Source organism: Rhodococcus ruitaii, from assembly GCF_055230935.1.
In genome coordinates this window covers 1-57,671 of sequence record NZ_JBUYWC010000008.1, presented here as the reverse complement: position 1 = coordinate 57,671, position 57,671 = coordinate 1, and the positions used below count along the sequence as shown (strand labels likewise).

Below are 57,671 nucleotides of genomic sequence, written 5' to 3'. Positions count from 1 at the left end.
CCGGTGCAACGCACGCGTTCCTCAGTATGCCGGGTGTGGTGCCGCACGCGAAGGCGGCACGTGCAGAGATCGGCGAGTTCCTCCGAGGTGCACTCGCATGACCGCCACCGATCTGGCTCGGGCGCAGCGAAAATCGACTCCCTCGGAAGGCGAGGGGCGCATGGCAGAATGGTCCGTCGCAACGCTACTGCGCCCGTATCGAGGTCGTTTTGCGGCCGTCGTCCTCCTCCAAGTCGTCGGTGCCGTCGCGGGGCTCGTGCCGCTGTTGGCAGTCGTCGAACTGGGTCGCGCGCTCCTGACTCCCGGTCCCATCGACCACAGTCGCGTCTGGATGGTCGTGGTTCTGGGTGCGGTCGGATTGTTCGCGCGTCTCCTGTTCACCGGCGCGGCGTCAGGGGTCGCGCATCTGCTCGACGGGCAGGTGCAACTGGCGTTGCGCCGCCTGCTGGCCGCACGGTTGGGACGCGTGCCGCTCGGCTGGTTCTCCGGGCGCCAGACCGGCGAGCTGGCGAAGGTGGTCGGCGACGATGTGAGCACAGTGCACCCGTTCATCGCCCACACTCCCGGCGAGCTCGTCTCCGCCTTCGTGGTGCCACTGGTCTCGCTGATCTACCTGTTCACCGTCGACTGGCGGCTCACCTTGATCACCCTGATTCCGGTGGTGCTGGCGGTGGTACTCGTTCCGCTGATGATGACTTCCGCGCGGTTGGCCGAGCAAGAAGCATTCGACGCGGCGATGGGTCGGATCGCGAACACGATCGTCGAGTTCGTGCAGGGAATCTCGGTGGTCAAGGCATTCGGCGGAGGGGGCCGTGCGCATCGCAGATTTATCACTGCCGCAGACGAATTCGCTGACATATTCTTCAGGATGGTGCGGGGACTCGCTCGGGTCGCCGCGGGGATGCAAACGGTGTTGTCTCCACCGTTCGTGCTGCTGGTTGTACTGAGCGGCGGCGCAGCGCTGATCACGAACGGAGGAATGGACCCTGTCGACCTCTTGCCCTTCTTGCTCCTCGGAATCGGACTGACAGCTCCGGTGGCGGCCCTGGGCCACGGTTTCGACGACATCCAAGCTGCCGGCCGAGCTGTCGAGCGTATACGTGATGTTCTCGCCACCCCGCCGCTGCCGGAACCCACGCGGCCGATCCCCCCGCACGGCCACCGAGTGGAACTGCGAGACGTCCGTTTCGGCTACGAACCGGGGCACGAGGTCCTGCGCGGAATCGACCTGACTCTCGAACCCGGGACGGTCACCGCGATTGTCGGCCCGTCGGGTGGAGGAAAATCGACATTGGCCCAGTTGCTTCCCCGGCTCTTCGACCCGACTCACGGCGCGGTGCTGCTCGGTGGTGTCGATCTGCGGGAGATCGGGAGCCGGGAACTCTACCGAAACGTGTCGTTCGTCTTCCAGGACGTTCGGCTGCTACGCATGTCGATTGCAGACAACATTGCACTCGCAGTACCGAATGCAGACCGTGATGAGGTGGTCCGTGCCGCGCGTGCGGCGAATATCCACGAGCGAATTCTCCGGCTGCCTCGTGGATACGAGTCGGTTATCGGTGACGACGCGACGCTGTCCGGAGGTGAGGCGCAGCGGATTTCGATTGCTCGAGCACTGCTTTCAGACACGCCTGTCCTGGTACTGGACGAGGCGACGGCCTTTGCCGATACCCAGACCGAGCATGCTGTCCGACGTGCCCTGGCCGACCTGCAGGGGAACGCGACAATTCTGGTGATCGCCCATCGTCTCGAAACGATCGCAGATGCAGACACCGTCATTGTGCTCGAGAGGGGATCGATCGTCGAGGAGGGAAATCCTGCGGATCTCTTGGCTCGGAGCGGTCGGTTCGCGAAGCTCTGGAATAGCCACCGCGTTGCACTTGCGCAAAACGACGTACGCTCAGGAGGTGAGTTCCGATGATTCCCATGCTGTTGCGCGTGTTGGGAGAGAACTACGCAAGGCCTGTGCGCCGCACGATCGCGCTGATGATGGTGACTGCGATCGCCGAGGGCCTGTCCTACGCTCTGCTGGTCCCGATACTGCGGGCGCTGTTCGGGAGCGATCCCCGGAGTGCGTGGCCGTGGCTGATTGCGTTCGGTGCTGCCGTCGCCGTCTATGCGGTGCTGCGCTACCGCAGCGATCTCTCCGGTTTTCGGGTGGGAACTACGATGCTGCGGGGCATGTACCACCGTCTCGGTGAGCACCTCGCCCGACTGCCCATCGGCTGGTACAGCGCCGGCCGTGTGGGGGACGTGTCTGTCATGGCAAGCCGTGGCGTTCTCGAGGTGATGAGCGTGCTCGCACATCTGCTGGCACCGCTCATCTTTGCTTCGGTGACGCCCCTGACGATCGTGGTCGTCATGCTTGCCGTCGATTGGCAGCTCGGGCTTGCTGCGGTGGTAGCAGTCCCATTGGTGGTGATCGTCCAGATCTGGACCGGGACGTGCGACGGCGGCCGCCGACGCGCAGCGTCACCAGCGGGAGAAGGAGGCGACGGCACGGGTCATCGAATACCTCCTGGCTCAGCCGGTCCTCCGTGCCGGCGGCCGGACCGCCGAAGGATTCCGAGCACTCGACGACTCCTCGAACGAAGTGCAGCGCGCGTCCCGCCGGTCGACGTTGTCGGCGCTACCCGGTTTCGTCGGATCAGCCCTCACGGTGCAATCGGTCTTCACCGTGCTCTTGGCGCTGGGTGCCTACCTCGCGCTCGAGGGAAAGATCGGCGCACCAGAGGTTCTGGCGATACTGGTGCTCGCCGCCCGGTGCGCGGACCCGCTGCTGTCGCTGGCCGAACTCGGCGGCAGCGTGCGCAGCGCCCGAGCCGAACTGACGCGTCTGGACGCGGTCCTCCGTACCGCGCCACTGCCGGAACCCCGCGAACCCATCAGCGTGACCGAACATGGGCTCACCTTCGAGTCCGTCGGCTTCGGGTACGACGACCGAACGGTGCTCGACGGAGTGTCCGTGTCCGTGCCGGAGGGCCGCCGGCTCGCGATTGTCGGGCCGTCGGGCTCCGGAAAGAGCACGATGCTGCACCTGATCGCACGGTTCTACGACGTCGAGGAGGGTTCGGTCCGTGTGGGAGGCGTGGACGTGCGGGACATGACCACCGAGGAATTGATGTCGCAGATCGCCATCGTCTTCCAGGATGTGTATCTCTTCGACGGGACGATCGAGGAGAACGTACTTCTCGGCCGCTTCGATGCGAGTGGCGACGATGTTCGCGCTGCAGCGACCGCTGCCCGCCTGGACGAAGTCGTCGAACGACTTCCCGAAGGGTGGTCGACGAAGGTCGGCGAGGGCGGTGCACGGTTGTCCGGCGGTGAGCGTCAGCGCGTCTCGATTGCGCGTGCTCTGCTCAAGGATGCCCCCATCGTGTTGCTGGACGAAGTGACATCAGCGCTGGACCCGGTGAACGAAGGCGCTGTCCTGGAGGGTGTCGAGCAACTGATGACGGGAAGGACGGTGGTGATGGTCGCTCACCGGCTGCGGACCGTCCGAGACGCCGACCACATCATCGTCCTCGACGGCGGACGAATCGAAGAGGAGGGTACCCACGACGAACTGCTTCATCGCGAGGGTCGCTACGCGAAGCTCTGGGACACTGCGCTCGCCGGACAATCACAGTGATGACGGGTCGCCCGCAGCGTTCTCGTGGGCGACCCGTCTCTATCGTCTATTGCTCGTCGTCGGCATCGGTCGTCAGAGCGACAGGATCGACGCCGCCGCAGTTCCCGGGGCGCCGTAGACCTGCGCGAGACCGACTCGTGGGCTACCGGGGACCTGGCGGTCACCGGCGGTACCGCGGAGTTGATGAACGAGTTCGTGCACCTGACGGATGCCCGACGCGCCGATGGGCTCGCCGTTGGCGATGAGACCGCCATCGGTGTTCACGGGCAGTGATCCGCCGATCTCGGTGGCGCCCTCGGCGATCAGCTTCTCCTGGTCGCCATCGGCGCACAGACCGGTCTCGGCCATGTGGATGACCTCGGCACCGGCATCGGTGTCCTGCAACTGTGCGACGTCGACGTCCTCGGGGCCGATCCCCGCTGCCTCGTACGCGGCGTTCGCTGCGTACACGGTGGGGGAGGGATCCTCGTCGGTGGCGGCCCATGTCGCGTGCACTTCGTAGGCGCCGTACGTGCGGGTGCGGATCGCCGTCGACCGCAGGTATACGGGCTTGTTCGACGAGAACTTCGCCGCAAGGTCGCCACGGCACATGATGACGGCGGCGGCGCCCTCGTCGGGGGCACAGAACATCTTGGCGGTCAGGGGGTAGTTCAGCATCGGCGACGAGAGGATCTCGTCGAGGCTGAACTCGGTGCGGCGGAAGGCCTTCGGGTTCTTGCCGCCGTTGCGGTAGTTCTTCGCGGCGACCCGGGCCAAGGTCTTGTGCGAGATGTCATGGTCGATGACGTACCGGTTGGCTTTCATACCGAAGAACTTGGTGGTGACGAACTGTCCGTTCTCGGCATACCAGGCCGGAAGGCCCAGCATCGCGGGATCGGCGGTGAAAGCGCCGCGGGGGTGCTTGTCGGTGCCGACAGCGATGCCGATGTCGTACTTACCGGAGCGGATACCGTCCGCGGTCTGCTCGATCGCGCTGGCCGATGTGGCGCATGCGTTGAACACGTTGGTGAAGGGGATGCCCGTCAGGCCCACCAGACGGGTGACGGCATCGGTGTTGTCCACCTCGTAGCTGCCGCCGATACCGAACTGGATGTCTTTCCACGCCACGCCCGAGTCTTCGAGCGCGAGTTGGATCGCGTCAGCGGCCATCTCGATGGCCGACTTGGCGCCGAATCTGCCGAACGGGTGAAGGCCCACGCCGATGATGGCAACGTCGTTCATGGTTCTTTGGACTCCTGGATCGAGTGTAGGTGGATCAGATCGGCGCGAACGCCCAGGTGACGATGTCGGTTCCTTCGGCGTCCGTGTAGAAGGGCACGAAGGTGAGTTCGAGTTCCATGCCGGGCTTCAGCTTCGCCGGGTCGTTCTCGGTGAGGCGGGCCTCGACGCGGACCACATCGCCCAGCTGGACGAGGCCGAAAGCGAACGGTGCGAAATTCTCGGCGGTCTCACTACCTGCATAGGGCTGCTTGGGGACGAACCCCTGAGTCGTCCACGCCACGAGAGTTCCGCGGCGGGGGAGTGCCAACTCGGAGATGTGGTCCCCGCTGCAGCGGGGGCACCGGGGCTGTGCCGGCCACGTGGTTGCCGAGCAGTCGTCGCAACGACTGCCGATCAGGTGCGGGTTCTCCGCCGGCCATGTGGATACATCGGGCGCGAGCGCCTTCGTCGTCATCAGTGGTCCTCCGTTGTCCGATGCCGTCGCGTAGCTTCTTGTCGCATATCGGCATGGCGTTTACGTTATACGGAAATAACATTCTCTACAATGAGAGTGAGACCTTCAGGTTAGGTCCTACCATGGGTGCATGGTGATCCGACCGGACGACAAGGACTGGACGTGGGTGGTCGAGCGTGCGTGCCCCGCGTGTGGATTCGATCCGGAATCGGTGGCCTACGACGACATTCCCAACCTCGTACGCAGCGGTTCACAGCGATGGCCCGCGGTCCTGGAGCGCAGCGATGCCGCGATGCGGCCGAGGGAATCGTCCTGGTCGGCTCTCGAGTACGCAGCGCATCTGCGCGACGTGTGCCGAGTGTTTCGGGTGCGTCTCGAATCGATCCTTGCCGAGGACGATCCGCTGTTCGAGGACTGGGACCAGGATGCGGCCGCCGTCGATGGCGCGTACGCAGTTCAGGAACCCGCGACTGTCGCCCGCGAGTTGGCGGAAGCCTGCGACCGCGCGGCCGGGGCCTTCGCAGGGGTGCCGGCGGAACGGCGTGCACGCGGTGGCCGGCGAGGTGACGGGGCGAGGTTCACCGTTCGCACTCTGGCCCTGTATTTCGCCCACGAGCACGTCCACCATCTGTGGGACGTGGAGTGACCGAGAATTCTGGTAGAACCTGTTTCAATTATTGCGATTTATGGCTAGTGTCACGTGCACAAGCTGCAATGTGATGGAGGCGTAGCCAGATGAAGACCAAGGGTGCACTGCTGTGGGGGCTCAACGAGCCGTGGTCGGTCGAGGAGATCGAGCTCGGTGATCCTGTGGCCGGCGAGGTGCAGATCCGCATGGAAGCCGCCGGTATGTGCCACTCGGACCACCACATCGTCACCGGTGCCACACCGATGCCGTCGTTCCCCGTGATGGGTGGTCACGAAGGATCGGGCGTGATCACCAAGGTCGGCGACGGTGTCGTGGGCCTCGAAGCGGGGGATCACGTTGTGCTGTCATTCATCCCCTCGTGCGGGCGGTGTCCGTCGTGTGCGCGAGGGCAGTCCAACCTGTGCGATCTCGGCGCGGGACTGCTCAGCGGTCAGGCGATCGCCGACGGCGGCTATCGCATCCAGGCGAACGGTAAGAACGTCATACCGATGTGCCTGCTCGGGACGTTCTCTCCGTACATGACGGTGAACCAGACGCAGGTTGTGAAGATCGACAAGGACATCCCCTTCGAGCTCGCCGCGCTGGTGGGCTGCGGCGTCCCCACCGGATGGGGCTCGGCGACCCATATCGCAGATATCAACGCCGGCGATTCGGTCGCTGTCATCGGTGTCGGTGGTGTCGGGATGAGTGCGCTCCAGGGCGCCGTGGCGTCCGGTGCCCGACACGTGTTCGCGATCGACCCGGTGCCGTGGAAGCGCGAGCAGGCCATGAAGTTCGGTGCCACGCACACCTTCGCCTCGATCGAAGAGGCCATCGTCCCCATCATGGAGATCACGTGGGGTCGGATGTGCCACAAGACTCTCATCACGGTCGGCGAGATGTCCGGCGATCTGGTCGATCCGTCGCTCACGCTCACAGCGAAGGGTGGCACGTGTGTCGTCACCGCTATGGGGCACATGACCGACATGGACGTCAAGCTGAACTCGTTCTTGTTCGCGATGCTGCAGAAGGACCTCAAGGGTCATATCTTCGGCGGATGCAATGTCCGTGCGGACATTCCGGACCTGCTGAATCTGTACCGATCCGGCCAGCTCAATCTCGCCGACATGGTCACCCGCACCTACACCCTCGAGCAGATCAACGACGGCTATCAGGACATGCTCGACGGCAAGAACATCCGAGGCGTCATCCGGTACACCGAAGCAGACTGGTGACGAGAGCCGGCCGGTGAGGAGGCGGTCACATGCCTGGTCTCGAAGTCTCATCGGGTGCCCCATCGTCTGATCGGATGCCCCCGTAGTCTGAATGGATGCCCCGTAGTCTGAGTGGATGCACAGCCTCTCCCTGATCTCCGACTGGCCCGTCGATCACGCCGCCGGTGCGGTTCTCACCCGCACCGGCGGCGTTGTCGGGTCCGTGGGTGATCTCGCCGAGGTCTACCCCCTCGCGTCCGTGACCAAGCCTCTGGTCGCCTACGCGCTTCTCGTGGCCGTCGAAGAAGGTGCGGTCGAGCTCGACCAGCCCGCCGGCCCGCCAGGGTCCACCGTGCGGCATCTGCTCTCACACGCGTCGGGTCTCGCATTCGGCGACCGGACCGTTCAGACCGATCCGGAACGCAAGCGCATCTACTCGAGTGCGGGATTCGAGGTGCTCGCCGAACTGATCGAATCCGAGACCGATATCGGGTTCAGTGATTACCTGACCGAGTCGGTGTTCGAACCACTCGGGATGCAGGCGTCCACACTGTCGGGCTCGGCCGGTCACGGTGGGCATTCGACGGTGGCTGACCTCGCCCGTTTCGCCGAGGAGCTGTTGAATCCCAGCCTCGTGTCGCGGCAGACCTTCGACGCGGCGATCCAGGTGCAGTTTCCGGGACTGAACGGAATTGTGCCGGGGTACGGAATGTTCAAGCCGAACGATTGGGGTCTCGGTTTCGAGCTGCGGGGAGAGAAGAGTCCGCACTGGACCGGGTCGGGGAATTCCCCGAGGACTTTCGGTCATTTCGGCCAGTCGGGCACATTCCTCTGGGTGGACCCGGAAATCGACTCTGCTTGCGTAGTACTCACAAATCGGGCATTCGGGGAGTGGGCCAAGCCGCTGTGGGTCGAATTCAATGACGCCGTGCTGGAGGAAATCACAAAAACCTCTCTCGTTCGCTAGCGAAACAGGCGCAACACCGGCACACTATCGGATAGCTGCAGTGCACCACCTTCGCGAAGAGGCCGTTGGGGAAGACGTCCTCGTCTGATCGGAGGTGAATGTATGCGCGTATCGAACCAGTTCGCGGATGCGACTACCGGGGTGGTCTATGTCCATTCGTCGCCGGCTGCGGTGTGTCCGCACATCGAGTGGGCACTGGCGTCCGCATTGGACAGCCGCCCCGACTTGACGTGGACGGGGCAACCCGCCGGTGAGGGTCTGCTGCGCACTTCGGTGGAGTGGACAGGCCCGGTCGGTACCGCTGGGCGGTTGGTCGAGGCGCTGCGGGTGTGGCCGATGCTCAGGTTCGAGATCACCGAGAACCCGAGCGAGGGGGTAGATGGCGAGCGGTACAGTTACGTTCCGCAACTGGGGCTGTGGCGCGGGAACACGAGCGCGAACGGCGACGTCGTGATCGGGGAGATGCGCCTGCGGGCGATGCTGGCCTCCGCCGACGTCGAAGGCGAGATCCACCGCAGCCTGGGCACCGCATGGGACGATGAGCTCGAGCTGTACCGGAGTGGAGACGACGGCGCGCAGGTCACCTGGCTTCGCCGCGACGTGGGTTGATGTGTAACTATTTCGGATTGGAATTTACAGCGGAATGTTCTTGTGCCGGCCGCGCCGCGAGGGCGCTGCCGCGAGGGCTGCCGCAAGTGTGCTGCGGGTCTTCGCCGGCTCGATCATCGTGTCGACGACGCCGATCGACATCGCCCGGCCGACCCCGCCGGCCAGCGCCTCGTGCTCGGCCGCAAGACGATCATGCAATGCATCGCGCTCGTCGTCCGGTGCGGCGGCGAGGGCCTTCTTGTGCAGGATCCCCACCGCGGCTTTCGCTCCCATGACCGCGACCTCCGACTCCGGCCACGCGAACACTGCGGTTGCGCCCAGTGCACGTGAGTTCATGGCGATGTAGGCACCGCCGTAGATCTTGCGGGTCACGAGAGTCACACGTGGCACGGTCGCCTCGGCGAAGGCGTGCAGAAGCTTGGCTCCGCGCCGGACGACGCCCTCCCATTCCTGGCTCACGCCGGGTAGATATCCGGGAACATCGACGACGACGACGAGTGGCACGCCGTACGCATTGCACATGCGCACGAACCGGGCCGACTTCTCGGCGCTCTCGGAATTGAGGCAGCCGCCGAGTCTGAGGGGGTTGTTGGCGATGACACCGACGGTGCGACCACCCAGACGCCCGAAGCCGGTGACGATGCTGCGGGCCCAGCCGCCCTGCAGCTCTTCGAAACTCGACTCGCCTTCGACATTGTCGAGCAGTTCGTGGACGATCGGCCGCACGTCGTAGGCGCGACGCGAGGACTCGGGCATCAGCGCACGGAGGTCGGTGTCGCCGAGTTCGGCGGCAGCAACATCGAACTCGCCTTGTTCGGCGAGCATCGACACGAGACGGCGTGCGCGATGGAGCGCATCCTCCTGGTCATGCGCCGCGATGTGCGCGACACCGGACTTCTTGGTATGAGTGTCGGGTCCGCCGAGTGACTCCATGTCGACCTGCTCGCCGGTGACGCTGCGCACCACGTCGGGGCCGGTGACGAACACGCGGCCTTCGGGAGCCATGATGACGATGTCGGTGAGAGCAGGCCCGTAGGCGGCGCCGCCCGCGGCGAACCCGAGGACGACGGAAATCTGGGGGATGTGTCCTGATGCGCGGACCATCGCTTCGAAGACGAGGCCGACTGCGTGGAGCGCCTCGACGCCTTCCGCGAGGCGTGCACCGCCGGAGTGGAACAGGCCGACGATGGGATGCTCATTGTCGATCGCGGTGTCGATCGCGTCGACGATGTGCCGGCATCCTTCGACGCCCATCGCACCGCCCATGACGGTGGCGTCGGAGCAGTAGGCGACGGTGCGGACACCGTCGATGTGACCGATCGCGGCGAGAACGCCGGAGTTGTCGCGCGGGTGGAGCAGGTCCACCGATCCCGGATCGAACAACTTCTCGAGGCGGGCCAGCGGATCTCGGGGGTCGACCGCACTGTGGCGCTGGGTGGCCGGATCCAGAATTGTCATCGGGTGCTCCTCGGGCGAAACGCGGTGAGTGGGTGCGGTGGAGGTTCTCGAGTGGAACCTCCACCGCGCGTGCGGCGTATGCCGGTCGGGGTCAGGCCCGGCCGAACGCGATGGCGACGTTGTGCCCACCGAAACCGAACGAGTTGTTCAACGCGAAATCGATCTGTCCGTAGCGCGGTTCACCGTGTACCACGTCCAGGTCGATATCTGGATCCTGGTTCTCGAGATTCAGCGTGGGGGGAATGACTCCCTCACGCAGGGCCAGGACCGTGAGTACTGCCTCGAGTGCGCCGACCGCGCCGATCGAATGACCGAGTGCGGACTTCGGTGCGTATACGGCGGTGTGCGTGCCCACCGCCGCGCCGATGGCCTTGGCCTCGGCGATGTCTCCGATCGGGGTGGACGTCGCATGAGCATTGACGTGCCCGATGTCGGACTTGGACAACCCGGCGGTCTCGATTGCGCGGGTCATCGCACGGGCTGCGCCCGTACCTTCCGGATCGGGTGCCACGATGTGGAACCCGTCCGACGTGATGCCGGAGCCGAGGACGCGAGCGTGGATCGTTGCGCCACGTGCCTTGGCGTGCTCCTCCGACTCGAGGACCATCAGTGCGCCGGCTTCGCCGAAGACGAATCCGTCGCGATCCTTGTCGAAGGGTCGGGAAGCGCCCTGAGGGTCGTCGTTGCGGGTGCTCAGCGCACGCATCATCGCGAAACTGGCGGTGGCCACCGCATCGAGTCGACTCTCGACACCGCCGGTGACGACGATGTCCGCGTCGCCCATGGCGATCATCCGGTGGGCGTTCGCGATGGCCTCGGAACCCGACGAACATGCCGAGACGGGAGTCAGCACTCCCGCACGAGCGCCGAGTTCGAGACCCACCGTCGCCGATGGACCGTTGGGCATGACCATCTGCACCACGAACGGCGATACCTTGCGGTATCCGCCGTCGCGCAGCTTGTCCACGGCGTCGATGAGGGCATCGCCGCCGCCGAGACCGGTGCCGATGACGACACCGAGGCGGTCCTGGTCGACCTCCGGGCTACCGGCGTTCGACCATGCCGTGCGGGACAGCGTCAGCGCGAGCCGTTCGACGAAGCTCATCCGCCGGATTTCGATCCGCGACAGGGACTCGTCCGGGCTGACCTTCAGCGTGCCGCCGATGCGAACGGGAAGGTCGAACTCGTCGACGAACCCACCGAGCGTGCCGATCCCGCTCTCGCCGGCGAGGAGGCCCTTCCATGTGGCATCCACATCACCTGCGATCGACGTCGTGGTCGCGAGAGCCGTGACGACGACGTTTCGTAGCGTCCGAGGAGAAGGGGCGGTCACGGCAGCGCTCATTCGCCGTCGTTGGTGGCCTGAACGCCCTCGGCCTCGAGCTTCTGGACGTAGACGACCACGTCGCCGACGGTGCGCAGGCTCGCGAGGTCCTCGTCGGGGATCTTGACGCCGTACGCGTCCTCCATCTGCACGGCGATCTCGACCATCGAGAGCGAGTCGATGTCGAGGTCGTCCACGAAGGACTTCTCGATGGTCACCTCGGAGGGCTCAATACCGGTGACCTCTTCGATGATCTCTGCGATCCCGGCAATGATTTCTTCCTGGGTGTGGGCCACTTCGTGGCTCCCTTCTTGGGTTGGTCGACGATGTCGTGTGAAACCGGTCCGTACGGATGTCCGGCCCGGTGCCCGGGAGTCCCCGGGGGTCTTCGTGTGCTGGTACTGCAGCACTGCCCGCGTTGCACAGCGCGCGCAGCAACCTAACCGAGAACCAGTGCTTCCGCCAACGTGTCGATGTCGGCCGGGGCCTTGAGTGCGCTGTTGGGCGTGCCGCGCATCTCGCGCTTGGCGATGCCCACCAGCGTTCCCGCAGGCGGCAGTTCCACCACGGCGGAGACCTGTGCAGACACGAGGTACGCGGTGCACAGATCCCAGCGGACGGGTCGGGTGACCTGTGCTGCGATCCGCTCGAGTGCATCGGTTCCGGAAGTGGCGAGTGCACCGTCGAAGTTGGACAGCAGCGGACGATCGGGATCACGGGGTGTGATCTGCGCCGCTGCCGCGGTGACGGCGTCCTGTGCAGGAGCCATGAAACGGGTGTGGAAGGCACCGGCCACGGGGAGCGGTCGGATGCGTGCCTTCGCGGGCGGGTTCGCCGCGAGTTCCTCGAGTGCGTCGAGGCGTCCTGCGGCGACGATCTGGCCCGCCGCGTTCATGTTGGCGGGCGTCAGATCCAGTTCTTGGAGCCGAGTGAGCACCTCGTCCTTGCTGCCGCCGAGGACGGCGGACATGCCGGTGGGTTCGAGAGCGCATGCCTTGGCCATCTCCGCGCCGCGGATCGCGGCAAGAGACACGGCCACGTCGGCGGTGAGGACGCCGGCGACGACGGCGGCCGCGAGTTCACCGACCGAATGACCGGCAGCGATCGTGTCGGTCGTGATCAGGCCGCGTGCGTCCAGCACCTCGTATGCCAGAAGTGCCGTCGCGACGACAAGGGGCTGGGTTACGGCGGTATCGGTGATCTCCTCGGCGGTGGCGGTGGTGCCGAGGCGCTCGAGATCGAGCCCCGAGGCTTTCGACCAGAGCTCGATTCGATCGCGAGCGCCGGGCTGCTCCAACCATGGAGTCAGCATTCCTGGTGTCTGAGACCCCTGACCGGGGGCAAGCAGCGAAATCACGATGATCAGAGAACACCCTGAGGGCACTCCTCCGAGATGTCGGTGAGGATGAAAGGTGAGGGCAGGATTTGTAGGGTTCCTACAAATTCCCACGTCGACGTTCCCCATCGGTGGCTCACCCGTAACCGTTACGTGTCCTGTTCTCGAATTGTGAATCGAGTGACTGGTGGTGTGGGGGATCTGAGTTCGTTATGACTTTGTGCCAGACGACCCACGGTTGCAGCGATTCGGAGCACGTACGCATCACGCGGATTTGTCGGGTCCCGTCCCGTGACTTCGGTGATTCGCCTCAACCTGTACCGGACGGTATTTGGATGAACAAACAGCTTTCGGGAACAGGACTCGACAGCACCACCACTGTCGAGGTATGCGTCCAACGTGTCGGAAAGTGCCGAACCGGAGGCCGCGAGCGGTACCACGACCTCGTCCTCGAGCGCCGTGATCGCTCCCGGGTCGCCCAGGAGCACACGTTCGGGCAGCAACTCTGTCGCGTGAACCGGTCGAGGAGCACCCGGCCAGCCGACGACGGCCTCCATTCCCGCCATCGCCTCGACCGCCGACGCGTGCGCCGACGCGAGCGTCGGAGTGGTCGGGCCGATGACGACGGGATCGTTCGAGAAGCTGTACATGAGCTCGTCTCGGAACGCGACGGCCTCGGAGTTGCCGTGGAGTTCTCCGCTGACCACCATCACCAGATGCTCGCCCTGCACGACCGCCAGCGCCGCACGACCGTGCGCGCGGGCGATGGTGTGCACCGTCGTCACCGCGGACACGCCCTCCTCAGGCGGGGGAGAGCCGACGAGCACAGTCGCCGGGGCGGTCGCATCCCAGTTGAGGGTGGCGGCACGGGATTGCATGTCGGATCCTGTGTCGCCACGGACGACAGCGTCGACCACCAGAGCCTCGAGACGGGTGTCCCAGGCTCCCCGCGACTCCGCAGCGCTCGCATACACCGACGCAGCAGCGAAACCCAGCTCACGACCGTACCGGAGGATCGCCTCGGTCAGCGCAATCAGTTGTTCCTCGTTGCGGGCCAGGGCAGGCAGCCACTGTTCGAAGAACTCCATGGCCGCACGGACCATGTCGACGGTCTGGCGGAAGGTGAGCCTCCGTGCCAGGTCCTGTGGAATCGCCTGGAACGCGTCGAGGCTGAACGAGATGTCGCTCTCGGGGTCGCGTACCCATTCGAGGAAATCGACCACCGATGTCTGGATGATCAGTTGCACGTTCGAACGCTGCGACGCATCGAGATCCGCGAAGAACGGCAACTGCTCCTGCATGACGTGCACAGCCTCGGTGGACATACGTCCCGAGAACTGTTTGACCCGCCGCAGTAGAGCATCGGGCAACGGTGCGCGTTCCGGACGTTGCGGTGGTATCGGACGCCCTGCGGGGGCACCCGCTGCGCGCATCACCCGGCGCGGCTCCGGCTCGTCGACCATGCGAAGAACCTACCCGGACGGGGTCCGGGCAGGTTCACCGATGCTCGAGATGAGCGCACACCCGTGAAGATCAGGCGACGCCCGGATCGGAGGTCGGCGCGGCAGCTGCCGCGACATCGTCGATCCGGTACTTCGCCGCTGCCTCGACGGCGCGGGCTGCGTCGATCGTGCCTTCACGGCCGAGTGCGGCGAGTACCGCGACGACCGTCGACTCCGCGTCGATGTTGAACACGCGGCGCGCCGCAGGGCGCGTGTCGGAGAATCCGAAGCCGTCGGCCCCGAGCACGGTGTAGTCGCCCGGTACCCACTGGCGGATCTGGTCGGGCACCGCCCGCATCCAGTCGGACACTGCGACGAACGGCCCGGCTGCGTCGTTGAGCACCCGTTGCACGTAGGGGACAGCGGCGTCCTGGGCCGGGTCGAGCAGGGCCTGACGGTCGCATTCGATACCTTCTCGGCGGAGTTCACCCCACGAGGTCACCGACCATACGTCGGCCGAGACGCCCCACTCGTCAGCGAGCAGTTGTTGTGCGCGCAGCGCCTCGGGCATGATCACGCCCGAGGAGAGGATCTGCGCCTTCGGGCCCGACGCCGCACCGCGCTGGTACAGGTAGATGCCTTTGAGCAGGCCCTCGATGTCGAGGTTCTCGGGCTCGGCCGGCTGTGTGTACGGCTCGTTGTAAATGGTGATGTAGTAGAAGATGTTCTCGCCGCCGAAACCCGGTTCGAGTGTTCCGTCCGCCGCTGGCGTGCCGCCGTACATGCGACGCAGACCATCGCGCACGATGTGTGCGATCTCGTACGAGAACGCCGGATCGTACGTCACTGCTGCCGGGTTGGTGGACGCGAGAAGCAGCGAGTGCCCGTCGGCGTGCTGCAGGCCCTCGCCGGTCAGGGTGGTGCGCCCGGCAGTGGCGCCGAGTACGAAGCCACGCGCCATCTGGTCGGCCGCGGCCCACAGACCGTCGCCGGTGCGCTGGAAGCCGAACATGGAGTAGAAGATGTACACCGGGATCATCGGCTCGCCGTGGGTCGCATACGACGTACCGACCGCGGTGAACGACGCCGTCGAACCGGCCTCGTTGATCCCCTCGTGCAGGATCTGACCGATCTCGCTCTCCTTGTAGGCGAGCATGAGCTCTGCGTCCACCGAGGTGTACAGCTGGCCGTTGCGGTTGTAGATCTTCAGCGAGGGGAACCACGAGTCCATTCCGAACGTGCGGGCCTCGTCCGGGATGATCGGCACGATGCGCTTGCCGATCTCCTTGTCGCGGAGAAGTTCTTTGAGTACGCGCACGACCGCCATCGTGGTGGCGACCTCTTGCTTGCCCGAGCCCTTGCGGACCACGTCGTAGGTCTTTGCCTCGGGCAGCTTCAACGGGGCTGCCGTCGTGCGGCGCTCGGGGAGGAATCCGCCGAGATTCCGGCGTCGCTCGAGCATGTACTGGATCTCGGGTGCGTCGAAACCCGGGTGGTAGTAGGGCGGTGTCTTCGGGTTCTTCTCGAGTTCCTCGTCGGAGATGGGGATGCGCTGGACGTCGCGGAAGTACTTCAGATCTTCGAGGGTGAGCTTCTTCATCTGGTGGGTCGCGTTGCGGCCCTCGAAGTGCTTGCCGAGGGTATAGCCCTTGATGGTGTGCGCCAGGATGACCGTCGGCTGGCCCTTGTGTTCCATCGCAGCCTTGTACGCGGCGTGGATCTTGCGGTAATCGTGTCCGCCGCGTTTGAGATTCCAGATCTGCTGGTCGCTGAGGTGCTTGACCAGTTCCTTGGTGCGTGGGTCGCGCCCGAAGAAGTGCTCGCGCACGAACGCGCCGTCGTTGGCCTTGTAGGTCTGGTAGTCGCCGTCCGGGGTGACGTTCATGAGATTGACGAGCGCGCCGTCCTTGTCGGCGTGCAGGAGTGCGTCCCACTCGCGGCCCCACACGACCTTGATGACATTCCAGCCCGAGCCGCGGAAGAACGACTCCAGTTCCTGGATGATCTTGCCGTTGCCACGGACCGGGCCGTCGAGACGCTGCAGGTTGCAGTTGATCACGAAAGTGAGGTTGTCGAGGCCCTCGGTCGCGGCGACGTGGGCGAGGCCACGCGATTCGGGTTCGTCCATCTCGCCGTCGCCGAGGAAAGCCCACACATGTTGCTGTGAGGTGTCCTTGATGCCGCGATCTTCCAGGTAATGGTTGAAACGTGCCTGGTAGATGGCGTTCATCGGGCCGAGGCCCATCGACACCGTCGGGAACTCCCAGAAATCTGGGAGCAGCCGCGGGTGCGGGTACGACGGCAGCGCACCGCCCAGGGCGGCGTGGCTGTGCTCCTGACGGAACCCGTCGAGTTGCTCGGCGGGGATACGGCCCTCGAGGAAGGCGCGCGCGTAGATTCCGGGCGACGCGTGGCCCTGGATGAAGATCTGGTCGCCGCCGCCGGGGTGGTCTTTGCCACGGAAGAAGTGGTTGAACCCGACCTCGTACAGGGCGGCGGACGAGGCGTAGGTGGAGATATGCCCGCCGACACCGATTCCGGGACGTTGTGCGCGGGTCACCATGATCGCGGCGTTCCAGCGGATGTAGGCGCGGAAGCGTCGCTCGACTTCTTCGTCGCCCGGAAACCACGGTTCACTCTCGGTGGGAATGGTGTTGACGTAGTCGGTGGAGGTCAATGCCGGAATCGATACGTGACGCTCGCCGGCGCGTTCGAGCATGCGCAACATCAGGTAGCGGGCTCGGGAGGGCCCGGCAGCCTCGAGCATTCCGTCGAAGGACTCGAGCCACTCGGAGGTTTCCGCCGGATCGATGTCCGGCAGATAGGAAGCCACACCCTCGCGGATGACTCGAACCCGGTTGCCCGTCGTGGGGGTCGGGGTGTCGGTCGAGGGGCCCGTACCTGACACGCCCGGTGTGGCGGCGTTCGTTCGGGATTCGGGTCCGTGGATCAGGTCTGTCAACGTCAGCTCCTCATGTGGTGGGGCGCGCAGGTGTAGCGCCCGCTCCGTAGCCGGCCCTTGTGGGGGCCAACTCATCGACATCTGAACATGATGCTCCCCTCATCTTCCCTCATCGCGTCGGATCGGGTACGACGCGGTCCGGCAAATCGGGCCCGCATCGTGAGCGAGTGGACCCTTCGGAAGGGTGCGCGTAGCGTCGATTCAGAAGATTCTCTGGCCAATCCGGAAGATTCTCGTGGAAATCCCAGCGTTTCGGGTTGCGCTACGGCGCCCGACCATGTTCGCTTTGTTCAATTGAACGTCACACCGGTACGCGGATCGTCCGCGGCCGCAACCTTGAGGAGGGCCAACCGTGGTCGCCGCGGCGGATGCCAAGAACTACGTTTCGAAACTCGGTATCAAGCACGACCACGTGGTGCAAGAACTCGGCTGGGACGACGATGCCGACGACGAGTTGCGCGCAGCGATCGAGGAAGTCACCGGTACGGAACTGCTGGACGAGGATTCCGACGAGGTCGTCGACATCGTGTTGCTGTGGTGGCGCGAGAGCGACGGAGATCTTGTGGACAACCTGATGGATGTCGTGAGTCCTCTCGCCGAGGACGGTGTCGTGTGGGTCCTGACCCCGAAAACGGGTCGCCCGGATCACGTCGAGCCCAGTGAGATCGCCGAATCGGCCACCACCGCCGGCCTGACCCAGACCTCGGCAGCGAATCTGGGCGACTGGATCGGTAGCCGGCTGGTGCAGCCGAAGACCGGCCGTCCGCGCCGCTGAGCTGATTCCTCCGACTGAAGGACACAATTTTCGATGGCGATTACCGTGGGCGCCCACGCGCCGGATTTCACACTGAAGGACCAGAACAACCAGGAAGTGACGTTGTCGAGCTACCAGGGCGCCAAGAACGTGCTGCTGGTCTTCTACCCACTCGCGTTCACGGGGGTGTGCCAAGGCGAGCTGTGTGCCGTACGCGACGACCTGCCGACCTTCGAGAACGACGACACCGCAATCCTGGCTGTGTCGGTGGGTGCGTCCCCGACCCACAAGATCTGGTCTGCAGAACAGGGGTACACCTTCCCGCTGCTGGCGGATTTCTGGCCGCACGGTGAGGTGGCTCGGGCGTATGGCGTGTTCAACGACAAACTCGGCTTCGCGAACCGCGGAACCTTCGTGATCGACAAGGCCGGGGTTGTGCGGTTTGCGGAAGAGAACGGTCCTGGGGAGCCCCGTGACCAGCAGGCTTGGGTCCGGGCGCTCGCCGCGCTAAAGTCCTGAGGCGACATCGGCAGCCTTCGGTTGCCGAGTGTGCGGGCGTGTAGCTCAGTGGTAGAGCTCTGGTTTTACACACCAGCGGTCGGGGGTTCGAAACCCTCCGCGCCCACCAGAAGGTTGTCCGTCCAACCGGTCTCGTCGGATTGTGGGGTCGTCCGAGCGGGAGGCAGGGCCGCGCTCGATCCGCGCCGCGGCACGACCCTGCTGCTCCGATGCTCTACCGGCTCAGGGCCTTGAACTGGCGGACCGCCAACGGACCGAAGATCAACATGATCACGACAGGCCAGATGATTGCTGCCGGCAGAGCGTGGCCGTCGATCCAGTAGGCCGGTTCCAGGGAGTCGATGCCCGGGGTCTGGAACAGCTCGCGGATCGCCGTCGCTGTCGACGAAACCGGATTCCACGCCGCGACTGCACCCAGCCAGCCGGGCATCATCTCAGGCGGGGTGAAGACCGACGAGATGAATCCCAAGGGGAAAGCCACGGCGAAGAGCATGCCGGCGGTTTCGGTGTTGGTGATGCACAACCCCAGGAAGATGCCTACGAGGATCAATGCCAGTCTCAGCCAGAGCAGCAGCGCAAAGGCCAGCAAGGTTGCCGCGAGACTGCCGCCGGATCGCCAGCCGATCAGCAAAGCCACCCCGACGATGACCACCAGGTCGAGCGCCGCCCGGATGACGTCGGAGAGTGCACGTCCGGTCACCGGCGCGGAGGGCGACATCGGCATCGACCGGAATCGATCCATGAAGCCCTTCTCCTTGTTGTGGGTCACCGCATAGGCAGTGTCCATGAAGCCCAGCGCCATCGTCATGGCGAACATCCCGGGCATGGCGAAATCCACATAGCCTTCGCCGGCGCCCTGGCCGGTGACGTCCATCGCCGACCCGAAGACGTAGACGAACATCAGCACCATCACCACCGGGAAGCCGATCTGCCAGGCAAAGGTGCTGGGCTGGCGGACGAGGTGGGTGAACTCCTGGAGCACAATGGTCCAGCAGTCGCGTACGGCCCAGACCAGACGGGACTCGGTGGGCTTCGGCGTTGCTGTTTCGGCGAGCGCGGGTGTTGTGGTGGTCATCGAGTCTCCTCGAGGGTTCTGTTCGCGGTGGAGGTCAGGTACAGGAATGCCTCGTCGAGAGTCGGCCGGCGCAGTCCGATATCGGCGATGTCGATGTCTTCGGCCTGGATGGCCGCAGCCACCGCAGTCAGTGCCGCGACACCGTCGGGTACCGGGATACTCAGCCGTGCCTCGGTCTCTTCCACGTCCGGCTCGGCGTTCAGGACGCGGACGACGGCCGCAGCAGCCCGGGCCAGTTCGGCCGGATCGTGGGCAACCAGCTCCAGCCGTTCGTCTCCGATGCGCCGCTTCAACCCGGCGGGTGTGTCCTCGATGAAGTTCCGGCCGTGGTCGATCACGCTGATCCGGTCGCACAGCTTGTCGGCCTCATCCAGGTAGTGGGTGGTCAGCAGTACCGTGGTGCCCTCCGCGGCCAGGTTTCGTACTGCCTCCCACACCTCTCTGCGTCCGGCAGGGTCCAAGCCTGTGGTCGGCTCGTCGAGGAACAGGACCTGCGGGGCCAGGATCATCGAGGCTGCGAGGTCCAACCGGCGGCGCATGCCACCGGAGAACTTCTTGGGTGAGCGACCGGCGGCGTCGGTGAGCCCGAAGATCTCCAGCAGCTCGTCGGCGCGGCGCTGAGCGTCCCCCTTGCCGAGCCGGAACAGTCTGCCGAACATGGTGAGGTTCTGGCGGGCCGTCATCAGGTCGTCGACGGCGGTCTGCTGGCCGGTCAGTCCGATTCTGCGGCGGACTTCACGGGGCCGGCTCGACACATCGAACCCGGCGACGTGGGCGGTACCGCCGTCGGCGTCGGTCAGGGTACTCAGGATCCGCACCGCCGTGGTTTTTCCCGCGCCATTCGGGCCGAGCAGACCGTGGACTGTTCCCCGGGGTACGAGTAGGTCGACGCCATCGAGCGCGACCTTGTCTTTGTACCGTTTGACCAGGCCAGTGGCCTGGACAGCTGGTCCTGAAGTCATTTCCGAATCTCCCCTTCATGTTGCGTACAAGGTACGCTGTACGCTGCACGCAGAACCGTAGCGTACGGTGTGCGCAGTAGGCAAGGGATTTTTGTGCGAGGAGTATTCGTGAGCGATCGGAATCCGCTGGCGAGGAGCCTTCAATTGTTGTGGGAAGGCCTTCCCGAGCGAGCGAAGGGGCCCAAGTCCAAGCTCACACTGGCGCAGATCGTCAGCGCCGGCATCGAACTCGCGGACGCCGAGGGCATCGAAGCGCTGTCGATGCGCAAGCTGGCACAGACGCTCGATGTGGGCACTATGTCGCTGTATCGCTACGTGCCCTCGAAGGCGGAACTGCTTGACCTGATGCTCGATGCCGTGGTCGGCCCCACTCAGGCGAGAAGGACCGCTGCCGAGCGGGGGTGGCGGGAGTTCTTGACCGTTACCGCTCACGAGGCACGCCAGCTCTACATCACCCACGCTTGGGCTCTGCAGGCGAACTGGAGCCGGCCCGTATTGGGACCCAACAGCGTGGCCGACCTCAACCTGTTCTTGACCGGGGTGAAGAACCTGCCCTTCAGCGACCAAGAGAAGATGAATCTTGCCACGGTGATCGACTCCTACGTCACGGGCACCGTGCGACAGGAACTTCTGTGGCTCAACGCCTCGTCGGAGTCGGGACTGTCGGATGAGGAGTTCTGGACCTACCAGGTGCCCACTTTGACTCGAGTGATGACCTCGGGACGATTCCCGGCAATGGCGGAGTTGTCCGAGGACACGTTCGACTCCACCTGGGAGGAGAACTTCGACTTCGGGCTCGCATTGATACTCGACGGACTCGAGGCGCGGCTGTCACGCTCATAAGAGGGGGAGGTATTGCCGGGCCCGCGGGACCCTCGGATCCATCTCGAGGTAGTCGAGTGCGTGTCAGCGAGGCCCTGCGTGTCGTCGAGGCGGTGTCATATGCCTCTGACAGAGGCGGTGTCATATGCCTCTGACAGAGGCGGTGTCATATGCCTCTGACAGAGGCGGTGTCATATGCCTCTGACAGAGGCGGTGTCATATGCCTCTGACAGCAGTGCGCAGAAGCTGTCGTCCACATCTTCCGCCGACGAGAGGCTGAGGCGGTGGGTGGTGATGCGGCCGGTGGTGGGGTATGCCTCACGCAACGTCGGATGATGGACACGCCGCGAGAGATCGAGAGCCACTTCGAGGCGCGTGGCGTACAGGAATGCTGCTGCGAACACCCTCGGCTTCGGCGCGGACATCCGACCCCAGGAGACCTCCGAGGTATGCACCGTCTCCTCGACGTCGTCACCCAGCGCGAGGACCCGGGTGCGGAACCGACGGAAAGCGTCGACGGCCGCGGGGTCCTTGTCTGCCAGGTAGTCGTCGACGGTCGAGTACATCGGGAACTCCTCGTGTGGTGAAGCACCGGGCAGTGCCGTGTGACAGTACGTGGTCACCGGTGCCCGCCGTAGCGGTCGGCCAGCTTGTTGCTGGTGGTACGAGATGCTGAGGTGGAGCGCACCGAACCCGAACGAACGATTGTCCCCTCGCCCGACCGAGGTTCCGGCTCGGCCGGGGCGACTTCGTCGTTGTCACGCGCCTTCCCTTTGCGACGTTCCCGAATCTCTGCCCAGACGAAATACCCGAGTCCGAGAGGTGCCATGATGCCGAAGGCGAGCCACTGCAACCCGTAGGACAGGTAAGGGCCGCTGTCGAGTTGAGGCAGTGCTTTCGCCTCGAGGACCCCGGGCTGCTCCGGGTCGAGTTGAAGGTATCCGTTGACAAGCTCGAGCCCCGATGCTTCGGCGATCTGACCGGAATCGATGAAGTAGACCTGTAGATAGCCGGCGTCGGTGAACGGATCCTTACCTTCGACTGTGCCCTCCGACATGCGGATTCGAGCATCGAGAGTCACCGGCCCGGTCGGTGCTGCGGGAATCTCGGGCACCGCGGTGCCTTCGACCGGGCGCACGTAACCGCGGTCGACGAGGACGGTGCTCCCGTCATCGAGCACGAACGGGGTGAGGACCTCGTAAGCGGGTTTGGACTCGCTGCTCCGCAGACGCACCAGGACATCCGAATCCGGGACGAAACTGCCTTCTGCGACAACTCGTCGCCATTCGGTTTCGACGGTCGCGCCGGCGTCGCCGAACAACTCGCCCACGGGCACCGGGGCCTGCGACACCGACTCCGCGATGCGGTCGTTGCGCTCACCGGTGCTGGTGTTCTTACCGAGTTGCCAGGGTGCAAGCACCGTGAAACATGCGTAGGCGAAACCAACCACTACCAGAGCGAGGACAAGCCAGCTCGGGCGGAGCAGAAATGACAGTCGGCGCACATGTCCACGGTAGACCGTGATGTGTATCTCACTGCTGTCGCACCCGGTCGAGCAGGCCGGGCGCGCATGCCTCGATCTGCTCCCGTACCTGCTCGAATGCAGCCGGACAGACGATCGTTGCCGGAGATGTCGCTGTCTCCGGACATGTCACTGCGTGCCGGTCAGGAGGTGCTGGAGGTCGGCGACAGTGGCGACGGTCTTTGCCGCAACAGTTCCCTCGGATTCCGTGCCGTATCCCCACTCGACGAACACCGTGGGAATCCCGAACCGGCCGGCGCCGTGGATATCGTGCTCTCGATCACCGACCATCACCACATCCGGGGTGCCACCCCGTGCTGCGTCGACGGCGTCGATACCGAGTGCCGCGAGACTGTGCGCGACCACGTCGGCCTTCGTGCGCCGTTCCCCGTCCTCGCTTGCCCCGCCGATGAACTCGAAGTGATCCGCGACCCCGAAATGTTCGAGAATCCGCACGGCAGCGGACTCGTTCTTCGAGGTCGCCACCGCAAGGCAGCCGACGGTGCGACGGACTGCTGCGAGCATGGCGGCGACGCCGTCGAACAGGGCGTTCTCACGCCAGCCTGTGTCCGTGTAGTACTCGCGATATGCCGCCAATCCCAGCTCGATCTCGTCGTCGCCGAGGCCGAGCGAACGCAATGTATCCCGCATCGGAGGTCCGAGCAGCCACTCCAGGTTCCCGTCGGGAACGGTGAAACCGACGGTCGAAGCCGCATGGCGGAAGCCGTTGATCACACCGGTCGCGGAATCGGTCAGGGTGCCGTCGAGGTCGAACAGCACGACCGGGGCAGGCAGCATCAGGGGATGCGTTTCGGCGAGGAGAGTCACCCCGCCCATTGTCCCCGGTTCTCGAAGAACTGCAGCGTAGGGTCGTCGGCGAACAGCAGAACGGCGAGTCGTGCGACCGAGAGCAGGAGAATTTCGTGGCAGCAACGCTTCGTGAGGTGATCGAGGTACTCGACACGGCGTATCCGCCTGCGTTGGCGGAGTCGTGGGATTCGGTGGGTCTGGTTGCGGGTGATCCCGGTGATCCGGTCCGCAAGGTGCTGCTCGCTGTCGATGCTACAGCCGCCGTCGTCGACCAAGCCCTCGACTGGGGCGCCGATTTGCTGCTCGTGCACCACCCATTGTTGCTCCGGGGCGTCGATAGCGTCGGCACGCACACCCCCAAGGGCGCGCTCATCCACCGCCTGATCCGGGGCGGATGTGCCCTGTTCACTGCGCACACCAACGCCGACCGTGCTGATCCCGGCGTATCCGACGCGTTGGCGCAGGCTCTGGGCCTGACAGAGTTGCGACCGATCGATCCGAAGCCGGAACAGGCTGCCGACAAGTGGGTGGTGATGGTGCCGGCCGAGGCATCCGGCACCGTACGTGCCGCGTTGTTCGAGGCCGGAGCAGGTGCTCTGGGCAACTACCGGGACTGCTGCTGGACGGCATCGGGGACAGGGCAGTTCCGCCCTGTCGACGGCGCCGACCCGACCATCGGTGCGGTCGGGGAACTCGAGCAGGTCGTCGAGGACCGCATCGAGGTGATCGCCCCGCGGCGAGCCCGAACTGCGGTGCTCGCCGCGCTGCGCGGTGCTCATCCCTACGAGGTGCCGGCGTTCGATGTGTTCGAGCTCGCCGAGCTGCCGAGCAACCGTGGTCTCGGTCGTGTGGGGGAATTGCCACACGCACAGACGTTCCGCGAGTTCACCGAGACGGTCGCGGCGGCGTTACCGCCGACGGAGTGGGGTGTGCGCGGCGCTGGCAACCCCGAACGTCCGATCCGGACAGTGGCGGTGTGCGGCGGATCAGGCGACTCGTTCCTCGGAAAGGTCTCCGCGCTGGGGGTCGACGCATACGTGACGGCCGATCTGAGGCATCACCCCGCCGACGAACATCTGCGAGCCGGTGGACCGGCGCTCGTCGACGTCGCACACTGGGCCAGCGAACAACCGTGGTGCGCGCAGGCGAGCGCGATTCTCGACGACGCGTTCGGCGATCGCGACGGGTGGCAGTCCCGCGTTACTGACCTGCGCACCGATCCCTGGACGACAGCGGCCCGCGCGGTACGGTAATCAGTTACGAGGCCGTCGTCGCGGTCCGGCCGCGACCAGGGCCAGTCGCCGCCATTCCCCCGAGCCGAGAACCCGAAAGCAGGAACCACCCGAGTGAACGTCGAACCCGCAGTGCAGGCAAAACTCCTTTCCATCGCCTCGGTGGACAACGAGCTCAACCGTCTCGCGCACCGTCGCCGCACCCTCCCGGAACAGCAGGAGGTGGACCGACTCCAGACCGAGCGGGCGTCCCGGAAGGACGCGGCCGTTGCCGTCGAGATCGTGCTCGACGACCTCGACCGTGACATCCGCAAGATCGAGGGTGAGATCGAGGCGGTGCGCCAGCGCGCGCAGCGCGACCGTGCTCTGCTCGAGGGCGGCACCATCGGTTCCAAGCAGCTGACCGAGCTGCAGCACGAGCTGGGCAGTCTCGAACGTCGCCAGAATGCGCTCGAGGACGACCAGCTCGAGGTCATGGAGCGGCGGGAGGCATCGAAGGCCGACCATGATCACGCCGGTGCGCAGGTGTCGCAGGTCGACGAGCAGCTCGGCGACGCAACCCGCGCCAGGGATGAGGCTCTCGCCGACATCGAGGTTGCAGAAGCCCGCTGCCGCGGTGACCGCGAAACCCTGGTTGCGGCGTTGCCTGCCGAGCTGGTGGCAGTCTACGAGAAGCAGCGTGAGCGGTCGGGCATCGGTGCAGCCCTGCTGCAGGCCCGTCGTTGCGGCGCGTGCCGCATCGAACTGGACCGAGGTGAGATCGCCCGCATCACCGCCGCACCGGCCGACGTGGTGGTCCACTGTCCGGAATGCAACGCGATCATGGTTCGTACCAAGGAATCGGGTCTGTGATTCGGGTCGTTGTCGAGGCCGACGGTGGTTCTCGCGGGAATCCGGGGCCTGCCGGCTACGGTGCGGTGGTATTCGACTCCGATCGCCGAGCGGTACTCGCCGAACGTCAGGCGAGCATCGGCCGTGCCACCAACAATGTGGCCGAATACCGGGGCTTGATCGCAGGACTGACCGCCGCGACCGAGCTGGGTGCCGACGAGGTCGACGTACGGATGGATTCGAAGCTTGTCGTCGAGCAGATGTCGGGGCGCTGGAAGGTCAAGCACCCCGACATGATTCCGCTCGCCGCGCAGGCTCGGGAGCTGGCGTCGAAGTTCTCGCGCGTGCACTACATGTGGGTGCCGCGCGCGGAGAACGGATACGCCGACCGACTCGCGAATGAAGCGATGGACGCCGCCGCGAACCAGGTCTCAGCACCACAGAAGTCGGGGTCCTCGAAGGCGGAACCCCCGATGACAGGGTCTCTGAAGGCACCCGGATGGACCGGTGCGACCGGCACACCCACACGGCTGCTGCTCCTGCGACACGGCCAGACCGCGCTGTCGGTCGAACGCCGCTACTCGGGGCGCGGGAACCCTGAGCTGACCGAACTGGGCCGCGACCAGGCATCCGCGGCCTCGGGGATGCTCACGGGGCGCGGTGGGGTGTCCGCGGTGGTGTCTTCGCCGCTCGGACGGGCGCGAGAGACCGCCTCCGCGGCGGCTGATGCGTTGAACCTTCCGGTGACAGTCCACGACGGTCTGATCGAGACGGATTTCGGCGAGTGGGAGGGCCTGACATTTCAGGAAGCCGCCGAGCGCGACGTCGATCTGCACAAGAGGTGGCTCGGCGACACGTCGGTGCGCCCGCCCGGTGGCGAGAGCTTCGACGACGTGCGCTCGCGTATCGCGGGTGTTCGGGACGACCTGACGACCGAGTATCCGGGCTCGAATGTGCTCGTGGTCTCCCACGTGACTCCGATCAAGACGTTCCTGCAGTTCGCATTGGATTCAGGTCCGTCGTTGCTGTACCGCCTGCATCTGGATCTGGCGTCGTTGAGCATCGCCGAGTTCTATCCGGACGGGGGGTCGTCTGTGCGCCTGGTCAACGACACGTCGTACCTGTGAACAGACCGACCGTGGACCGATCACTACACGAAAAGTGGTCGCGCAGACATGTCGGGGGTGTGTCTGCGCGACCACTCACCAGGTTTATCGGGCGTGCGCTCGGAGCGTTACACGGATTCCGAAAACTTTTCTCGATACATTCTCGGGCCCGCGTGTGACGCTGTCGCTATGGCACTGAGTCGGCGCGTCCTGCAAAATGGCTTCATCACACGAGCAGGAGGACCAGCGATGAACGGCTATCGGGTTCATGCGCACGTACCGCGTCCTTCTGCTCCGGTGCCGTTCGCTGTGGCTCCCGCCACCGACTTCGTCGTGGATCGGCGACCCTGGTGGAGGCGTCATCCGATTCTCACCACCCTCGGGGTGCTGTGGCTGGTCGGGTTCGCCCAGGAAGAACCTGGGGTCGCTGCGCTCATGGTCGTGGTCGTGGTCGTGGTCGTGGTGATGGGGGCAGCGGCCCGTCGTCGTTCCCACGACGCGCGTCGTCGTGAGCACACAGCAGCCGTGGGGCGCGCGGTATTCACAGCAGTTTGCGCACCGTCCGCAGATTTCGGTTGGTGGTCACCGGCTTGAATCGAGGTGAACTGATCTTCCTGCCGAACGCGCTGCCGATCGTGTCGCCCTTCTCGACTTCCCAGTAGACGACGCCGTCACCGGCCGCGATCCGTTCGACCACCGGATCGAGCGTGTCGCTGAGGTCGGCCAATTCGCCGAGTATCGACTCATCGGCGACGAACACCGCATAGGAGTGTCGACCGTCGACGCCTTCGTCGAACGGGTACGCATCAGCAACAGCCGACAGATACGACTGTGGATGGACGAACACGTACGCGTCGTACCCGAATGTGTCGGAGAGTGCGCGCTCGATCCGAGCTTTCAGATCTGCAGCTGTGTCACCTGCGTCGAACAAGACATTCCCCGAGGCGAGAACCGTCCGGACGTTGCCGAGACCGAGGTCGGTGAACACAGCGACGAGATCGGCCATTTTGATTCTGACGCCCCCGACATTGATTCCGCGCAGCAGGGCCACATATCGGGTCATGCCGCAGATCGTAGTTCGCGTCGGTGACATTCGGAGGTTAGGCTGTTCGAGCGGATGAGTCGGCCGGGCGACCGCGGAGCAGGGAACCGGCACCGGATGGTGTCAGGCCTTGAATCGAGGAAAGTCCGGACTCCACAGAGCAGGGCGGTTGCTAACGGCAACCCGAGGTGACTCGCGGGACAGTGCCACAGAGAACAGGCCGCCTGCCCTTCGGGGGCAGGTGAGGGTGAAACGGTGCGGTAAGAGCGCACCAGCATCCCGGGTGACCGGGGTGGCTAGGTAAACCCCGCCCGGAGCAAGGTCGAAGGCCGTACCGGTTCCTTTTCGGGAACCGGTACGGCTGCGCAGGTGTTCGAGGGCTGCTCGCCCGAGCCTGCGGGTGGACCGCTCGAGGCACCCGGCAACGGTGTGTCCAGATGGATGGTCGTCACCCCGCCTCCGCGGGGGACAGGATCCGGCTTACAGGCCGGCTCGTCCGCTCTGTCCCGAGTGCGGTACTCGATCGGTTAGAGAGGGCCGACGACCAGCAGATGGGCCCAGTGCGAGGCGGCTTCCGGCCCGATGTACGGAAGAAGGGCGTCGAAGAGAATGTACGACATGTATACGGCTCCTCATTGATGACGGTCTGTGGTGCCGGGCCGACGGTACCAGCCACACCGCTCGCGTGTAGCGGCAAAAAGTCGACCTTGTTCGGGCACACTTGAACCATGAGCGACGAGGGCTGGTACTACGACGTGAGCACAGGCAGGGTGAGTCAGGGTAAGGATCCCAGTGCCCTCAACCGCATGGGGCCGTATCCCGACAAGGACACCGCTGAGCGTGCTCTGCAGATTGCTGCCGAGCGAACGAAAGCGGCCGACAAGGCCGACGAGGAGTGGAACAACTGACACCGCGGCGTGCAGGAGGATTGGGCAGGACGACAGCAGTGGTGTCAGCCGTCGCCCGCCAGGGGTACGGGTCGTGAGCAGGCGCGCGATGACTGTGGTCGCTGGCGCCTTCGTCGCCCTCGCTTTGGTCGTCGTCTCCGTCGCGTGGTGGTGGGCACCGAGTAGATACCTGCCATGGGACACCGCATCGTTCCCCGCCGTCGATACTGCGGCATTGTCGGCGGAGCAATCGGCGGTCGTGCAGCTGCTCGAAGATGAACACCGGACGCAGCGACCCGGGACCTTCTACTCGGAGGGTGTCGAAGAACAATGGTGCGCCGACTTCGTCAGCTGGATCATGCGGGAAGCCGATATGCCACTGTCGAATCCGCACTCGGGGCATTGGCGGATACCCGGCGTGTACACATTGCAGGAATACTACGAACAGCACGACCGCTTCGAATCGGTGGATTCCGGCTACCGGCCCGAGGTGGGCGATGTCGTCCTGTACGAGAACACCGCGGGTTTCGGGCAACACACCAACATCGTCGTCGCGGTCGATGGCGATGAGGCGATCACCGTGGGTGGCAACGAGTTCGGTCGCATCCGTGTCCATACACTCGAGTGGTCGGACGACTCGGCGGTGGTGGGATTCGGCCGGCTCCCGCAGTGAAATGGTGCTATCGGAACTGGTCGGTCGCTTCCACCAGGTGATGGGTGATGCCGGGCTCGTGCGCGGAGTGGCCGGCGTCCTCGACGATGTGCAGTTCCGAGCCGGGCCAGGCGCGATGGAGGTCCCACGCGCTTGTCGCGGGGCACACCACGTCGTAGCGACCCTGCACGATCACTCCCGGGATGCCGTGCAGGAGACGTGCATCGCGCAGCAGCTGCCCTTCGTCGAGGAAGCCGCGATGATAGAAGTAGTGGTTCTCGATTCGCGCGAAGGCGAGCGCGAACCGGGGCTCGGCGGTGTCGGCGACGTGGTCGGGCTGCGGGAGCAGCGAACTCGTTCCGCCCTCCCAGGTCGACCATGCGATGGCCGCACGCAACGCGGCGTCCTGGTCGGGGGAGTGCAGCAGACGATGATAGGAGTCGACCGGATGTTCGTCGGGGTCGGCGCCCGCGAGCGGTGCGCGGAATCCTTCCCACAGGTCCGGGAACACCGCACCGGCACCACCGTTGTAGTACCAGTCGATCTCACGGCGTCGCAGCAGGAAGATGCCGCGCAACACCAACTCGGTGACACGGTCGCGATGACGTTGCGCGTAGGCCAGTGCCAATGTCGATCCCCACGATCCGCCGAACACCATCCATCGTTCGATGTTCAGGAAGGTGCGCAGTTGCTCGATGTCGGACAGGAGGTGGTCGGTCGTGTTGACCGACAGGTCGGCTCCTTCGGCGACGTGGGGTCGTGACCGGCCGCACCCGCGCTGGTCGAACATCACGATCCGATACGCCGCAGGATCGAAGAAGCGGCGCTGTTGCGGTGACGTTCCGCCGCCCGGCCCCCCGTGGAGGAACACGACAGGCTTTCCGTCCGGATTCCCGCTGACCTCCCAATATATCTGCTGATCGTCACCGACGGAGAGGAAGCCGTGGTCGTGTGGTTCGATCGGGGGATACGGCTTGCGACGGTCGGGCATCGGCTAGAACCCGACAAGGGCCGATGCGAGATCGGAAATCTGCAGGGCAGTCAACGTCTCGTCGCGTACCGAGGTGCAGTGCGCCGAGGTGATGGTATCGACACGTGCCCGATCGCCGGCCAGTGCGATGAGGTCGATGCCGTGTGCCGCACCCCATTCGCCGACGAGGATGTTCAAGCCACCCTTCCCGACGGATGGTGTGTAGGTGCGCCACGCCTGCACTTGCTCTTCCATGCGTGTGCACAGGTCGACGGCCTGGGCTTCGGTGACGCCTCCGGGTGCTTGGACTGGTTCCGATGCCGGTGGCGCCGGGGTGCCGGGCTGTGTCGTATCCGGGGTGGTTCCGGTGGCGCACGCGCCGAGGAAGCCGATCATGGCTGCAGCGGCGGTCGCAGCAACAGTGCCGCGTCGGAATCGGGTCATGGGGTGTGCACCTCGTGGTCCGGGATCGTGGTCGCCGTCGAGTGTGCCACCGAGTCCGCGACCTCCGATGAGCGCCCTGGCCTGGATTCACCATTCCTGCGAGGTTGCTGCCGGCATGCTGGGACGATCACGTGCGGGCCGGCACCGGCGACTGGTCCGGCATACGCGAGCGTTGCCTGCGGCGCACCACCCACTTCTCCAGTTCGGCGACCACGAACACCAGTAGCCCCGCACCGAGAACCTTGGCCCAGTCGGTGAGGGACAATGCAGCCGAACCGAACACTGCTTGCATGAACGGCGCATAGGTGAAGAGCACCTGCAGTAGTGCACACAGCGCGACGGCGCCGAGGACGTAGGTGCTTCCGAACAGACCTTCGCGGTCGAGTACGGAGTCGTAGATCCGGCGGCTGTTGAACAGGTAGAACATCTCGGCGACGACGATTGCGTTGACCGCGACGGTGCGAGCGACTTCGACGGAGGTGCCGGACTCCATTTCCCACAGGAACAACCCGAGAGAGCCGCCCATCATCAAGACCGACACCATTGTCACCCGCCACACGAAGAACGGGGTCAGCAGCGACTGCCCCGGCGGACGAGGCGCGCGCTGCATCACGGTCTTCTCTGTGGGTTCGAAGGCCAGGGCGAGACCCAGAGTGCTGACGGTGGCCAGGTTGATCCACAGCACCTGCGCGGGGGTCATCGGAAGGGTCAGCTGGAACGCAATGGCCGCGACGACCACGAGTGCTTCGCCGCCGTTCGTGGGCAGCATGAACAGCACGAACTTCTTGATGTTGTCGTAGATACCGCGGCCTTCGCGTACTGCTGCTGCGATGCTGGCGAAATTGTCGTCCGCGAGCACCATGTCGGCCGATTCCTTGGCGGCTTCGGTGCCTCCCTCACCCATGGCGATGCCGACGTCGGCACGGGTCAGAGCGGGTGCGTCGTTGACGCCGTCACCGGTCATGGCGACGACCTCACCGTTCTCCTGCAGTGCGCGCACGAGCCGCAGCTTGTGTTCGGGACTGGCGCGCGCGAACACGTCGGTCTCGGCGACGACCCGCCGCAGGGCCTCGTCATCGAGTGCTTCGACCTGCGCGCCGGTCACCGGTGTCTTGCCGACGCCCAGCCCCATCTGGGCGCCGATCTCGCCGGCGGTGTCGGCGTGGTCGCCGGTGATCATTTTGACTTGGATTCCGGCGCGGTGGCATTCGCGTACTGCGACGACGGCTTCTTCGCGTGGGGGGTCGATGATGCCGACGAGCGACAGAACCGTGAAGCCGTCGAGCGCATCCTCGAATTCGAGTGTTCCGGTATCGGCGTCGCGGTCGCGGTACGCCAACGCGAGCAACCGCAAACCTTGGGCGGCGATCTCACGGGCGCGGCGATCCCAATAGGCGGTGTCGATGGTGTGGCGGTTGCCGTCGTCGTCGAGTTGGTGTGTGCATACCGCGAGGACGTTCTCGGGGGCACCCTTGAGGAGTATCCGTTCGCGGCGTCCGTCGTCGTGACGGTGGAGAGTGGCCATGAAACGGTGCTCGGATTCGAACGGGACGACGTCGAGACGTGGCCAAGTGGCGGTGGCAGCGTCTGCGTGCAGGCCGGCCTTCCTGCCGAGTACCAGCAACGCGGCCTCGGTGGGGTCGCCGTCGATCTCCCACGAGTCGTCGGTCTCGAATACCCGTGAGTCGTTGCACAGCACACCGGTTCGGATGGTGAGATCCAGCGCAGCGGAGGATTCTCGGGCGATGGGGGTGCCCTCACCGGTGGTGAGACCACCCACCGGTGCGTAGCCGACCCCGCCCACATCGATCGTGCGGTGCGCGCCCACGATCTTCTGCACGGTCATCTCGTTGCGGGTGAGGGTGCCCGTCTTGTCGGAGCAGATCACCGTCACGGAGCCGAGTGTCTCGACCGCCGGAAGCCTGCGCACGACGGCGTTGCGGCGTGCCATGCGTTGGACGCCGAGGGAGAGCGCCACCGTCATCACGGCGGGGAGGCCTTCGGGGATGGCGGAGGCGGCCAGTGCGACGGCCATCGTGAACATCTCGGCCGGGGTCTCGCCGCGGACGACCACGCCGAAGACGTACGTAGCCGCTGCGGCGACCAGAATCACGGCCGCGAGCCATCGGCCGAAACCGTCGATCTGACGGAGTAGGGGGGTGGTGGTGGTGTCGATGCCGGACAGCAACGCGTTGATGCGGCCGAGTTCGGTGTCGGTGCCGGTGGCGACGACCACACCGTCGCCCTGGCCGAACACCGCGACTGTGCCGGCGTAGCAGGACGAGCGGCGGTCACCGAGTTCGCTGTCTTCATCGACGGGCGAGGTCGACTTCTCGACGGGCAGGGATTCGCCGGTGAGCGCGGCCTCGTCGATGCGGAGATCGCGTGAGCGGATCAGCCGCAGATCGGCGGGGACTCGGTCGCCCGAGACGAGCCGAACCACATCGCCGGGAACGAGGTCTGCTGCCTCGATGTCGACGATCCGGCCGTCCCGGTGCACCCGGGTGTGCGGTGCGAGCATCGATCGGATCGAGTCGAGCGCCGATTCGGCTCGACCTTCCTGAACGAACCCGATCAAGGCATTGATGACCACGGCGCCGAGGAGCACACCCGTGTCGATCCAATGTTCGAGGAACGCAGTAACGACAGCGGCGGCCATCATCACGTACAACAGGACATTGTGGAACTGGCGCAGCAGACGCCACCACCAACGATCCGCGCGGGGGGTCGGGAGACTGTTGGGGCCGTATACGGCGAGTCTGCGCGCGGCCTCGGCCGAATCGAGTCCCCGGTCGGATGCCTCGAGTCGAGTGAGGGTCTCACCCGACTCGAGCGAGTGCCATGGCGTACTCATTGCCCGTACTTTACCCACGGTGGGTGCGGTGCGCCCGGCCGAGGAGCGACCTCAGAAGGAGTGCTCAGGTCCCGGGAAACGCCCGTCGTGCACCTCGGCCGCGTATTGCGCAGCCGCATTGCGCAAGTCGTCGCCCACTGTCCCGAACTTCTTCACGAACTTCGCGGTCTTCCCGCTCGTGTATCCGGCCATGTCCTGCCAGACGAGCACCTGGGCGTCGCATTCGTTGCCGGCGCCGATGCCGACCGTGGGAATGCTCAACTTGCGGGTGACCTGGCCGGCGAGCTCGGCGGGAACCATCTCCATCACGACGGAGAAGGCTCCGGCCTCCTGGACGGCGATGGCATCGGCGATGAGCTGCTCGGCGCCGTCGCCGCGGCCCTGCACCCGGAACCCGCCGAGGGTGTTGACGGATTGCGGAGTGAAACCGATGTGGGCCTGCACGGGGATGCCGGCAGCAGTGAGTGCAGCGATCTGGGGTGCGATGCGCTCGCCGCCCTCGAGTTTGACGGCATGTGCGCCGCCTTCCTTCATGAATCGGATGGCGGTGGTGAGGGCCTGCTCGGGGGATGCCTCGTAGGTGCCGAAGGGCAGGTCGGCGATCACGAGAGCGTGCGGAGCGCCGCGTACGACGCCGCGGACCAGCGGGAGTAGTTCGTCGACGGCCACCGGCACCGTGGTGTCGTAGCCGTAGACGACATTGGCGGCCGAGTCGCCGACCAGGAGGACCGGAATCCCGGCCTCTTCGAAGATGCGGGCGGTGGAGTAGTCGTACGCGGTCAGCTCTGCCCAGCGGGTGCCTTCGGCCTTCATTGCCTGCAGATGGTGGACTCGCGTCTTACGCTTGGGGGTGTCCGACGAGGCGGAGCCGCCACCGTACACGGACGTCACGTTTTCCGACATCATTGTCTCTTTCTTCCTCGAGGCCCTTCTGAGGGTCCCCGGGCGGGTGATGACAGTCTCAGTGTGCCACCGGGCTCGGCCGTCGCTAAGCCTTCTCGGTGGTGGGTTCGGTCACACGTCGAGGGCGCGTCGCGAGCATGGCACGATTCACGGGTGCCGGTTTCCGCGCGTGTGCGCTCACCTCGTCTGTCCGTCGTTCTCGCTGCCGTGGGCGCGCTGGTGCTGACGGGTTGCGCCGATACCGCGACCGACGAGCAAGAGCCCTCCGCCGTCGCGGTACCCGAGGATCTGGCGCAGTTCTACCGACAGGGCGTCGAATGGGGCGACTGCGGCGGTTACGGCATCGACGGTCCGATTCTCGCTCGGAGCGGTGCGGAATGCGGTCGGATCTCGGTGCCGCTCGACTACGACGACCCGGACGGGCAGACGGTGACACTCGCGGTGTCGCGAATCGAAGCGGATAACGATGCGATCGGATCGATCCTGGTCAACCCCGGTGGACCCGGCGCGTCGGGGCTGTCCACCGTGCTCGCCGCCACAGGCACCGAACTGGCCGGACAGTTCGACATCGTCGGGTTCGACCCGCGCGGCATCGGGTCGTCCGATCCGCAGGTTCGGTGCCTCACGGCCGAGGAGACCGATGCCGATCGCGCCGTCGACGACGGTGATCGCAGCCCCGCGGGGATCGAAGCCTCCGAGAAACGCAACCGCGAGTACGCGCAGCTGTGCGCGGACCGCACCGGCGAGGATCTGCTCGCCCACGTCGGCACCGCGGACGTGGTGCGCGACATGGATGTCATCCGAGGTGTCCTCGGCGACGACTCCCTCAACTTCCTCGGATACTCGTACGGCACCAGACTCGGCACCGTCTATGCGGAGACCTTCCCGGACCGGGTGCGCGCGATGGTCCTCGACGGCGCCATCGATCCCGAGCAGGACCCGGTCGAGGAGATCGTGCTGCAGGCCGGGGGGTTCCAGAAGGCGTTCGACGAGTTCGCTGCCGACTGTGCGGGCCGCGGCGACTGCCCGCTGGGCAACGATCCGGCGCAGGCGTCGGTACGGTTCCGTCAACTCGTCGAGCCGCTGATTGCGACCCCCGCCCGCACCACCGATCCGCGCGGCCTCGGCTACCGCGACGCGATCACCGGCGTGCAGCAGGGCCTCTACTCGTCGGCGCTCTGGGGGTCGCTGCGCGGCGGGCTGAGTTCCCTCGCCGACGGCAACGGAGACACCTTGCTCCGGCTGGCCGACCTGTACGAGGGCAGGGAGGACGACGGCACCTACAGCAACATCAATGATGCGTTCACTGCCATCCGGTGCGTCGACGATCAGCCGGTCACCGACCGTGCCGTCGCCGGTGAACTCGACATGCGCTTCCGGCAGGCGGCCCCGTTCCTCGACGACGGGCGCGGAACCGGGGAGGCGCCCCTCGACGTGTGCGCGTTCTGGCCTGTTCCCGCGACCGGGGACCCGCATACTCCGGATGTGCCGGGGCTCGCTCCGGTGCTCGTGGTCTCGACGACCGGTGATCCCGCCACGCCCTATCAGGCCGGCGCGGATCTGGCGCGTCAGCTCGGGGGTTCCCTCGTGAGCTTCGACGGAAACCAGCACACCGTCGTGCTGGACGGTAACCGTTGCGTCGACGACGTTGTGACCAGGTACTTCGTCGACCTCGAGCGGCCCGCGACCGACCCGCACTGCTGACCCGGCGCCGGGGTGAGCGACACGCCACGAATGGGAACGGCCGATGTAACACGGAATTAACGGATCATGCCTACGCTCGCCGATATGGATCGCCAGAAGGAGTTCGTGCTCCGCACCCTCGAAGAGCGCGACATTCGGTTCGTACGCCTGTGGTTCACCGACGTTGTCGGGACCCTCAAATCCGTGGCGATCGCCCCGGCGGAACTGGAGGGGGCCTTCGAGGAGGGCATCGGCTTCGACGGTTCGGCCATCGAGGGCTTCTCCCGCATCTCCGAGGCCGACATGGTCGCGCGCCCGGACGCCACGACGTTCCAGGTGTTGCCGTGGACCGACGACCGCGGCCACCAGTACTCGGCGCGGATGTTCTGCGATATCACCATGCCGGGCGGCACCCCGAGCTGGGCCGACCCGCGGCACGTGCTGCGTCGCCAGCTCAACAAAGCAAGTGATCTGGGCTTCAGCTGCTACGTGCATCCCGAGATCGAGTTCTTTCTCATCGAGAACGGACCGCACGGCGTCACTCCGGTACCGGCCGACGACGGCGGATACTTCGACCAGTCCGTGCATCGTTCGGCACCCCACTTCCGTCGCCATGCCATCGATGCGCTCGAGTCGATGGGTATTTCCGTCGAGTTCAGTCATCACGAGACGGCGCCGGGTCAGCAGGAGATCGACCTGCGGTACGCCGACGCACTGTCGATGGCCGACAATGTGATGACCTTCCGTTACGTCGTCAAAGAGATCGCCATGTCCGAAGGGGTGCGGGCGACGTTCATGCCGAAGCCGTTCCGCGAACACGCCGGGTCGGCGATGCACACCCACATGTCGCTGTTCGAAGGCGAGACCAACGCCTTCCACGACCCGGACGACCCATTGCAGCTCTCGGCGACCGGCAAAGCGTTCATCGCCGGCATCCTCGAGCACTCCGCCGAGATCAGCGCCGTGACCAACCAGTGGGTCAACTCGTACAAGCGCATCGTGCACGGCGGTGAGGCTCCCACGGCCGCGAGCTGGGGGCCGTCCAACCGGTCGGCGCTCGTCCGCGTGCCGATGTACACCCCGAACAAGGCGTCCTCGCGCCGCGTCGAGATCCGTACGCCGGATTCTGCCTGCAATCCGTACTTGGCGTTCGCGGTGCTGTTGGCTGCGGGTCTGCGGGGGGTCGAGAAAGGCTACACGCTCGCGCCCGAGGCCGAGGACGACGTGTGGGCCCTGACGGGTGCCGAACGGCGAGCGATGGGCTACAAGGAACTTCCCACCGACCTCGATATCGCGTTGCGTGAAATGGAAGGGTCGGAACTGGTCGCCGAAACCCTGGGAGAGCATGTGTTCGACTACTTCCTGCGCAATAAGTGGCGGGAGTGGGAGAACTACCGGAGTCAGGTGACCCCGTTCGAACTCGAGCAGTATCTGGGGCTGTAGGCGCCATGGTGAAGCCGCCGCCCGCGCGCTCTGCAATTCCCGGTCCCGGCCGGCTCGGACTCGTCGAACCCACCGCCGCCGCCGAGTTGGCGCAACTGGGCTGGACCGGAACCGAGAGCGTCGAACTCCTGTGGGCATTGTCGCGGGCGCCCAATGCGGATCTCGCGTTGCGGAACCTGACCAGGCTCGCTGATGCGCTCAGCGAACAAGGGTGGGCCGACCTCGATGCTGCGCTTCGGGTCGACAAGAGTCTCCGGGGCCGATTGCTGGCCCTGTTCGGGGCGTCTGCAGCATTCGGCGACCACGTTGTCGCACATCCCGACCGCTGGCGGATGCTCGCCGGCGCACTCGACCTGCCCGACCGGCACACGTTCACCGTCCGCATGCTCGAGTGTGTTGCGTCCGTTCCCGAGACCGGCGGACGCTGCAACAGACTGATCCACCGCGCCGGAATCACCGGACCGGACGCCGTATCGGCGTTGCGCACGACATACCGTGATCAGCTGATGCTCATTGCCGCGGCAGACCTCGCCGCGACGGTGGAGAACGAACCTGTCGTGCCCTACCTCGAGGTGGGGGAGAGGCTCGCTGACCTGGCCGACGCCGCACTGACCGCTGCGCTTGCCGTGGCGTTCGCCACCGTCGTCCCGAACGGGCCGTGTCCCACAGACATCGCGGTCATCGCAATGGGCAAATGCGGTGCGCGCGAACTCAATTACGTCAGTGATGTCGACGTGATCTTCGTTGCCGAACCTGCCGATGCGCTGGCCAGCCGTATTGCGGGCGAGATGATGCGCATCGGAACCTCGGCTTTCTTCGAAGTCGATGCCGCGCTGCGGCCCGAAGGCAAGCGCGGCGAACTGGTGCGCACCCTCGAATCTCATGTGGCCTACTACAACCGGTGGGCCAAGACGTGGGAGTTCCAGGCGCTACTCAAGGCCCGGCCGATGACGGGCGACCTCGACCTGGGGCGCCGCTACATCGAAGCATTGAGTCCGCTGGTGTGGACGGCGTCGGAACGCGAAGCGTTTGTACCGGAGGTACAGGCAATGCGACGGCGGGTCGAAGATCTCGTTCCCGCGGATCTGCGGGAACGCGAACTCAAGCTGGGAAAAGGTAGCCTGCGCGACGTCGAGTTCGCGGTGCAGTTGCTCCAGATGGTGCACGGACGTACCGACGAATCGTTGCGCGTGCCCAACACTGTGGAGGCGCTGTCCGCACTCGCAGACGGCGGTTACGTCGGGCGTGATGATGCTGCGAATCTGCGCGCGTCGTACGAGTTCCTCCGATTGCTCGAACACCGCCTGCAACTGCAGCGACTCAAGCGCACCCACACCCTCCCACCCCCGGACGACCGCGAGAACCTGCGGTGGCTCGCGCGGGCAGCGCACATGCGGCCGGACGGACGGAACGATTCGCTCGGCGTCCTCCAAGCCGAGATCAAACGCAACTCCGGGCGCATCCGCCGGCTTCACGCCCGGTTGTTCTATCGCCCGCTGCTCGATTCGGTGACCCGGCTCGACAAGGATGCGGTGCGACTGTCGCCGGACGCTGCTGTTCGGCAGCTCGCGGCGCTTGGCTACACCGCGCCCGAGCATGCGCTCGAACATCTCACCGCGCTGTCCGGGGGTGCCTCGCGCAAAGCGCGGATCCAGGCGTTGCTGCTTCCGCAACTTCTCGAATCTCTCGGTGAGACAGTCGATCCCGACGGTGGACTGCTCGCGTATCGACGACTGTCCGACGCGTTGTACGACACAGTGTGGTTCCTGCGGGTACTGCGCGACGAGCCGTCGGTTGCGGAACGCCTGATGAAGGTACTGGGAACGTCGGCGTACGTGCCCGATCTGCTCATCAAGTCACCGGATGTCATCAGGCTCTACGCCGATGCCTCCACGGGGCCGCGCCTCCTCGAAGCGAAACCCACCGAGGTGGGAAAGGCAATCGTCACGTCGTCGTCCCGCTACGACGATCCGGTGCGGGCGATCGCGGCGGCGCGCTCATTGCGCCGGGCCGAACTCGCGCGGATCGCGAGCGCCGACCTCCTCGGGATGCTTTCGGTTCCCGAGGTATGTGAAGCGCTCTCGTCCGTATGGTCGGCAGTTCTGGAAGCCGCACTGGCCGCGGTGATCCGGGGATCGGAGCGGACGAAGGGTCCGGCCCCGGCCCGCATCGCGGTGATAGGCATGGGCAGGCTCGGCGGCGCCGAGCTCGGCTACGGATCGGACGCCGACGTGCTGTTCGTCTGCGAAGCGCTTCCCGACGCCGACGAGACCGTCGCAGTGAAATGGGCGGTGTCCGTCGCTGAGCAGGTTCGCACACTCCTGGGGGCACCGAGCACCGACCCACCGCTCGAAGTCGATCTCGACCTCCGGCCCGAGGGGCGTAGCGGCGCTCTGGTACGCACCCTCAGGTCGTACGACGCGTACTACACGCAGTGGGCAGAGGCCTGGGAGATCCAGGCGTTACTGCGTGCGCACACCGTCGCCGGCGACCCCGATCTCGGACTCCGATTTCTTCATATGATCGACCGCGTGCGTTACCCCGAAGGTGGGGTCACTCAGGAGGCGGTGCGGGAGATCCGCCGCATCAAGGCCCGGGTGGACTCCGAACGACTCCCGCGCGGTGCCGATCCGGCGACTCACACCAAACTGGGCCGCGGCGGATTGTCCGATGTCGAATGGACGGTGCAATTGCTGCAACTCCAGCATGCGCACGAGACGGAGTCGCTGCGGAACACGTCGACTCTCGAGACGCTCGACGCGATCGGCGCGGCCGAACTCATCAGCGAGGCCGACGTCGACCTGCTCCGTGACGCGTGGATCACCGCGACGCGTGCACGAAATGCCCTCGTCCTGGTGCGGGGAAAGCCGAGCGATCAGCTTCCGGGGCCGGGGCGGCAGCTCACGGCCGTGGCGAGTGCCGCGGGCGAACTCAGTGACGACGCGTCGGAGTTCCTCGACAACTACTTGCGGGTCACGCGTCGTGCGCGAGGTGTTGTCGAGCGGGTTTTCGGTGGGGAAACGAACGGGCACTGAATCTTGTCGTTCAGGGAAGGATCCTCATGACCTCCACGCCGATTGTGCCGACGATCGACGATCTCGCAGCCGCGCTCGATGAGTTGCGCGCCCGCAACCCACTGGTGCAATCGTTGACCAACGTCGTGTCTGCAAACTTCCTGACAAATGTTCTACTTGCGGCCGGCGCAAGCAACGCACACATCGACAATGTCCACGAGGCCGGTGACTTCGCGCGCGGTGCGGGTGGCGTTCTGATCAACCTCGGCACACCGGACGACGGCACTGCCGCCGCATTCACCGCTGCGGCAGACGCTGCGCACGACGCGGGAACCCCGTGGGTTCTCGATCCGGTCGGTGTCGGCGGGTTGTCCTGGCGCACCGGACTGGCCGCCGATCTGCTTACCTACCGGCCCACCGCGATCCGTGGCAACGCCTCCGAGGTCATCGCGCTCGCGGGGCGGGCCGGCGGCACTCGCGGCGTTGACAGCGGCGACGACACGGTGGCCGCGATCCCGGCCGCCCTCGCCCTGCTCGAGTATGCCGATGCGGTGTCCGCATCGGGGCCGGTCGACCACCTCGTGGGCCGGGGCAGTGACGGTGTGGTCACCGGACTGCGCATTGCAGGTGGCAGCGCCATGTTGCCTCGAGTGACTGCCACCGGATGCTCGCTCGGTGGCCTCGTCGCCGCCTATCTCGCGGTCGCGCCGACTGCTCTGATCGGTCTGGCCGCTGCACACACGCACGTCGCTGTCGCAGCCGAGATCGCCGAACAGAACTCGACCGGCCCCGGTTCGTTTGCGGTGGCCTACCTCGATGCGCTGTACGCGGTCGACGCCGACACCTTGCGTCAGCGCGCCCGCATCGAAGTGTTCGAGGAGTCCTCTCAGGTCAATTGCAGACGATGATCAGTCCGACTCCGCGCCACACGTCGACCTCCACCGATTTCCACTCCCGCTTGTCGGAATCCCATTCCTGTTCGGTGTGGGTGTCATAGCCGAGGTCTCGTTGTTCGGTCACCGCGCAGTCCTGGAGCGAGCTGCCGGCGCGACTGATCACGTGCCAGGGCACACCCGCATCGTTCAACGCTGTGGACGCTTGCTCTTGTGACATGCCCACGGTGTTCGGTGCATTTTGCGCTGTTGCAATCCCCGTTGCCAGAGGGCTCAACAGCAGGGCGCCGGCGGCTGCACATGCCGCGGCCGAGAAAGTCGTACGCATGACGGCCTCCTTCCGGAGACAGGTCGGTATTCAGTGCTCTGCCCCCGAGCGTGACCGGTGTTCAGTGCGCCCGGTGGCGGATCGACAGGACACCGCGACTCGGACGAACAACGCGACGACCCTGCCGACCGGATGCGCGGTCGCCACCAAGCGCCGACTCCTCGGCGGCGTGAAACGTGGCGGGCGCGCATCCCTGACAATCTCGCCGAAGATTTCGGCAAAATGTGTCGTATCTCACTAACTGTACGCGTGTGTGCAAGTAGCTCGATGGCGGTGGAGGCTCGGCTCGGGGGTCGTGGGTGTCGGGGGTGGGCTGATCGCGGTGCGCAGCGGTAAGGTGTGATGTGCATCATAGTAACGCAATGTGATCCGCTAAAATTAGTGTTGTTGACTGCCGCGGCCACATATGTCGACTATTGCTGTACTAAATGATTCGATCAAAGCGGCATAGCGATCTTCCGTGCCGCGGCGAAGGAACGGTGTGCGATGACGGAAACCGCGATCCGCGAAACTGAACGACTTCCGTACGATCTCGACGACCGGTACCGATCCGGTTCGAGCACGGTACTGCTCACCGGTGTGCAGGCGATCGCGCGGCAACTCGTGGAGCAGCACGTGCGTGATATCCGCGACGGGCGCCGTGTCGCCACTTTCGTGTCCGGGTACCAAGGCAGTCCGCTCGGCGGCCTCGACAAGATGCTGCACGGCATGCCCACGGTGCTTGCCGAGCACGACATCACCTTCACCCCCGGTATCAACGAGGAACTCGCAGCGACCTCGGTATGGGGAAGTCAGGGGCAGCTCGGTGCCGGTACACGGACCCACGACGGAGTGGTCGGCGTCTGGTACGGCAAGGGGCCCGGACTCGACCGCGCCACCGACGCCCTGCGTCACGCCAACATGTACGGCGTCGACCCGAACGGCGGCATGCTGCTGATGGTCGGCGACGACCCGGCGTCGAAATCCTCCACAGTGCCTGCGGTGAGTGAACGGTCCCTCGCCGCATTGGGCATCCCCGTGTTGTTCCCACGAAACGCCGCCGAGATTGTCACGATGGGACTTCACGGAGTCGCATTGTCGCGCGCATCGGGATGTGTGGTTGCACTGAAAATCGTCGCCGATGTCGCCGACGGGGCTTGGTCGATCGACGGATCGGTGTCGGATCTGTCCATCACCGTTCCCGACATCGAATGGGAGGGAAGACGGTTCGAGTATCGACAGCGTCCCATGGCTGCGCCGGGTGACAGCGTGCTCGCTGAGGCCGACCTGTACGGACCGCGATGGAAGACCGTCCTTGCCTACGGCAAGGCCAACGCGCTCGACGTCATCGAGGTCAACCCTCCGCGCGCCGAGGTTGGATTCGTCTCCACCGGAACAACATTCGATGCGCTACGGCAATCGTTGCTCGACCTCGGTGTCGGCGACGCCGAACTGCACCGCGCCGGTATCCGGTTGATGCGTATCGGAATGCCGTACCCGATCGGGCCGGACCTCGTCCGCGACTTCGCGCGGGGCCTCGACGAGTTGATCGTGATCGAGGACAAGACCGCCTTCGTCGAAACACAGATCCGGGAGATCCTCTACGGCACCGACTCCGCACCGCGCATCCTCGGAAAGAAGGACGCGACCGGCCGACCGCTCGTGCCGGTCGACGGTGAACTCACCGCCGGTCGGCTCCGCGGACCGCTCCGACGGGTACTCCGTGATCGTCTCGAACTCGGCCCGGGACCGCTGCCGCAGCTGCCCCTCGAAGTGCTGTCCACCGCACGCACCCCGTACTTCTGCAGTGGCTGCCCGCACAACCGCTCCACCGCGCTGCCCGAAGGGTCGATCGGCGGCGGGGGAATCGGATGCCACACACTTGTGACACTGTCGGGTCGCACCGACAGTGCCGTCACCGGCCTGACCCAGATGGGCGGGGAAGGTGCGCAGTGGATCGGGCAGGCCCCGTTCACCGACATCGACCACATGTTCCAGAACATCGGTGACGGAACCTTCTTCCACTCCGGTCAGCTCGCCGTCCAGGCGTGCGTCGCGGCCGGCGTGAACATCACCTACAAGCTGCTCTACAACGATGTCGTTGCGATGACCGGTGCGCAGGACGCCGAGGGCGCCCTGAAGATTCCCGCCCTGACCCGCAAACTCGCCACCGAAGGCGTCCGCAAGATCATCATCTGCTCGGACGAGCCGAAACGCCATCGCAAGCGATCCCTCGCGCGCGGCACCGTGGTCTGGCATCGCGACCGGCTCGACGAAGCGCAGAAGGTGTTACGTGAGATCTCCGGTGTCACCGTGCTCATCTACGACCAGCACTGCGCAGCCGACGCCCGCCGTCAACGCAAACGCGGCACACTGCCTGCCCGTACCACCAGGGTGGTCGTCAACGAGGCGGTCTGCGAAGGTTGCGGTGACTGCGGCGTCAAGAGCAATTGCCTGTCGGTCCACCCGGTCGACACCGAGTTCGGATCCAAGACGCGGATCGACCAGACCTCGTGCAACACGGACTATTCGTGCCTCGACGGTGACTGTCCGTCGTTCGTGACGGTCGAGACCTCGCCGGGCCGGAAGTCGGGCGGGAAGTCGGGCCGGCACACCGTCCCGACACCACCTGCCGTGCCGGATGCCGAGGCAGATGCTCCGATCGGGACCCGCAACGTCTTCCTCGCCGGGATCGGGGGAACCGGCATCGTGACCGTCAACCAGGTGCTGGCAACCGCGGCGCTACGGGCAGGGTACGAGGTCGAATCGCTCGACCAGATCGGTATGAGCCAGAAGGCCGGGCCGGTGGTCTCGCACCTGCGGTTCGCGCGCGGTGCCCTCGACCCCGGCAACCGGGTCGGCACCGGGGGAGCGTCGTGCCTGCTCGCGTTGGATCTGCTCACCGCCACCGACTCGAAGAACCTCGCGTACGCGAATGCCGCCGAGACCGTTGCGGTCGCCTCGACGAGTCGCACCCCCACGGGGGACATGGTGTACGACAGGTCGATCCGTCACCCGGACGAGGATGTGCTGCTCTCCCGGTTGGAGGCGACGACCCGCACCCTGGTGTCGTTCGACGCGCTCGCGGCGTCGCAGGCACTGTTCGGGCAGACGGCCGCCGCGAACTTCCTGGTCGTGGGTGCCGCGCACCAACTCGGCGGACTGCAGATCCCGGCGGAATCGATCGAAGAGGCGATCGAGATCAACGGTGTCGCAGTGGCATCCAACATTGCGGCATTCCGGTGGGGGCGCGCCGCGATCGCCGATCCCGAGGCGTTCCGTGCGGCGACCGCAGTCGCTCGCCGCGAGCGCGAGGCCACCGTGGCGCCCGACCGCTTGTTCGACGCGGTCACCTTCGACGGTGAAGTGCGGCGCCTTGTAACGATCCGCGCCGCCGCACTGATCGACTTCCAGGACGAGGCGCTGGCGGCGCGGTATATCGACCGGGTGCAGGCCGTGTGGGACGCCGAACGGCGTGTCACCGACCGCACCGACCTCACCGAAGCCGTCGCCCGCGGACTGTTCAAGTTCACCGCGTACAAGGACGAATACGAAGTGGCACGCATGCTCGTCGACCCCGCGTTCCTCGACGACGTCCAGGCGCAGGTGCCCGGAGGGCAGCACCTCACCTATCGGTTGCATCCACCGGTTCTCCGGGCGCTCGGGCGCAGCAAGAAGGTGGGATTCGGGCCGAGTTCACATGTGCTCCTGCGGGGCCTGGCCAAGGCGAAGCGTCTGCGTGGTACCCGACTCGATCCGTTCGGCTACGCCCGTGTCCGACGAATCGAACGCGCGCTGCTGGCCCATTACACCGCTACGATCGACGCACTCGTCGCCGACCTCGCCGCCGACGACTACGACCGCGCGGTGCAGATCGCCGAACTGCCCGACCTCGTCCGCGGCTACGAGGACGTCAAACTGCGCTCCGTCGAGCAGTATCGTGCTCGCCTCGCCGAACTCGACGTCGACATCGACTTCTGACCGCGTCAGAGAGTGCTTCGGAAAATTATCTGCTGGAAAGGAATTCGCACGTGACCACCTCCACTGTTGCCCGCCCGACCGACGTCGACGCCGCCCCCGGGGTGTTCGACGGATCTCACCGTCTGTCCGATCGCCCGCACGAACGGGTCGTCTTCCACGAAGATGCGCAGACCGGTCTGCGCGCAATCGTCGCGATTCATTCCACGACTCTCGGGCCGGCCCTCGGCGGCACCCGGTTCTATCCGTATGCCGACGAGGCGGCGGCACTCGACGACGTGCTGCGACTGTCGATGGGTATGACCTACAAGGCTGCAGTGTCGGGGGTGAACCTCGGCGGCGGTAAGGCTGTCATTCTGGGGGATCCGGCTACCGTCAAGAGCGAGGCGCTGCTCGCCGCGTACGGGAGGTTCGTCGACTCGCTCGGCGGGTGTTACATCACGGCCGCAGATGTGGGAACCCACGCGGGCGACCTCGACGTGATCGGACGGCACACGCAGTATGCGGTCGGACGGACCGCCGCTGCCGGAGGATCCGGTGACAGCTCCCCGCTTACCGCGCTGGGCGTGTTCCAGGCGATGCGCGCCGGAGCGCGAACAGTCTGGGGCACCGACACTCTCGCCGGGCGAACCGTGGGTGTCGAGGGACTCGGCAAAGTCGGATACCAACTTGTGGAACTACTCACTGCGGACGGCGCCGACGTGGTCGCCTCCGACGTCGACCCCGAGGCGCTCGCGCGTGTCGCGGCGGGATTCCCGTCTGCACGCATCACCGACGACGTCACCACGTCCTCGATGGATGTGTACGCCCCGTGCGCCCTCGGCGGAACACTGACCCGGGCCACCGCGAGTGACCTCGACGCGCACCTGGTCTGCGGCGCGGCCAACAATCAGCTGGCGGAACCGGAGGTCGAGGACCTTCTGCGCGGTCGCGGTATCACCTGGGTGCCTGACTATGTCGCGAACGCGGGCGGGTTGATCCAGGTTGCCGGCGAAGCGGACAGGTCGGACGCATCCGTGGTCCGCAGTCGTGTCGAGGAGATCTTCGAGCGCACCGTCGAGATCTTCGAGTGCTCGCGCGGGCTGGACATCACCCCCGGTGCCGCGGCGAACCGAATTGCGGAGCAGCGCATCGATTCTGTCTGACGAGAGGGGAACGACTCGAGGGAGACGCCACGCGGCGTCTCCCTCGAGTCGTCGTGGGTGGCCTCGTCCGGGGGCACGGGCGGATGTCTCAGTGGCGGCTGGATGGCGTCGAGCGCCCGTGGCCGGCGTCGCGGGTGAGGTGTTCGAGAAGCGGCTGCGTTCGGTAGGCCACGGGCGTGGTCAGGGCGAGCGTCGTGGTGGTGTGCGCGACACCCTCGATGCCGTGGATGCGTTCCAGGACCTGCAGGAGGTCTTCCTGCGACTGTGCTGCCATCCTGATGAGGAGATCTTCCCGTCCGGTCGTCGCATGGACCTCGAGGACTTCGGGAAACCGTTCCAGTTCGCCGATGACGTGGCCCATGCGGGCCTGCACGAGTTCGGCGCCGATGAACGCCTGCAGGGGCAGTCCCAGCTTCGGGAGATCGACGACGGGCCGGTATCCGGTGACCGCGCCGGACTCCTCGAGTTTCTTGATGCGCGCCTGCACCGTGTTGCGTGCGACGCCGAGTGTGGCGGACAGGTCGACGATGCCCGCGCGGGGGTTGCGAGTGAGCTCCGACAGGAGGGCTGCGTCGAGGCGGTCGAGGCTGAGCACGATGATGTCCCTTCGTTTGTGATACGCATCACTATTTGAGCACACTGATCAGTTCAATTGAAAGTTGTTGACACAAATCGGTGTAGTGCAATGATTGCTGCATTGAAATGCTCATGCAATTGCGACCCGGTCTGCGGAGTCCGACTACGTGAGTTGTATGCCCCCGAATGCCTACGAGGCTCGGTCGGCACCGAAACCATCTCGAGGAGCACAACCATGCCCGGAGTAGGTATCTGGCGCACCAAATCCGTCGAGCAGTCGATCGCCGACACCGACGAACCCGGGACGCGGCTACGAAGACAACTGACGGCCAAGGACCTCACCGTGTTCGGCGTCGCCGTTGTCGTCGGCGCCGGCATCTTCACCCTCACCGCCCGCACCGCGGGCAATGTGGCGGGACCGTCCGTGTCGCTGGCCTTCGTCCTTGCCGCGATCACGTGCGGTCTCGCCGCGCTGTGCTACGCGGAGTTCGCGTCGGCGGTTCCCGTCGCAGGCAGCGCCTACACCTTCTCGTACGCGACCTTCGGTGAGTTCGTCGCCTGGATCATCGGGTGGGACCTGATCCTCGAGTTCGCCTTGGCCTCCGCTGTCGTCGCCAAAGGATGGTCGTTGTATCTGGGAGGCATGTTCGGTGGGGACGCCTCGATCGACGTGGGACCGATCTCGGTCGACTGGGGCGCGTTGCTCATCGTCGGCGCGATCACGCTCGTCCTCGCGATCGGCACGAAGGTGTCGTCGCGGGTCTCAGCCGTCGTCACTGCGATCAAGGTGGCCGTGGTCCTGCTGGTGATCGTGGTCGGCATCTTCTACATCGACAAGAGCAATTACTCGCCGTACATCCCGCAGGCCGAAGAGTCGCAGAATGCCGCACACGGTGTGCACCAGTCGCTGTTCTCCGCGCTCACCGGAGCCGAGGGCAGCAGCTACGGTTGGTACGGCCTGCTCGCCGCGGCAAGCCTCGTCTTCTTCGCCTTCATCGGATTCGATGTCGTCGCAACGACTGCCGAGGAGACGAAGAACCCGCAGAAGGCGCTTCCGCGGGGAATTCTCGGATCGCTGGCGATCGTCACCGTGCTCTACGTCGGTGTCACGCTCGTTCTGACCGGCATGGTGAAGTACACCGATCTGAAGACCGGTAGCGCGTTGGTCGGCGACGGAAGCGCCACGCTCGCTACCGCATTCGAGGCTCATGGGGTCACCTGGGCGCAGATGATCATTAACATCGGTGGTCTCGCGGGACTCACCACCGTGGTGATGGTGATGATGCTCGGCCAGACCCGGGTGCTGTTCGCGATGTCGAGGGACGGGCTGGTGACCCGGAAGCTGGCCGCCACGAACCGCAAGGGCGTTCCCGTGCGCATCACCCTGCTCGTCGGCGGGGTCGTCGCGGTCGTCGCCGCGGTGTTCCCGATGGGAGTGCTCGAAGAGATGGTCAACATCGGCACCCTGTTCGCCTTCGTCCTCGTGTGCGTCGGCGTGATGGTGCTGCGCCGCACCCGCCCGGATCTTCCCCGTGGATTCCGGGTGCCGCTGATGCCGTGGATCCCGATCCTCGCGGTGCTCGCCTGCGGCTGGCTCATGCTCAACCTCTCCGTCGAGACATGGATCCGGTTCGCCGTGTGGATGGCCCTCGGCGTGATCGTCTACTTCGGCTACGGCCGCCGGAAGTCGTTGCTCGGGCAGCGGCTCGCAGCGGAGGCGGCACAGAAGGCCGCGGCGCAGCGCGAGTCCAGGGAGCCTGAGCCGGTGTAACCGGTCGTCGACCTCGCCCGCGCCGAACTGGCGCGGGTGAGGTCGAGCGCGTCGCGCAGACGGAGGGTCACGTCGGTGGGGTGGGTGTGGAGCGAAGCCGCTCGCGCAGACTGTCGTAGATCGGTGCAACCCCGACGAGATGCGCCGTGATCACCGCTCCCGCGGACGCGATGAGCATCGGGACCGTCACCGTCGTCGTGGCGGTCATCTCCACCACCAGTGCTATCCCGGTGAGCGGTGCCCGCACCGATGCGCTGAACAGTGTGGCCATACCCACGATTGTCATCGACAGTACGAGTGACGAATCAATCGCCGGAACAACAGCTTCCGCGACCCGGGCGTACAGCACACCCCACAGTGCGCCGAGTGCGAGAAGCGGTGCGAACAGACCCCCCGGCGTCCCCGCCGCATAGGACAGCGGACCCGCGACGAACCGCGTCACGACATACCAGCACACGACCGGAAATGCGAGTGTGCCTCCACCGAGCAGGGTTTGCGCGACCGTGTCGCCTCCGCCGGCGGCCAGCGGTGCGAGGGCACCCAGTAGCCCGATTCCCGCACCGATCATCGCGGCCTTCACCACCGACGGCAGCGCACGACACAGGTCGACCAGGACGAGGGAGCCGATCACCAGCCGGTTGTAGGCTGCGCCGAGGAGTCCGGTGAGCACACCGAAGAGCAGAAACACCGGGAGCAACGTGATCGACGGTGGATCGACCGGACCGACGGCGAAGTCCGGCCGATCACCCAGGATCAGGCGGGAACAGGCAATCCCGGTGCCCACCGCCAGGAGGACGGGAACGACCACCCGGAACCGGAACGCCTGCGTCACCTCCTCGAAGACGAACAGTGAGCCGCCGATCGGGGCATTGAATGCGACCGCCAAACCGGCACCGGCCACCGCGCTCTGCAGTGAGCGCACATCGCCGTCGTCGAGATAAGCCCGGTGTGCGCTGTCGGCGCCGATCGCCGCACCCATGTGGACGATCGGACCCTCCCGTCCGAGAATGAGGCCGGATCCGATCGCGAGCACACCTCCGAAGAACCTCGCCGGCACGACCAGGAGCGGCGGCGGCGCGGCCTCACCGCGGGCGACGGCCTCCACATGCTGAATTCCGCTTCCCGCAGCAAGGGGAACCCGTCGCACGATCAGGGCTGCCGATGCGGCGCAGAGCGCGGTGATCGCCATCGGAATCAACCAACTCGGACCGGATAGCGAGTGCGTCCACGTGAGCAGGTGCATGCGTGCGTCGTCGGCGACGCGCAGACACCACCGGAAGGCGCCGCCGACGAACCCGATGGCTGCACCACCGATCGTCGCGAGTGCACAGATCACCAGCAGCTCGCGGATCGTCACAGGGTGCTCCTCGGGGTAACTACCGACACGAGCTATTCAACAACCCGACGGAGCAGGTGCGGGCCGGAATCCGGCGGTGATTCGCCAGACCCGAGATCCGGCGGGGCCTCTACACGCCAGATGGGGAGTTACCCACGGAAATGCCGTGGGTAACTCCCCAGTCGCCGAGCGTGGTGCCGCAGACGGCTCAGCAGTCGAAGTACAGCTGGAACTCGTAGGGGTGCGGGCGAAGGTTGACCGGAGCGATCTCCTGCTCACGCTTGAGCGAGATCCAGGTCTCGATCAGGTCGGTGGTGAACACGCCACCCTCGGTGAGGTACTCGTGGTCGGCCTCGAGGCGGTCGATGACCGCGGGGAGCGACGTGGGGGCCTGCGGGATGTTCTTGGCCTCCTCCGGCGGAAGCTCGTAGAGGTCTTTGTCGACCGGCGCCAGCGGCTCGATCTTGTTCTTGATGCCGTCGAGGCCGGCCATCATCTGCGCGGCGAAGTTCAGGTACGGATTGCCCGACGAGTCCGGTGCACGGAACTCGAGTCGCTTGGCCTTCGGGTTGTTGCCCGTGATCGGGATGCGGACCGCAGCCGAACGGTTGCGCTGGCTGTACACCAGGTTGATCGGCGCCTCGTAGCCCGGCACGAGGCGGTGGTACGAGTTGATCGTCGGGTTGGTGAACGCAAGCAGCGACGGTGCGTGATGCAGAATGCCGCCGATGTACCAGCGAGCGAGATCGGACAGGCCTGCGTAGCCGGCTTCATCGTGGAACAGCGGCTTGCCGTCTTTCCAGAGCGATTGGTGGACGTGCATGCCCGAGCCGTTGTCGCCGAAGAGGGGCTTCGGCATGAACGTTGCGGTCTTGCCGTGCTGCCACGCGGTGTTCTTGACGATGTATTTGAACAGCTGCAGGTCGTCGGCCGCCGAGAGCAGCGTGTTGAACTTGTAGTTGATCTCAGCCTGGCCGCCGGTGCCCACCTCGTGGTGGCCGCGCTCGAGTTCGAAACCCGCGTTGGTCAAGTTGGTCGAGATCGCGTCGCGGAGGTCGACGTAGTGGTCGTACGGCGCGACGGGGAAGTAGCCACCCTTCGGGCGAACCTTGTAACCCAGGTTGGCGGAACCGTCGGCGTTGTACTCGGTACCCGTGTTCCAGCTACCCGAGGTGGAGTCGACCTCGTAGAACGCACCGTTGATGGCGGAGTCGTATCGGACCGAATCGAAGATGTAGAACTCGGCCTCGGCGCCGAAGAAGGCGGTATCGGCGATGCCGGTGCTGGCGAGGTATTCCTCGGCCTTCCGAGCGACGTTGCGCGGGTCCCGGCTGTAGGACTCGCGGGTGAACGGGTCGTGGACGAAGAAGCTGACATTCAGCGTCTTGGCTGCGCGGAAAGGGTCCAGGCGTGCGGTGGTCACGTCGGGAAGGAGCAGCATGTCGGACTCGTGGATCGACTGGAATCCGCGGACGGATGATCCGTCGAATGCCAACCCGTCCTCGAAGACGTCCTGGTTGAATGCCTTCGCGGGGATGGAGAAGTGCTGTTCGATGCCGGGTAGGTCAGTGAAGCGGACGTCGACATACTCGACCTTCTCGTCCGCGATGAACTTGATGACCTCTTCGGCCGTGGTGAACGCCACGCTTGTGCTCCTTCAGTCGGTGCGCGCCATTTGGTGCTGGGCGCCTGCGTCGGATCAGACCGTATTGACCCGGTGTTGCCCGGTCGTCAAACCTATGTTTCGCCGGTGTTACACATCAGGCTGCCCTGGTGTGAGGCTCGGAGAACGTGGTAGAGGTCACCGACAGGTGCACGGGTCTGCCCTGGTCCGCACGTACCAGACTATCCTGGGCCCATGGCGCGGATGACGGGTAGTTGGCTATCGGGCCCCTCGGCGGCCCTTCCTCCGGGGCAACGCGGAGAACAGAAGTATCCCGGGGAGTGGCTCGGCCTTCCGGAACACGGACCAGGTGCGCTCGTGTCGTCGGCGAAGCGGGTGCTTGCACTGGTCATCGACTGGTTCTCGTCGATGGCGATCGCCATGGTGCTGGTGGGCGACAATCCGCTCGAGAGTCCGTCGTTGTCCGCATACACGCTTCTCATCTGGTGCAGTGTGGGGATCGTCACAGTGACGTTGTTCTCGTTTACACCAGGACAATTCATCGCCGGGATCCAGGTGATTCGCGTGGATCAACCTGTCCGCGTCGGAGTGATCCGGGCACTGGCTCGTCAGATCCTGCTCGTCTTCATCGCCCCGGCTCTGGTGACCGACATCGACGGCAGGGGTCTGCAGGACCGCGCGACCGGCACCGCACTCGTGCGTTCGCGCTGACATTGCTCTGCGGCCGAGTCGTCCTGCACTCGGCTGGGGGTCGTCGCCCGATCGGGGCGACGACCCCCAGCCGTTCGGCGCTCTGACTCAGCGACGGCGCATGGTGCGCTGTACGCCCCGCATCTTCGCGCCCGCCGGCATCGGGCCCTTCGGCATGGCGGGGCCGCTCTTCTTGGTGCTCAGTGCCGACAATCGGCCTTCGATCGCATCCATCCGCTTGGTGTCGATGTTGCGCGGAAGCTTATTCAACTGCTTCTGCAGTTGCGCCAGCGGAACCTGACCTTCTTCGTTGCCGACGGTGAATTCGTAGATCGGGGTATCGCCGACAAGGCGCGATACACGCTTCTTCTCCTGCGCCATCAAAGGCTTGATCCGCCCGGGGTTGCCTTCACCGACGAGGATGACCCCCGGCCGACCGATCACGCGATGCAGCGCGTCGAGTTGGGTCGTACCAGCAACGGCCTGTGAGACACGCCAAGCACCTTGGAGATTGTCGAGCGCCCACGCTGCGGCGCCTGCCTGACCGTCGGCCTTCTTGTAGACAGTCTTCTGCACGCGACGGCCGAAGATGATGAACGCTGCGAGGACACCGACGAGGATGCCGATCGGCAGCAGGAACCACTGGATACTGAAGATCAGGCCGATCACGAAGAACACGACGATCGATGCGACGAGCGCGCCGACCATCCACGGAAGAAGTGCCTTGTCTTCTTTGCGTTGAATCTGGAACGCCTGCCACAGTTGTGTGCGACGCTCCTTCGACGCCTGCTTGCGAGCAGCTTTCGCCGCCGCCTTCGCTTCCTTGTCGTTCTTGCTGCCCTTCGCCATGACAACCAGGATACTTTCCCCCCGATGGACTGCTTGCCACCGCGGGTGTCCTCCCGGTTTCTAGCTGCCGAAGCGGGCGAGAACCGAGCTGGCTTCCTGGCTCGCGGAGCCTTCCTTCGAGAGGTGCGCCTGATCAGCGGGTAGTTCGCGACCGTGGTGAGCCATCGCCTGCGCGTACAGGCGACCGGCGCGATACGACGAGCGCACGAGCGGTCCTGCCATCACACCGGCGAAGCCGATCTTCTCGGCCATCTCGGAGTGAGCAACGAACTCCTCCGGCTTGACCCACCGTTCGACGGGATGATGCCGCGGTGACGGGCGCAGATACTGCGTGATCGTGATGATGTCGCATCCGGCGTCGTGCAGGTCATGCAGAGCTTCGGTGACCTCATCGGGAGTTTCGCCCATGCCGAGGATCAGGTTGGATTTGGTGACGAGCCCGAACTCGCGGGCCGCGGTGATCACGTCGAGGGACCGCTGATAGCGGAATGCGGGACGGATCCGCTTGAAGATGCGCGGGACGGTCTCGACATTGTGCGCGAGTACCTCCGGCCGAGACTCGAAGACTTCCTGCAGCAGTTCGGGCTTGCCGTTGAAATCCGGAATCAGGTTCTCGACGCCGGTTCCGGGATTGAGCTGGTGGATCTTGCGAACCGTCTCCGCGTACAGCCAGGCGCCGCCATCCGGGAGATCGTCGCGGGCGACACCGGTGATCGTCGAGTAGCGCAATCCCATCGACTGCACCGATTCGGCGACTCGGCGTGGCTCGTCGCGGTCGAGTGCGGTGGGCTTGCCCGTGTCGATCTGGCAGAAGTCGCAGCGGCGGGTGCACTGCTCGCCACCGATGAGGAAAGTGGCCTCGCGGTCTTCCCAGCATTCGTAGATATTGGGACACCCGGCCTCTTCGCAGACCGTGTGCAGGCCTTCACGCCGCACGAGTCCTTTGAGATCGGTGTACTCCGGACCCATCTTGGCGCGGGTCTTGATCCAATTGGGCTTACGTTCGATGGGCGTCTGTGCGTTCCGGGTCTCGATCCGCAGCAGCTTGCGTCCTTCTGGGGCGACAGTCACGACATCGATGGTACGCCCGAGGAGCGGGCGAAACTCCGTCCGGGTGTGGGCATGTCAGAACCGGTGAGTGGTGAACTCCGGTGGGGTCGAATCAGGTGCAGCAGCCGACACGGCCTGCTCGAAGGTGACTCTGTCGATGTTGCACTCGGTGACCGGAAGTCGGCCGTCGAGTGCAGCGATGACAGCGTCGGTCACGGCCGGAATGACCTCGTGCACCGTCACGTCGCGGCTCAATTCGCTCGTGAGCGAGGTGACCCCGGCGTCGCGGATGCCGCACGGGACGATCGAGTCGAACGCGTCGAGGGCGGAGTCGCAGTTGAGAGCGAAGCCGTGCATCGCGACACCGCGTTGCACCCGGATGCCGATGGCGGCGATCTTCCGTTCGGCGAGCCATCGGCCGTCTCGCAGTTCGGCCGGTAGCCACACGCCGGAGCGACCTTCGACGCGTCCGCACGCCAGTCCCAGATCGGCACACACGGTGATCAGCGCCTGCTCGATCCGCCGGACGTAGTCGACGACGTCGATCGGCTCGGCGAGTCGGACGATCGGGTAGCCGACGAGCTGGCCGGGGCCGTGCCACGTGATCTTCCCGCCGCGATCGACGTCGATGACCGGAGTGCCGTCGGAGGGGCGGTCGGAATCTTCGGTTCGCCTACCTGCGGTGTACACGGGTGAGTGCTCGAGTAGGAGCAGCGTGTCTGCGCCGATGCCGTCTGCACGCTCGGCGACGAGTTCGCGCTGACGTTCCCAGGCTTCGAGGTAACCGATCAGGCCCAGCTGCGCCACCATCATCGGTGTCGGGTCGAGCCGTGCGGAGGACGTGTCGTTGCGCATAGGTGTCGACATTACGCCTGGACGTCGTGACGGAGGCGGGGACGCCGTCGCTGATTCGACGACGCCCCCGCCTCCGGTGCACCGGTTGGGTAGCTACGACTGTGCTGGATGGGTCACAGTCCGAGATCGGCCTCGAACGCGCCTTCCTCGAGACGATGCTTGATCGTCTTGAGGAAACGTCCTGCATCGGCGCCGTCGACGAGTCGGTGATCGTAGGTGAGCGGCAGGTAGCACATAGACCGCACACCGATCGACTCGTTGCCGGTCTCGTCCTGGACGACGACCGGACGCTTGACGATTGCGCCCGTACCGAGCATGCCCGCCTGCGGCGGAACCAGAATCGGGGTGTCGAACAGGGCGCCCTGGCTCCCGATGTTCGTGATCGTGAAGGTGCCGCCGGAGAGTTCGTCGGGCTTGAGGCCACCGTTGCGCGAGCGATCGGCGATGTCAGCGATTGCGCGTGCGAGACCCCCCAGCGACAAGTCGCCGGCGTTGTGGATGACCGGGGAGAGGAGGCCCTGATCGGTGTCCACGGCGATACCGAGGTGCTCGGCCGAGTGGTAGGTGATCTGCTTGTTGGCTTCGTCGTATGACGCGTTGATGTTGGGGTGGACCTTGAGCGCCTCCACCGCGGCCTTCGCGAAGAACGGCAGATACGTCAGGTTGACGCCCTCACGCTCGGCGAACGACTTCTTCGCCTGGGCGCGCAGTTGGGCGATCCTGGTGACGTCGACCTCGAAGGTCTGCGTGAGCTGCGCAGTGGTCTGCAGCGACTCGCGGGTCTTCGTCGCGGTGATCTGGCGGATGCGGTTGGCTTTCTGCGTGGTTCCGCGCAGGTTTGCCAACTCGGGGCGCACGCCCGGAGCAACACCGGACGCCGTCGCTGGGGCGGGCGCTGCTGCGGCGGGTGCTGCGGCAGCAGGAGCCTTCTTCGCCTCCGCGGCTGCGAGCACGTCCTGCTTGCGGATCCGCCCGCCGACGCCGGTGCCCTTGACAGTGGACAGGTCGACCATGTGCTGCGAAGCGAGCTTGCGCACGAGCGGCGTGACATACGGCGTCGCATCGCTCGACGGTGCTGCTGCGGCGGGAGCCGGGGCAGCAGGTGCCGGCGCTGCCGCGGGTGCAGAAGCAGCCGGAGCAGGCGCCGGTGCTGCCGGCGCGGGTGCAGCAGGCGCGGGTGCAGCAGGCGCGGGTGCGGCCGGTGCCGGTGCGGCGGGGGCCTCGGCAGGAGCTTCGGAGCCGATGACGGCAAGCTGGCCGCCGACCTCGACGGTGTCGTCTTCCTGCGCGGAGATCTCGGTGAGGATTCCGGCGACGGGGGACGGGATCTCGGTGTCGACCTTGTCGGTGGAGACCTCGAGGAGGGGTTCGTCGACGGCGACCTCGTCGCCGATGGCCTTGAGCCAGCGGGTGACGGTGCCTTCGGTGACGGATTCGCCGAGCGCAGGCATGGTGACGGGGGTGCCCGCACCGTTGCCGCTCGACTGCGCGGGTGCGGCGGGAGCCGGTGCCTGCGCGGATTCCTCTGCGGGGGCGGCGGGAGCCGGGGTCGGTTCGGGTGCTGCGGCGGGGGCCTCGGCAGGAGCTTCGGAGCCGATGACGGCAAGCTGGCCGCCGACCTCGACGGTGTCGTCTTCCTGCGCGGAGATCTCGGTGAGGATTCCGGCGACGGGGGACGGGATCTCGGTGTCGACCTTGTCGGTGGAGACCTCGAGGAGGGGTTCGTCGACGGCGACCTCGTCGCCGATGGCCTTGAGCCAGCGGGTGACGGTGCCTTCGGTGACGGATTCGCCGAGCGCAGGCATGGTGACGGGGGTGCCCGCACC

The 57,671-nt window shown here is 65.6% G+C and carries 50 protein-coding genes, 1 tRNA gene, 1 other RNA gene and 1 pseudogene (1 of these 53 running past the window's edge); 27 read left to right on the top strand and 26 right to left on the bottom strand.

Going from position 1 to position 57,671, the window contains the following annotated elements; all coding sequences use genetic code 11:
* The 4 genes and pseudogenes from ACZI8W_RS11650 to ACZI8W_RS11635 form a co-directional block, all read left to right on the top strand.
* On the top strand, positions 1-101 hold the 3' portion of the coding sequence (locus tag ACZI8W_RS11650) for an alpha/beta hydrolase fold domain-containing protein (RefSeq protein WP_463368659.1). The gene continues 892 nt to the left of window position 1, outside the view; 101 of the gene's 993 nt are visible here — the last part of the coding sequence; its start codon lies beyond the left edge, outside the window; the stop codon is at positions 99-101.
* Positions 98-1,921: an ABC transporter ATP-binding protein gene (locus ACZI8W_RS11645; RefSeq protein ID WP_463368658.1), complete on the top strand. Its 1,824-nt coding sequence runs from the start codon at positions 98-100 to the stop codon at positions 1,919-1,921. Before ACZI8W_RS11650 ends, ACZI8W_RS11645 begins: the two co-directional genes overlap by 4 nt.
* Positions 1,918-2,382 (top strand): annotated as a pseudogene (locus ACZI8W_RS11640) (ABC transporter transmembrane domain-containing protein); the annotation flags it as partial. The gene ACZI8W_RS11645 and the pseudogene ACZI8W_RS11640, both read left to right, overlap by 4 nt.
* Before the next feature lie 211 nt (positions 2,383-2,593).
* Positions 2,594-3,631: an ABC transporter ATP-binding protein gene (locus ACZI8W_RS11635; RefSeq protein WP_463368657.1), complete on the top strand. Its 1,038-nt coding sequence runs from the start codon at positions 2,594-2,596 to the stop codon at positions 3,629-3,631.
* 72 nt (positions 3,632-3,703) lie between these two features.
* On the opposite strand, the gene ACZI8W_RS11630 is transcribed toward ACZI8W_RS11635, so the two are convergent.
* Both ACZI8W_RS11630 and ACZI8W_RS11625 read right to left on the bottom strand, forming a co-directional pair.
* A complete protein-coding gene (locus ACZI8W_RS11630; protein ID WP_463368656.1) occupies positions 3,704-4,852 on the bottom strand; it encodes a thiolase family protein in 1,149 nt (382 codons plus the stop codon).
* Positions 4,853-4,886: 34 nt separating this feature from the next.
* On the bottom strand, positions 4,887-5,306 hold the full coding sequence (locus ACZI8W_RS11625) for a Zn-ribbon domain-containing OB-fold protein (protein ID WP_463368655.1): 420 nt from the start codon (positions 5,304-5,306) through the stop codon (positions 4,887-4,889).
* A gap of 130 nt (positions 5,307-5,436) precedes the next feature.
* Here ACZI8W_RS11625 and ACZI8W_RS11620 point away from each other — a divergent pair, with 130 nt between their 5' ends.
* From ACZI8W_RS11620 to ACZI8W_RS11605, 4 genes are all read left to right on the top strand, one after another.
* Positions 5,437-5,952 carry a DinB family protein gene (locus ACZI8W_RS11620; RefSeq protein WP_463368654.1) on the top strand — a complete coding sequence of 172 codons (516 nt, stop codon included), beginning with the start codon at positions 5,437-5,439 and terminating at the stop codon, positions 5,950-5,952.
* Between the two features lie 89 nt (positions 5,953-6,041).
* Complete coding sequence (locus ACZI8W_RS11615; protein WP_463368653.1) at positions 6,042-7,169, top strand: NDMA-dependent alcohol dehydrogenase; 1,128 nt, start codon at positions 6,042-6,044, stop codon at positions 7,167-7,169.
* Between the two features lie 115 nt (positions 7,170-7,284).
* A complete protein-coding gene (locus ACZI8W_RS11610) occupies positions 7,285-8,115 on the top strand; it encodes a serine hydrolase domain-containing protein (protein ID WP_463368652.1) in 831 nt (276 codons plus the stop codon).
* Between the two features lie 102 nt (positions 8,116-8,217).
* Positions 8,218-8,724 carry a DUF3145 domain-containing protein gene (locus ACZI8W_RS11605; protein WP_463368651.1) on the top strand — a complete coding sequence of 169 codons (507 nt, stop codon included), beginning with the start codon at positions 8,218-8,220 and terminating at the stop codon, positions 8,722-8,724.
* A 24-nt stretch (positions 8,725-8,748) separates the two neighbouring features.
* Here the strand turns inward: ACZI8W_RS11605 and ACZI8W_RS11600 are convergent, their stop codons facing one another.
* From ACZI8W_RS11600 to aceE, 6 genes are all read right to left on the bottom strand, one after another.
* Positions 8,749-10,182: an acyl-CoA carboxylase subunit beta gene (locus ACZI8W_RS11600; RefSeq protein WP_463368650.1), complete on the bottom strand. Its 1,434-nt coding sequence runs from the start codon at positions 10,180-10,182 to the stop codon at positions 8,749-8,751.
* Positions 10,183-10,273: 91 nt separating this feature from the next.
* Positions 10,274-11,527 carry a KasA/KasB family beta-ketoacyl-ACP synthase gene (locus ACZI8W_RS11595; protein WP_463368649.1) on the bottom strand — a complete coding sequence of 418 codons (1,254 nt, stop codon included), beginning with the start codon at positions 11,525-11,527 and terminating at the stop codon, positions 10,274-10,276.
* A complete protein-coding gene (acpM, locus tag ACZI8W_RS11590; RefSeq protein ID WP_463368648.1) occupies positions 11,524-11,802 on the bottom strand; it encodes a meromycolate extension acyl carrier protein AcpM in 279 nt (92 codons plus the stop codon). The genes ACZI8W_RS11595 and acpM overlap by 4 nt, the downstream gene beginning before the upstream one ends.
* Before the next feature lie 143 nt (positions 11,803-11,945).
* A complete protein-coding gene (locus ACZI8W_RS11585) occupies positions 11,946-12,863 on the bottom strand; it encodes an ACP S-malonyltransferase (RefSeq protein WP_463368647.1) in 918 nt (305 codons plus the stop codon).
* 128 nt (positions 12,864-12,991) lie between these two features.
* Complete coding sequence (locus tag ACZI8W_RS11580; RefSeq protein ID WP_463368864.1) at positions 12,992-14,275, bottom strand: PucR family transcriptional regulator; 1,284 nt, start codon at positions 14,273-14,275, stop codon at positions 12,992-12,994.
* A 100-nt stretch (positions 14,276-14,375) separates the two neighbouring features.
* On the bottom strand, positions 14,376-17,246 hold the full coding sequence (aceE, locus tag ACZI8W_RS11575; protein ID WP_463368646.1) for a pyruvate dehydrogenase (acetyl-transferring), homodimeric type: 2,871 nt from the start codon (positions 17,244-17,246) through the stop codon (positions 14,376-14,378).
* 352 nt (positions 17,247-17,598) lie between these two features.
* On the opposite strand from aceE, the gene ACZI8W_RS11570 reads away from it, so the two are divergent.
* The 3 genes from ACZI8W_RS11570 (at position 17,599) to ACZI8W_RS11560 (ending at position 18,628) form a co-directional block, all read left to right on the top strand.
* Positions 17,599-18,021, top strand: a complete 423-nt coding sequence (locus ACZI8W_RS11570) for a DUF3052 domain-containing protein (protein WP_463368645.1) — start codon at positions 17,599-17,601, stop codon at positions 18,019-18,021.
* Positions 18,022-18,054: 33 nt separating this feature from the next.
* Positions 18,055-18,519: a peroxiredoxin gene (locus tag ACZI8W_RS11565; RefSeq protein ID WP_463368644.1), complete on the top strand. Its 465-nt coding sequence runs from the start codon at positions 18,055-18,057 to the stop codon at positions 18,517-18,519.
* 34 nt (positions 18,520-18,553) lie between these two features.
* Positions 18,554-18,628 (top strand) — tRNA-Val (locus tag ACZI8W_RS11560).
* A gap of 105 nt (positions 18,629-18,733) precedes the next feature.
* Here ACZI8W_RS11560 and ACZI8W_RS11555 read toward each other — a convergent pair.
* Complete coding sequence (locus ACZI8W_RS11555) at positions 18,734-19,594, bottom strand: ABC transporter permease (RefSeq protein WP_463368643.1); 861 nt, start codon at positions 19,592-19,594, stop codon at positions 18,734-18,736.
* The gene (locus ACZI8W_RS11550; RefSeq protein ID WP_463368642.1) at positions 19,591-20,556 is read right to left on the bottom strand and encodes an ATP-binding cassette domain-containing protein; all 966 of its coding nucleotides are present in this window, start codon (positions 20,554-20,556) and stop codon (positions 19,591-19,593) included. Before ACZI8W_RS11550 ends, ACZI8W_RS11555 begins: the two co-directional genes overlap by 4 nt.
* A gap of 108 nt (positions 20,557-20,664) precedes the next feature.
* Between ACZI8W_RS11550 and ACZI8W_RS11545 the strand changes: the two genes are divergently transcribed.
* Positions 20,665-21,399: a TetR/AcrR family transcriptional regulator gene (locus ACZI8W_RS11545; protein ID WP_463368641.1), complete on the top strand. Its 735-nt coding sequence runs from the start codon at positions 20,665-20,667 to the stop codon at positions 21,397-21,399.
* A gap of 170 nt (positions 21,400-21,569) precedes the next feature.
* On the opposite strand, the gene ACZI8W_RS11540 is transcribed toward ACZI8W_RS11545, so the two are convergent.
* The 3 genes from ACZI8W_RS11540 to ACZI8W_RS11530 all read right to left on the bottom strand — a co-directional run bounded on the left by ACZI8W_RS11540 (position 21,570) and on the right by ACZI8W_RS11530 (position 23,728).
* Positions 21,570-21,944 carry a DUF5655 domain-containing protein gene (locus tag ACZI8W_RS11540; RefSeq protein ID WP_463368640.1) on the bottom strand — a complete coding sequence of 125 codons (375 nt, stop codon included), beginning with the start codon at positions 21,942-21,944 and terminating at the stop codon, positions 21,570-21,572.
* Between the two features lie 53 nt (positions 21,945-21,997).
* Positions 21,998-22,882: an SURF1 family cytochrome oxidase biogenesis protein gene (locus tag ACZI8W_RS11535; protein ID WP_463368639.1), complete on the bottom strand. Its 885-nt coding sequence runs from the start codon at positions 22,880-22,882 to the stop codon at positions 21,998-22,000.
* 147 nt (positions 22,883-23,029) lie between these two features.
* On the bottom strand, positions 23,030-23,728 hold the full coding sequence (locus ACZI8W_RS11530; RefSeq protein WP_463368638.1) for an HAD hydrolase-like protein: 699 nt from the start codon (positions 23,726-23,728) through the stop codon (positions 23,030-23,032).
* A gap of 95 nt (positions 23,729-23,823) precedes the next feature.
* On the opposite strand from ACZI8W_RS11530, the gene ACZI8W_RS11525 reads away from it, so the two are divergent.
* The 4 genes from ACZI8W_RS11525 to ACZI8W_RS11510 all read left to right on the top strand — a co-directional run bounded on the left by ACZI8W_RS11525 (position 23,824) and on the right by ACZI8W_RS11510 (position 27,473).
* Positions 23,824-24,963: a Nif3-like dinuclear metal center hexameric protein gene (locus tag ACZI8W_RS11525; protein ID WP_463368637.1), complete on the top strand. Its 1,140-nt coding sequence runs from the start codon at positions 23,824-23,826 to the stop codon at positions 24,961-24,963.
* A 93-nt stretch (positions 24,964-25,056) separates the two neighbouring features.
* Positions 25,057-25,794, top strand: a complete 738-nt coding sequence (locus tag ACZI8W_RS11520) for a zinc ribbon domain-containing protein (protein WP_463368636.1) — start codon at positions 25,057-25,059, stop codon at positions 25,792-25,794.
* Complete coding sequence (locus tag ACZI8W_RS11515; protein WP_463368635.1) at positions 25,791-26,900, top strand: bifunctional RNase H/acid phosphatase; 1,110 nt, start codon at positions 25,791-25,793, stop codon at positions 26,898-26,900. The genes ACZI8W_RS11520 and ACZI8W_RS11515 overlap by 4 nt, the downstream gene beginning before the upstream one ends.
* 228 nt (positions 26,901-27,128) lie before the next feature.
* The gene (locus ACZI8W_RS11510; protein WP_463368634.1) at positions 27,129-27,473 is read left to right on the top strand and encodes a hypothetical protein; all 345 of its coding nucleotides are present in this window, start codon (positions 27,129-27,131) and stop codon (positions 27,471-27,473) included.
* Here ACZI8W_RS11510 and ACZI8W_RS11505 read toward each other — a convergent pair.
* The gene (locus tag ACZI8W_RS11505) at positions 27,421-27,942 is read right to left on the bottom strand and encodes a DUF1697 domain-containing protein (protein ID WP_463368633.1); all 522 of its coding nucleotides are present in this window, start codon (positions 27,940-27,942) and stop codon (positions 27,421-27,423) included. The two genes, ACZI8W_RS11510 and ACZI8W_RS11505, sit on opposite strands and share 53 nt — an antisense overlap.
* A gap of 55 nt (positions 27,943-27,997) precedes the next feature.
* On the opposite strand from ACZI8W_RS11505, the gene rnpB reads away from it, so the two are divergent.
* From rnpB to ACZI8W_RS11490, 3 genes are all read left to right on the top strand, one after another.
* An RNA gene (gene rnpB / locus ACZI8W_RS11500) (RNase P RNA component class A) lies at positions 27,998-28,420 on the top strand.
* 229 nt (positions 28,421-28,649) lie between these two features.
* Complete coding sequence (locus ACZI8W_RS11495) at positions 28,650-28,829, top strand: hypothetical protein (protein ID WP_463368632.1); 180 nt, start codon at positions 28,650-28,652, stop codon at positions 28,827-28,829.
* Between the two features lie 88 nt (positions 28,830-28,917).
* Positions 28,918-29,481, top strand: coding sequence for a CHAP domain-containing protein (locus ACZI8W_RS11490; protein ID WP_463368631.1), 564 nt, complete (start codon positions 28,918-28,920; stop codon positions 29,479-29,481).
* 7 nt (positions 29,482-29,488) lie between these two features.
* On the opposite strand, the gene pip is transcribed toward ACZI8W_RS11490, so the two are convergent.
* The 4 genes from pip to panB form a co-directional block, all read right to left on the bottom strand.
* Positions 29,489-30,451: a prolyl aminopeptidase gene (pip, locus tag ACZI8W_RS11485; RefSeq protein WP_463368630.1), complete on the bottom strand. Its 963-nt coding sequence runs from the start codon at positions 30,449-30,451 to the stop codon at positions 29,489-29,491.
* 3 nt (positions 30,452-30,454) lie between these two features.
* Positions 30,455-30,874 carry a hypothetical protein gene (locus ACZI8W_RS11480; RefSeq protein WP_463368629.1) on the bottom strand — a complete coding sequence of 140 codons (420 nt, stop codon included), beginning with the start codon at positions 30,872-30,874 and terminating at the stop codon, positions 30,455-30,457.
* Between the two features lie 127 nt (positions 30,875-31,001).
* The gene (locus tag ACZI8W_RS11475; protein WP_463368628.1) at positions 31,002-33,728 is read right to left on the bottom strand and encodes a cation-transporting P-type ATPase; all 2,727 of its coding nucleotides are present in this window, start codon (positions 33,726-33,728) and stop codon (positions 31,002-31,004) included.
* A 51-nt stretch (positions 33,729-33,779) separates the two neighbouring features.
* Positions 33,780-34,631, bottom strand: a complete 852-nt coding sequence (panB, locus tag ACZI8W_RS11470) for a 3-methyl-2-oxobutanoate hydroxymethyltransferase (protein WP_463368863.1) — start codon at positions 34,629-34,631, stop codon at positions 33,780-33,782.
* 153 nt (positions 34,632-34,784) lie between these two features.
* Between panB and ACZI8W_RS11465 the strand changes: the two genes are divergently transcribed.
* From ACZI8W_RS11465 to thiM, 4 genes are all read left to right on the top strand, one after another.
* Entirely contained in the window at positions 34,785-36,335 is a 1,551-nt protein-coding gene (locus ACZI8W_RS11465; RefSeq protein ID WP_463368627.1) for an alpha/beta hydrolase, read from the top strand.
* Positions 36,336-36,419: 84 nt separating this feature from the next.
* Entirely contained in the window at positions 36,420-37,757 is a 1,338-nt protein-coding gene (locus ACZI8W_RS11460) for a glutamine synthetase family protein (RefSeq protein WP_463368626.1), read from the top strand.
* 5 nt (positions 37,758-37,762) lie between these two features.
* Positions 37,763-40,792: a bifunctional [glutamine synthetase] adenylyltransferase/[glutamine synthetase]-adenylyl-L-tyrosine phosphorylase gene (locus tag ACZI8W_RS11455; RefSeq protein ID WP_463368625.1), complete on the top strand. Its 3,030-nt coding sequence runs from the start codon at positions 37,763-37,765 to the stop codon at positions 40,790-40,792.
* Positions 40,793-40,818: 26 nt separating this feature from the next.
* Positions 40,819-41,679, top strand: coding sequence for a hydroxyethylthiazole kinase (gene thiM, locus ACZI8W_RS11450; RefSeq protein ID WP_463368624.1), 861 nt, complete (start codon positions 40,819-40,821; stop codon positions 41,677-41,679).
* Here the strand turns inward: thiM and ACZI8W_RS11445 are convergent.
* Positions 41,663-41,992 (bottom strand): hypothetical protein, encoded by a 330-nt coding sequence (locus tag ACZI8W_RS11445; protein WP_463368623.1) that lies wholly within the window; start codon positions 41,990-41,992, stop codon positions 41,663-41,665. The genes thiM and ACZI8W_RS11445 overlap by 17 nt on opposite strands.
* Before the next feature lie 486 nt (positions 41,993-42,478).
* On the opposite strand from ACZI8W_RS11445, the gene ACZI8W_RS11440 reads away from it, so the two are divergent.
* Both ACZI8W_RS11440 and ACZI8W_RS11435 read left to right on the top strand, forming a co-directional pair.
* Positions 42,479-45,952 (top strand): indolepyruvate ferredoxin oxidoreductase family protein, encoded by a 3,474-nt coding sequence (locus tag ACZI8W_RS11440; protein ID WP_463368622.1) that lies wholly within the window; start codon positions 42,479-42,481, stop codon positions 45,950-45,952.
* A gap of 50 nt (positions 45,953-46,002) precedes the next feature.
* On the top strand, positions 46,003-47,094 hold the full coding sequence (locus ACZI8W_RS11435) for a Glu/Leu/Phe/Val family dehydrogenase (RefSeq protein ID WP_463368621.1): 1,092 nt from the start codon (positions 46,003-46,005) through the stop codon (positions 47,092-47,094).
* 88 nt (positions 47,095-47,182) lie between these two features.
* Here the strand turns inward: ACZI8W_RS11435 and ACZI8W_RS11430 are convergent, their stop codons facing one another.
* Positions 47,183-47,689 carry an Lrp/AsnC family transcriptional regulator gene (locus ACZI8W_RS11430; RefSeq protein WP_463368620.1) on the bottom strand — a complete coding sequence of 169 codons (507 nt, stop codon included), beginning with the start codon at positions 47,687-47,689 and terminating at the stop codon, positions 47,183-47,185.
* A 216-nt stretch (positions 47,690-47,905) separates the two neighbouring features.
* Between ACZI8W_RS11430 and ACZI8W_RS11425 the strand changes: the two genes are divergently transcribed.
* Positions 47,906-49,441 carry an amino acid permease gene (locus ACZI8W_RS11425; protein ID WP_463368619.1) on the top strand — a complete coding sequence of 512 codons (1,536 nt, stop codon included), beginning with the start codon at positions 47,906-47,908 and terminating at the stop codon, positions 49,439-49,441.
* A 67-nt stretch (positions 49,442-49,508) separates the two neighbouring features.
* Here the strand turns inward: ACZI8W_RS11425 and ACZI8W_RS11420 are convergent, their stop codons facing one another.
* Both ACZI8W_RS11420 and glnA read right to left on the bottom strand, forming a co-directional pair.
* Positions 49,509-50,798 (bottom strand): ClC family H(+)/Cl(-) exchange transporter, encoded by a 1,290-nt coding sequence (locus tag ACZI8W_RS11420; protein WP_463368618.1) that lies wholly within the window; start codon positions 50,796-50,798, stop codon positions 49,509-49,511.
* A gap of 187 nt (positions 50,799-50,985) precedes the next feature.
* Entirely contained in the window at positions 50,986-52,422 is a 1,437-nt protein-coding gene (gene glnA / locus ACZI8W_RS11415) for a type I glutamate--ammonia ligase (RefSeq protein WP_463368617.1), read from the bottom strand.
* Between the two features lie 213 nt (positions 52,423-52,635).
* Between glnA and ACZI8W_RS11410 the strand changes: the two genes are divergently transcribed.
* A complete protein-coding gene (locus ACZI8W_RS11410) occupies positions 52,636-53,112 on the top strand; it encodes an RDD family protein (RefSeq protein ID WP_463368616.1) in 477 nt (158 codons plus the stop codon).
* Between the two features lie 87 nt (positions 53,113-53,199).
* Here the strand turns inward: ACZI8W_RS11410 and ACZI8W_RS11405 are convergent, their stop codons facing one another.
* The 4 genes from ACZI8W_RS11405 to sucB all read right to left on the bottom strand — a co-directional run bounded on the left by ACZI8W_RS11405 (position 53,200) and on the right by sucB (position 57,650).
* Positions 53,200-53,940 (bottom strand): DUF4191 domain-containing protein, encoded by a 741-nt coding sequence (locus tag ACZI8W_RS11405; RefSeq protein ID WP_463368615.1) that lies wholly within the window; start codon positions 53,938-53,940, stop codon positions 53,200-53,202.
* Positions 53,941-54,000: 60 nt separating this feature from the next.
* Entirely contained in the window at positions 54,001-55,011 is a 1,011-nt protein-coding gene (gene lipA / locus ACZI8W_RS11400; protein ID WP_463368614.1) for a lipoyl synthase, read from the bottom strand.
* Between the two features lie 54 nt (positions 55,012-55,065).
* The gene (gene lipB / locus ACZI8W_RS11395) at positions 55,066-55,845 is read right to left on the bottom strand and encodes a lipoyl(octanoyl) transferase LipB (RefSeq protein WP_463368613.1); all 780 of its coding nucleotides are present in this window, start codon (positions 55,843-55,845) and stop codon (positions 55,066-55,068) included.
* 113 nt (positions 55,846-55,958) lie between these two features.
* Positions 55,959-57,650, bottom strand: a complete 1,692-nt coding sequence (gene sucB / locus ACZI8W_RS11390; RefSeq protein WP_463368862.1) for a 2-oxoglutarate dehydrogenase, E2 component, dihydrolipoamide succinyltransferase — start codon at positions 57,648-57,650, stop codon at positions 55,959-55,961.
* Positions 57,651-57,671 lie beyond the last annotated feature (21 nt).

Bases quoted from the DNA above. Each gene is read 5' to 3' on its own strand.
- ACZI8W_RS11630 (WP_463368656.1), bottom strand. From the start codon at position 4,852: ATGAACGACGTTGCCATCATCGGCGTGGGCCTTCACCCGTTCGGCAGA.
- ACZI8W_RS11600 (WP_463368650.1), bottom strand. From the start codon at position 10,182: ATGACAATTCTGGATCCGGCCACCCAGCGCCACAGTGCGGTCGACCCC.
- ACZI8W_RS11605 (WP_463368651.1), top strand. From the start codon at position 8,218: ATGCGCGTATCGAACCAGTTCGCGGATGCGACTACCGGGGTGGTCTAT.
- ACZI8W_RS11495 (WP_463368632.1), top strand. From the start codon at position 28,650: ATGAGCGACGAGGGCTGGTACTACGACGTGAGCACAGGCAGGGTGAGT.
- ACZI8W_RS11405 (WP_463368615.1), bottom strand. From the start codon at position 53,940: ATGGCGAAGGGCAGCAAGAACGACAAGGAAGCGAAGGCGGCGGCGAAA.
- ACZI8W_RS11455 (WP_463368625.1), top strand. From the start codon at position 37,763: ATGGTGAAGCCGCCGCCCGCGCGCTCTGCAATTCCCGGTCCCGGCCGG.
- ACZI8W_RS11645 (WP_463368658.1), top strand. From the start codon at position 98: ATGACCGCCACCGATCTGGCTCGGGCGCAGCGAAAATCGACTCCCTCG.
- ACZI8W_RS11445 (WP_463368623.1), bottom strand. From the start codon at position 41,992: ATGCGTACGACTTTCTCGGCCGCGGCATGTGCAGCCGCCGGCGCCCTG.
- ACZI8W_RS11505 (WP_463368633.1), bottom strand. From the start codon at position 27,942: ATGACCCGATATGTGGCCCTGCTGCGCGGAATCAATGTCGGGGGCGTC.
- lipB (WP_463368613.1), bottom strand. From the start codon at position 55,845: ATGCGCAACGACACGTCCTCCGCACGGCTCGACCCGACACCGATGATG.
- ACZI8W_RS11620 (WP_463368654.1), top strand. From the start codon at position 5,437: ATGGTGATCCGACCGGACGACAAGGACTGGACGTGGGTGGTCGAGCGT.
- sucB (WP_463368862.1), bottom strand. From the start codon at position 57,650: ATGCCTGCGCTCGGCGAATCCGTCACCGAAGGCACCGTCACCCGCTGG.
- ACZI8W_RS11410 (WP_463368616.1), top strand. From the start codon at position 52,636: ATGGCGCGGATGACGGGTAGTTGGCTATCGGGCCCCTCGGCGGCCCTT.
- ACZI8W_RS11425 (WP_463368619.1), top strand. From the start codon at position 47,906: ATGCCCGGAGTAGGTATCTGGCGCACCAAATCCGTCGAGCAGTCGATC.
- ACZI8W_RS11475 (WP_463368628.1), bottom strand. From the start codon at position 33,728: ATGAGTACGCCATGGCACTCGCTCGAGTCGGGTGAGACCCTCACTCGA.
- ACZI8W_RS11460 (WP_463368626.1), top strand. From the start codon at position 36,420: ATGGATCGCCAGAAGGAGTTCGTGCTCCGCACCCTCGAAGAGCGCGAC.
- ACZI8W_RS11555 (WP_463368643.1), bottom strand. From the start codon at position 19,594: ATGACCACCACAACACCCGCGCTCGCCGAAACAGCAACGCCGAAGCCC.
- ACZI8W_RS11510 (WP_463368634.1), top strand. From the start codon at position 27,129: ATGAACGGCTATCGGGTTCATGCGCACGTACCGCGTCCTTCTGCTCCG.
- ACZI8W_RS11580 (WP_463368864.1), bottom strand. From the start codon at position 14,275: ATGCGCGCAGCGGGTGCCCCCGCAGGGCGTCCGATACCACCGCAACGT.
- ACZI8W_RS11540 (WP_463368640.1), bottom strand. From the start codon at position 21,944: ATGTACTCGACCGTCGACGACTACCTGGCAGACAAGGACCCCGCGGCC.
- ACZI8W_RS11610 (WP_463368652.1), top strand. From the start codon at position 7,285: ATGCACAGCCTCTCCCTGATCTCCGACTGGCCCGTCGATCACGCCGCC.
- ACZI8W_RS11480 (WP_463368629.1), bottom strand. From the start codon at position 30,874: ATGACCCGATTCCGACGCGGCACTGTTGCTGCGACCGCCGCTGCAGCC.
- ACZI8W_RS11615 (WP_463368653.1), top strand. From the start codon at position 6,042: ATGAAGACCAAGGGTGCACTGCTGTGGGGGCTCAACGAGCCGTGGTCG.
- ACZI8W_RS11440 (WP_463368622.1), top strand. From the start codon at position 42,479: ATGACGGAAACCGCGATCCGCGAAACTGAACGACTTCCGTACGATCTC.
- thiM (WP_463368624.1), top strand. From the start codon at position 40,819: ATGACCTCCACGCCGATTGTGCCGACGATCGACGATCTCGCAGCCGCG.
- ACZI8W_RS11550 (WP_463368642.1), bottom strand. From the start codon at position 20,556: ATGACTTCAGGACCAGCTGTCCAGGCCACTGGCCTGGTCAAACGGTAC.
- ACZI8W_RS11565 (WP_463368644.1), top strand. From the start codon at position 18,055: ATGGCGATTACCGTGGGCGCCCACGCGCCGGATTTCACACTGAAGGAC.
- pip (WP_463368630.1), bottom strand. From the start codon at position 30,451: ATGCCCGACCGTCGCAAGCCGTATCCCCCGATCGAACCACACGACCAC.
- panB (WP_463368863.1), bottom strand. From the start codon at position 34,631: ATGTCGGAAAACGTGACGTCCGTGTACGGTGGCGGCTCCGCCTCGTCG.
- ACZI8W_RS11490 (WP_463368631.1), top strand. From the start codon at position 28,918: ATGACTGTGGTCGCTGGCGCCTTCGTCGCCCTCGCTTTGGTCGTCGTC.
- ACZI8W_RS11595 (WP_463368649.1), bottom strand. From the start codon at position 11,527: ATGAGCGCTGCCGTGACCGCCCCTTCTCCTCGGACGCTACGAAACGTC.
- ACZI8W_RS11625 (WP_463368655.1), bottom strand. From the start codon at position 5,306: ATGACGACGAAGGCGCTCGCGCCCGATGTATCCACATGGCCGGCGGAG.